General features: G+C 66.2%; 55 protein-coding genes, 2 tRNA genes and 2 pseudogenes (1 of these 59 only partly in view). 16 read left to right on the forward strand and 43 right to left on the reverse strand.

Translation table 11 applies throughout. The features are described from left to right. From smc to sepIVA, 8 genes are all read right to left on the reverse strand, one after another. On the reverse strand, nt 1–1,947 hold a 1,947-nt coding region (gene smc, locus A5658_RS23715), incomplete at its 3' end, for a chromosome segregation protein SMC (RefSeq protein ID WP_156751626.1). A 66-nt stretch (nt 1,948–2,013) separates the two neighbouring features. Then, nucleotides 2,014–2,298 carry an acylphosphatase gene (locus A5658_RS23720; RefSeq protein ID WP_067341035.1) on the reverse strand — a complete coding sequence of 95 codons (285 nt, stop codon included), beginning with the start codon at nt 2,296–2,298 and terminating at the stop codon, nt 2,014–2,016. Beyond that, nucleotides 2,285–2,698 carry an OsmC family protein gene (locus tag A5658_RS23725; protein ID WP_067341039.1) on the reverse strand — a complete coding sequence of 138 codons (414 nt, stop codon included), beginning with the start codon at nt 2,696–2,698 and terminating at the stop codon, nt 2,285–2,287. The genes A5658_RS23720 and A5658_RS23725 overlap by 14 nt, the downstream gene beginning before the upstream one ends. A 30-nt stretch (nt 2,699–2,728) precedes the next feature. Continuing rightward, on the reverse strand, nt 2,729–3,121 hold the full coding sequence (locus A5658_RS23730) for a TM2 domain-containing protein (protein WP_067341426.1): 393 nt from the start codon (nt 3,119–3,121) through the stop codon (nt 2,729–2,731). 71 nt (nt 3,122–3,192) lie between these two features. Then, a complete protein-coding gene (gene mutM / locus A5658_RS23735; protein WP_067341041.1) occupies nt 3,193–4,053 on the reverse strand; it encodes a DNA-formamidopyrimidine glycosylase in 861 nt (286 codons plus the stop codon). Then, nucleotides 4,054–4,752 carry a ribonuclease III gene (rnc, locus tag A5658_RS23740; RefSeq protein ID WP_067341044.1) on the reverse strand — a complete coding sequence of 233 codons (699 nt, stop codon included), beginning with the start codon at nt 4,750–4,752 and terminating at the stop codon, nt 4,054–4,056. Next, nucleotides 4,745–5,329, reverse strand: a complete 585-nt coding sequence (locus A5658_RS23745) for a DUF177 domain-containing protein (RefSeq protein ID WP_067341047.1) — start codon at nt 5,327–5,329, stop codon at nt 4,745–4,747. The genes rnc and A5658_RS23745 overlap by 8 nt, the downstream gene beginning before the upstream one ends. Before the next feature lie 30 nt (nt 5,330–5,359). Then, the gene (gene sepIVA, locus A5658_RS23750; RefSeq protein ID WP_067341050.1) at nt 5,360–6,097 is read right to left on the reverse strand and encodes a cell division protein SepIVA; all 738 of its coding nucleotides are present in this window, start codon (nt 6,095–6,097) and stop codon (nt 5,360–5,362) included. Between the two features lie 242 nt (nt 6,098–6,339). On the opposite strand from sepIVA, the gene A5658_RS23755 reads away from it, so the two are divergent. After that, nucleotides 6,340–7,500 (forward strand): permease, encoded by a 1,161-nt coding sequence (locus A5658_RS23755; RefSeq protein ID WP_067341052.1) that lies wholly within the window; start codon nt 6,340–6,342, stop codon nt 7,498–7,500. A gap of 24 nt (nt 7,501–7,524) precedes the next feature. Here the strand turns inward: A5658_RS23755 and A5658_RS23760 are convergent, their stop codons facing one another. Continuing rightward, entirely contained in the window at nt 7,525–8,004 is a 480-nt protein-coding gene (locus A5658_RS23760; protein WP_197503205.1) for a MarR family winged helix-turn-helix transcriptional regulator, read from the reverse strand. Between the two features lie 172 nt (nt 8,005–8,176). On the opposite strand from A5658_RS23760, the gene A5658_RS23765 reads away from it, so the two are divergent. Continuing rightward, on the forward strand, nt 8,177–8,791 hold the full coding sequence (locus A5658_RS23765) for a hypothetical protein (protein WP_067341056.1): 615 nt from the start codon (nt 8,177–8,179) through the stop codon (nt 8,789–8,791). A gap of 49 nt (nt 8,792–8,840) precedes the next feature. Here the strand turns inward: A5658_RS23765 and coaD are convergent, their stop codons facing one another. The 6 genes from coaD to A5658_RS23795 all read right to left on the reverse strand — a co-directional run bounded on the left by coaD (nt 8,841) and on the right by A5658_RS23795 (nt 15,917). Continuing rightward, nucleotides 8,841–9,332 (reverse strand): pantetheine-phosphate adenylyltransferase, encoded by a 492-nt coding sequence (coaD, locus tag A5658_RS23770; RefSeq protein WP_067341058.1) that lies wholly within the window; start codon nt 9,330–9,332, stop codon nt 8,841–8,843. A 23-nt stretch (nt 9,333–9,355) separates the two neighbouring features. Then, nucleotides 9,356–9,910, reverse strand: coding sequence for a 16S rRNA (guanine(966)-N(2))-methyltransferase RsmD (rsmD, locus tag A5658_RS23775; RefSeq protein WP_067341063.1), 555 nt, complete (start codon nt 9,908–9,910; stop codon nt 9,356–9,358). After that, the gene (locus tag A5658_RS23780; RefSeq protein WP_067341065.1) at nt 9,907–13,290 is read right to left on the reverse strand and encodes a pyruvate carboxylase; all 3,384 of its coding nucleotides are present in this window, start codon (nt 13,288–13,290) and stop codon (nt 9,907–9,909) included. The genes rsmD and A5658_RS23780 overlap by 4 nt, the downstream gene beginning before the upstream one ends. 23 nt (nt 13,291–13,313) lie before the next feature. Further along, entirely contained in the window at nt 13,314–13,952 is a 639-nt protein-coding gene (locus tag A5658_RS23785) for a vitamin K epoxide reductase family protein (RefSeq protein WP_082993390.1), read from the reverse strand. Beyond that, the gene (locus tag A5658_RS23790) at nt 13,949–14,716 is read right to left on the reverse strand and encodes a DsbA family protein (protein ID WP_067341431.1); all 768 of its coding nucleotides are present in this window, start codon (nt 14,714–14,716) and stop codon (nt 13,949–13,951) included. The genes A5658_RS23785 and A5658_RS23790 overlap by 4 nt, the downstream gene beginning before the upstream one ends. 94 nt (nt 14,717–14,810) lie before the next feature. Further along, nucleotides 14,811–15,917, reverse strand: a complete 1,107-nt coding sequence (locus A5658_RS23795) for an alpha/beta hydrolase (RefSeq protein WP_067341067.1) — start codon at nt 15,915–15,917, stop codon at nt 14,811–14,813. A gap of 10 nt (nt 15,918–15,927) precedes the next feature. Between A5658_RS23795 and A5658_RS23800 the strand changes: the two genes are divergently transcribed. Together A5658_RS23800 and A5658_RS23805 are read left to right on the forward strand one after the other, a co-directional pair. Beyond that, nucleotides 15,928–16,758 (forward strand): aldo/keto reductase, encoded by an 831-nt coding sequence (locus A5658_RS23800; RefSeq protein ID WP_156751630.1) that lies wholly within the window; start codon nt 15,928–15,930, stop codon nt 16,756–16,758. 2 nt (nt 16,759–16,760) lie between these two features. Beyond that, nucleotides 16,761–17,606 carry an aldo/keto reductase gene (locus A5658_RS23805; protein WP_067341074.1) on the forward strand — a complete coding sequence of 282 codons (846 nt, stop codon included), beginning with the start codon at nt 16,761–16,763 and terminating at the stop codon, nt 17,604–17,606. 38 nt (nt 17,607–17,644) lie between these two features. Here the strand turns inward: A5658_RS23805 and A5658_RS23810 are convergent, their stop codons facing one another. The 3 genes from A5658_RS23810 to A5658_RS23820 are packed head-to-tail and all read right to left on the reverse strand — an operon-like array spanning nt 17,645 to nt 22,244. Beyond that, nucleotides 17,645–18,358, reverse strand: coding sequence for an HNH endonuclease family protein (locus tag A5658_RS23810; RefSeq protein ID WP_067341077.1), 714 nt, complete (start codon nt 18,356–18,358; stop codon nt 17,645–17,647). After that, entirely contained in the window at nt 18,355–20,574 is a 2,220-nt protein-coding gene (recG, locus tag A5658_RS23815) for an ATP-dependent DNA helicase RecG (protein ID WP_067341080.1), read from the reverse strand. Before recG ends, A5658_RS23810 begins: the two co-directional genes overlap by 4 nt. A gap of 2 nt (nt 20,575–20,576) precedes the next feature. Beyond that, entirely contained in the window at nt 20,577–22,244 is a 1,668-nt protein-coding gene (locus A5658_RS23820) for a DAK2 domain-containing protein (RefSeq protein WP_067341083.1), read from the reverse strand. Nucleotides 22,245–22,430: 186 nt separating this feature from the next. On the opposite strand from A5658_RS23820, the gene rpmB reads away from it, so the two are divergent. Further along, nucleotides 22,431–22,625, forward strand: coding sequence for a 50S ribosomal protein L28 (gene rpmB, locus A5658_RS23825; RefSeq protein WP_067341086.1), 195 nt, complete (start codon nt 22,431–22,433; stop codon nt 22,623–22,625). Between the two features lie 13 nt (nt 22,626–22,638). On the opposite strand, the gene A5658_RS23830 is transcribed toward rpmB, so the two are convergent. The 4 genes from A5658_RS23830 to A5658_RS23845 all read right to left on the reverse strand — a co-directional run bounded on the left by A5658_RS23830 (nt 22,639) and on the right by A5658_RS23845 (nt 25,104). Continuing rightward, on the reverse strand, nt 22,639–23,322 hold the full coding sequence (locus A5658_RS23830) for a uracil-DNA glycosylase (RefSeq protein WP_067341088.1): 684 nt from the start codon (nt 23,320–23,322) through the stop codon (nt 22,639–22,641). Then, nucleotides 23,319–23,609, reverse strand: coding sequence for a DUF1330 domain-containing protein (locus A5658_RS23835; RefSeq protein WP_067341091.1), 291 nt, complete (start codon nt 23,607–23,609; stop codon nt 23,319–23,321). Before A5658_RS23835 ends, A5658_RS23830 begins: the two co-directional genes overlap by 4 nt. 9 nt (nt 23,610–23,618) lie before the next feature. After that, entirely contained in the window at nt 23,619–24,581 is a 963-nt protein-coding gene (locus A5658_RS23840) for a thiamine-phosphate kinase (protein WP_067341094.1), read from the reverse strand. Nucleotides 24,582–24,762: 181 nt separating this feature from the next. After that, the gene (locus tag A5658_RS23845; protein ID WP_067341097.1) at nt 24,763–25,104 is read right to left on the reverse strand and encodes a DUF2173 family protein; all 342 of its coding nucleotides are present in this window, start codon (nt 25,102–25,104) and stop codon (nt 24,763–24,765) included. A gap of 250 nt (nt 25,105–25,354) precedes the next feature. Here A5658_RS23845 and A5658_RS23850 point away from each other — a divergent pair, with 250 nt between their 5' ends. Further along, nucleotides 25,355–25,879 carry a DUF3515 domain-containing protein gene (locus A5658_RS23850; protein WP_067341100.1) on the forward strand — a complete coding sequence of 175 codons (525 nt, stop codon included), beginning with the start codon at nt 25,355–25,357 and terminating at the stop codon, nt 25,877–25,879. On the opposite strand, the gene A5658_RS23855 is transcribed toward A5658_RS23850, so the two are convergent. Then, nucleotides 25,876–27,009: a D-alanine--D-alanine ligase family protein gene (locus tag A5658_RS23855; protein ID WP_067341103.1), complete on the reverse strand. Its 1,134-nt coding sequence runs from the start codon at nt 27,007–27,009 to the stop codon at nt 25,876–25,878. The two genes, A5658_RS23850 and A5658_RS23855, sit on opposite strands and share 4 nt — an antisense overlap. Before the next feature lie 45 nt (nt 27,010–27,054). Further along, complete coding sequence (locus tag A5658_RS23860; RefSeq protein WP_067341106.1) at nt 27,055–28,065, reverse strand: NAD(P)H-dependent glycerol-3-phosphate dehydrogenase; 1,011 nt, start codon at nt 28,063–28,065, stop codon at nt 27,055–27,057. Nucleotides 28,066–28,170: 105 nt separating this feature from the next. Between A5658_RS23860 and cofC the strand changes: the two genes are divergently transcribed. The 3 genes and pseudogenes from cofC to A5658_RS23875 all read left to right on the forward strand — a co-directional run bounded on the left by cofC (nt 28,171) and on the right by A5658_RS23875 (nt 32,104). Further along, nucleotides 28,171–28,836, forward strand: a complete 666-nt coding sequence (gene cofC, locus A5658_RS23865) for a 2-phospho-L-lactate guanylyltransferase (protein ID WP_067341109.1) — start codon at nt 28,171–28,173, stop codon at nt 28,834–28,836. Nucleotides 28,837–28,901: 65 nt separating this feature from the next. Continuing rightward, nucleotides 28,902–31,104, forward strand: a pseudogene (locus tag A5658_RS23870) (RNA degradosome polyphosphate kinase). A gap of 67 nt (nt 31,105–31,171) precedes the next feature. Beyond that, on the forward strand, nt 31,172–32,104 hold the full coding sequence (locus A5658_RS23875) for an NUDIX hydrolase (protein WP_067341116.1): 933 nt from the start codon (nt 31,172–31,174) through the stop codon (nt 32,102–32,104). 71 nt (nt 32,105–32,175) lie between these two features. On the opposite strand, the gene A5658_RS23880 is transcribed toward A5658_RS23875, so the two are convergent. The 3 genes from A5658_RS23880 to leuC form a co-directional block, all read right to left on the reverse strand. Then, the gene (locus A5658_RS23880; protein WP_067341119.1) at nt 32,176–32,787 is read right to left on the reverse strand and encodes an HU family DNA-binding protein; all 612 of its coding nucleotides are present in this window, start codon (nt 32,785–32,787) and stop codon (nt 32,176–32,178) included. A 200-nt stretch (nt 32,788–32,987) separates the two neighbouring features. After that, nucleotides 32,988–33,584: a 3-isopropylmalate dehydratase small subunit gene (gene leuD / locus A5658_RS23885; RefSeq protein WP_067341122.1), complete on the reverse strand. Its 597-nt coding sequence runs from the start codon at nt 33,582–33,584 to the stop codon at nt 32,988–32,990. A 16-nt stretch (nt 33,585–33,600) separates the two neighbouring features. Further along, nucleotides 33,601–35,037: a 3-isopropylmalate dehydratase large subunit gene (leuC, locus tag A5658_RS23890; RefSeq protein WP_067341125.1), complete on the reverse strand. Its 1,437-nt coding sequence runs from the start codon at nt 35,035–35,037 to the stop codon at nt 33,601–33,603. 51 nt (nt 35,038–35,088) lie between these two features. Between leuC and A5658_RS23895 the strand changes: the two genes are divergently transcribed. Next, nucleotides 35,089–35,790 carry an IclR family transcriptional regulator gene (locus A5658_RS23895; protein WP_067341128.1) on the forward strand — a complete coding sequence of 234 codons (702 nt, stop codon included), beginning with the start codon at nt 35,089–35,091 and terminating at the stop codon, nt 35,788–35,790. A 32-nt stretch (nt 35,791–35,822) separates the two neighbouring features. Continuing rightward, nucleotides 35,823–36,323: a PPOX class F420-dependent oxidoreductase gene (locus A5658_RS23900; protein ID WP_067341131.1), complete on the forward strand. Its 501-nt coding sequence runs from the start codon at nt 35,823–35,825 to the stop codon at nt 36,321–36,323. 21 nt (nt 36,324–36,344) lie between these two features. Here the strand turns inward: A5658_RS23900 and A5658_RS23905 are convergent. The 3 genes from A5658_RS23905 to A5658_RS23915 form a co-directional block, all read right to left on the reverse strand. Continuing rightward, nucleotides 36,345–36,417 (reverse strand) — tRNA-Glu (locus A5658_RS23905). Nucleotides 36,418–36,833: 416 nt separating this feature from the next. Continuing rightward, nucleotides 36,834–36,905 (reverse strand) — tRNA-Gln (locus A5658_RS23910). Nucleotides 36,906–37,062: 157 nt separating this feature from the next. Continuing rightward, nucleotides 37,063–37,842 (reverse strand): fumarylacetoacetate hydrolase family protein, encoded by a 780-nt coding sequence (locus tag A5658_RS23915; protein ID WP_067341134.1) that lies wholly within the window; start codon nt 37,840–37,842, stop codon nt 37,063–37,065. A 178-nt stretch (nt 37,843–38,020) separates the two neighbouring features. Between A5658_RS23915 and A5658_RS27765 the strand changes: the two are divergent. Further along, nucleotides 38,021–39,097 (forward strand): annotated as a pseudogene (locus A5658_RS27765) (MFS transporter); the annotation flags it as partial. Nucleotides 39,098–39,230: 133 nt separating this feature from the next. On the opposite strand, the gene A5658_RS23920 reads toward A5658_RS27765, so the two are convergent. The 5 genes from A5658_RS23920 to A5658_RS23940 all read right to left on the reverse strand — a co-directional run bounded on the left by A5658_RS23920 (nt 39,231) and on the right by A5658_RS23940 (nt 45,404). Beyond that, entirely contained in the window at nt 39,231–40,247 is a 1,017-nt protein-coding gene (locus A5658_RS23920; protein ID WP_067341137.1) for a 3-isopropylmalate dehydrogenase, read from the reverse strand. Then, nucleotides 40,244–41,830, reverse strand: a complete 1,587-nt coding sequence (serA, locus tag A5658_RS23925) for a phosphoglycerate dehydrogenase (protein ID WP_067341438.1) — start codon at nt 41,828–41,830, stop codon at nt 40,244–40,246. Before serA ends, A5658_RS23920 begins: the two co-directional genes overlap by 4 nt. A 148-nt stretch (nt 41,831–41,978) precedes the next feature. Then, on the reverse strand, nt 41,979–42,980 hold the full coding sequence (gene ilvC / locus A5658_RS23930; protein ID WP_197503210.1) for a ketol-acid reductoisomerase: 1,002 nt from the start codon (nt 42,978–42,980) through the stop codon (nt 41,979–41,981). Nucleotides 42,981–43,032: 52 nt separating this feature from the next. Next, nucleotides 43,033–43,548 carry an acetolactate synthase small subunit gene (ilvN, locus tag A5658_RS23935; RefSeq protein ID WP_067341143.1) on the reverse strand — a complete coding sequence of 172 codons (516 nt, stop codon included), beginning with the start codon at nt 43,546–43,548 and terminating at the stop codon, nt 43,033–43,035. Then, nucleotides 43,545–45,404: an acetolactate synthase large subunit gene (locus tag A5658_RS23940; RefSeq protein ID WP_067341146.1), complete on the reverse strand. Its 1,860-nt coding sequence runs from the start codon at nt 45,402–45,404 to the stop codon at nt 43,545–43,547. Before A5658_RS23940 ends, ilvN begins: the two co-directional genes overlap by 4 nt. Nucleotides 45,405–45,644: 240 nt before the next feature. Between A5658_RS23940 and A5658_RS23945 the strand changes: the two genes are divergently transcribed. Continuing rightward, a complete protein-coding gene (locus A5658_RS23945; protein ID WP_197503206.1) occupies nt 45,645–46,049 on the forward strand; it encodes a PH domain-containing protein in 405 nt (134 codons plus the stop codon). Here the strand turns inward: A5658_RS23945 and A5658_RS23950 are convergent. After that, the gene (locus A5658_RS23950) at nt 46,046–46,900 is read right to left on the reverse strand and encodes a DoxX family protein (RefSeq protein ID WP_067341149.1); all 855 of its coding nucleotides are present in this window, start codon (nt 46,898–46,900) and stop codon (nt 46,046–46,048) included. The genes A5658_RS23945 and A5658_RS23950 overlap by 4 nt on opposite strands. A 172-nt stretch (nt 46,901–47,072) precedes the next feature. Between A5658_RS23950 and A5658_RS23955 the strand changes: the two genes are divergently transcribed. Then, complete coding sequence (locus A5658_RS23955) at nt 47,073–48,188, forward strand: PQQ-dependent sugar dehydrogenase (RefSeq protein ID WP_156751631.1); 1,116 nt, start codon at nt 47,073–47,075, stop codon at nt 48,186–48,188. A gap of 7 nt (nt 48,189–48,195) precedes the next feature. Here the strand turns inward: A5658_RS23955 and A5658_RS23960 are convergent, their stop codons facing one another. Together A5658_RS23960 and A5658_RS23965 are read right to left on the reverse strand one after the other, a co-directional pair. Next, nucleotides 48,196–48,684, reverse strand: coding sequence for a flavin reductase family protein (locus tag A5658_RS23960; protein WP_067341155.1), 489 nt, complete (start codon nt 48,682–48,684; stop codon nt 48,196–48,198). Beyond that, nucleotides 48,685–49,524, reverse strand: coding sequence for an alpha/beta fold hydrolase (locus tag A5658_RS23965; RefSeq protein ID WP_067341159.1), 840 nt, complete (start codon nt 49,522–49,524; stop codon nt 48,685–48,687). 205 nt (nt 49,525–49,729) lie between these two features. On the opposite strand from A5658_RS23965, the gene A5658_RS23970 reads away from it, so the two are divergent. Next, a complete protein-coding gene (locus A5658_RS23970) occupies nt 49,730–50,812 on the forward strand; it encodes a hypothetical protein (RefSeq protein WP_067341162.1) in 1,083 nt (360 codons plus the stop codon). On the opposite strand, the gene gatB is transcribed toward A5658_RS23970, so the two are convergent. From gatB to gatC, 5 genes are all read right to left on the reverse strand, one after another. After that, on the reverse strand, nt 50,809–52,320 hold the full coding sequence (gene gatB / locus A5658_RS23975) for an Asp-tRNA(Asn)/Glu-tRNA(Gln) amidotransferase subunit GatB (RefSeq protein ID WP_067341165.1): 1,512 nt from the start codon (nt 52,318–52,320) through the stop codon (nt 50,809–50,811). The genes A5658_RS23970 and gatB overlap by 4 nt on opposite strands. 10 nt (nt 52,321–52,330) lie before the next feature. Continuing rightward, nucleotides 52,331–53,026 carry a PAS and ANTAR domain-containing protein gene (locus tag A5658_RS23980; protein ID WP_067341168.1) on the reverse strand — a complete coding sequence of 232 codons (696 nt, stop codon included), beginning with the start codon at nt 53,024–53,026 and terminating at the stop codon, nt 52,331–52,333. Nucleotides 53,027–53,421: 395 nt separating this feature from the next. Next, nucleotides 53,422–54,453, reverse strand: a complete 1,032-nt coding sequence (locus A5658_RS23985) for an ATP-dependent 6-phosphofructokinase (protein ID WP_067341171.1) — start codon at nt 54,451–54,453, stop codon at nt 53,422–53,424. Nucleotides 54,454–54,599: 146 nt separating this feature from the next. Continuing rightward, nucleotides 54,600–56,081, reverse strand: a complete 1,482-nt coding sequence (gene gatA, locus A5658_RS23990; RefSeq protein ID WP_067341175.1) for an Asp-tRNA(Asn)/Glu-tRNA(Gln) amidotransferase subunit GatA — start codon at nt 56,079–56,081, stop codon at nt 54,600–54,602. Next, nucleotides 56,078–56,377 carry an Asp-tRNA(Asn)/Glu-tRNA(Gln) amidotransferase subunit GatC gene (gene gatC, locus A5658_RS23995; protein WP_067341447.1) on the reverse strand — a complete coding sequence of 100 codons (300 nt, stop codon included), beginning with the start codon at nt 56,375–56,377 and terminating at the stop codon, nt 56,078–56,080. The genes gatA and gatC overlap by 4 nt, the downstream gene beginning before the upstream one ends. Before the next feature lie 88 nt (nt 56,378–56,465). On the opposite strand from gatC, the gene A5658_RS24000 reads away from it, so the two are divergent. After that, a protein-coding gene (locus A5658_RS24000) for an amino acid-binding protein (RefSeq protein ID WP_067341177.1) crosses the window boundary here: on the forward strand, nt 56,466–56,868 show its 5' portion. Its footprint extends 257 nt past the window's final position; the window shows 403 of its 660 coding nt (coding positions 1–403); it begins with the start codon at nt 56,466–56,468; its stop codon lies beyond the right edge, outside the window.

Here is a 56,868-nt window from a genome sequence, read left to right on the forward strand (position 1 = left end):
CCGGTACCGGTGGGAGCATTGCCCGACGGCGCACGCTGGGCTTTGGACCTCGTCGAGGTGCCCGCGCGGCTGCGCGGTGCGATGGTCGCCATGCTGTCGCGCGTCGCGGTGGTCGGCGGGTTGACGGAGGCGATGAATCTTGTTGCCGCGCAGCCGCGCGGGCACCTCGACGAGGTCCAAAGCCCAGCGTGCGCCGTCGGGCAATGCTCCCACCGGTACCGGCTCGTCAGCGGGCCAATCACCGAGCACGATGGCCGCGCGCCCACCGTCGGCCTGCTTCAGCGCGGCCACGGCATCCGTTGCCGCGGTGAAGCTTTCGGCCGCCACGGCGTCGGCGGCTGAGCCGAGGACAGCCGCCAGCGCCGCTTCGTAACCGGGCTGAACCTTGACCAGTTTCGCAATCGAGCCGAAAAGACCTGCGCTGCCCCGGTTTTGGGTCAACCAGGCAGCACCGTCCTTGCGCTCGAGGCCGACCGACAGCGCGTCGATGCGCGCGCGCAACGAGGCGACCTGCCGTTCGGCTGCGCGCTCGGCGGACTGCAATTCGGCGACCCGCTCGTCGGCCAGGCGCAGCGCCGCGACCGTGCGGTCGTGGTGCTCGTCGAGACCGACCTCACCCTGGTCGAGTTCGCCGACCCGGCCTTGCACCGTTTCGAATTCAACCTTGGTCTGTTGGGCGCGGGCGGCGGCCTCCTCGATGCGCTCCGAGAGTTTGGCGACACCATCGTCAATCGACTCCACCCGCGCCCGCATCGTCTCCACCTGGCCGGCCAACCGGGCCAAGCCCTCGCGGCGATCGGCCTCGGCCTGTACCGCCGCGAGATGAGCCTGTTCGGCCTCGGCGGCGGCGCGCTCCCGGTCGGCCAACTCCGCACGGGCGGCTTCGAGCCGAGTCCGGGCGCCGGCAAGCTCGCCGAGGAGCTGCTGCTCGGCCGCGGCCACCTGCACGGCCTCCGCCTCCAACTCGTCGGGGTCCGGGCCGCCGGTCGTCGCGGTCTCGACGTCCAGATGCTGCGCGCGCTCGGTGGCGATCCGGACGGTCGCACTGACCCGTTCGGCCAAGGCGGACAACCGAAACCAGGTCTGTTGCGCCAATTCCGCTCGCTCAGAAAGCGCCGACAACGCGGTCTCGTGGGCGGCCAGTTCTTCCGATGCCACCGCCATCCGGGCCGAGGCCTCGTCGTGCTCGCGGCGCAGCGTCGCCTCGGCATGGTTGGTGTTGTTGAGCTCGGATTGCCGGGTCACCACGTCGTCGGCGGCCAGCCGCAACCGGGCATCACGCAGGTCGGCCTGGATGCTCTGGGCGCGCCGGGCCACCTCGGCCTGCCGGCCCAGTGGCTTGAGCTGGCGACGCAGTTCGGTGGTCAGGTCGGTCAGCCGAGCAAGGTTCGCCGACATCGACTCGAGTTTGCGGACCGCCTTTTCCTTGCGCTTGCGGTGCTTGAGCACCCCGGCGGCTTCCTCGATGAACGCCCGGCGATCTTCGGGTCGCGATTCGAGGATTTCGTTGAGCTTGCCTTGCCCGACAATGACATGCATCTCCCGGCCGATCCCGGAGTCGCTCAGCAATTCCTGCACATCCATCAAACGGCAAGTGCTGCCGTTGATTTCGTATTCGCTGGCCCCGTCGCGGAACATCCGGCGGGTGATCGACACCTCGGAGTACTCGATCGGCAACGCGTTGTCGGAGTTGTCGATCGTCACGGTGACCTCGGCGCGGCCCAGCGGCGCACGCGACGAGGTGCCGGCGAAGATGACGTCCTCCATCTTGCCGCCACGCAATGTCTTGGCGCCCTGCTCCCCCATCACCCACGCCAGCGCGTCGACCACATTGGACTTGCCCGATCCGTTGGGGCCGACGACCGCGGTGATGCCCGGCTCGAACCGCAGAGTCGTCGGCGAGGCGAAGGACTTGAAGCCCTTCAGCGTCAGGCTCTTGAGGTACACGGCGAGCCAGACTACCGCCGTCTGGCGACGATGCGGAGCGCAACGCGGTCCGAGGAGGAGCCAGACTTATCTCTCAGAGAAGCCGCTGATGGGTTCGCCGCACGGCGACCAGTCGACAACGACTGTGTCGACATGGCCCGGGGTTTTTCCGCCTCGCAACAGCTGTAACAGCTGTTCACACGCGTCACGCGGACCCTGTGCAACGACCTGCACCCGGCCGTCCGGGCGGTTGGCGGCATAGCCGGCCAGACCCAGCTCCAGCGCCCGGGATCGGGTCCACCAGCGAAACCCGACGCCCTGCACCCGGCCGTGCACCCACGCGGTGAGCCGGACGGCCTCAGTGTCCGACATCGACGACCCGGAAGTCGACCTTCGTGCCGGCTTTCAGCGTTCGCCCCACCGTGCACACCTGGTCAACGGCGCGTCGAACCACGGTGAAGACTCGTGCCTTCTCGTCCGCGTCCAAGCCCGACAGGTCGATTTCGAGCTTCTCCTCCAGCAACGGGTAGACCTCTTGCTCACGGTCGGCGTCACCGGACACCCGGACCGTTGCCTGATAGTCGTCGCCGAGCCGACGGGCCAGCGGCAAGTCGCTGGACATCCCGCTGCAGGCGGCGAGCGCGATCTTCATCAGCTCTCCGGGCGTGAAAACCCCGTCGACGTCTTCAGAGCCGACGAGCACCTCCGCGCCGCGCGAGCTATGGCCGGTATAGCGACGCACTCCGGTGCGTTCGACCCACAGATCCGTCATCGTTCATTTGTACCGGGTGCCACGCGGGCGTCAGTCACGCAACGTGCGGCCCTGCGCGTCGCGGACGTTGCCCGTCAGCATCATGATCGCGTCGATGAACGGCCATATCCCGCCGATACCAAGGGTAAGGAAGGTCACCGCGATCTGGGCGATACCGATCCCGGTGTAGCCCAGATAGAACCGGCCCACGCCGAATCCTCCGAGGAACAGCTGGAGCAGGCCAGCAGTCAGCTTGCTCTTGTTGGACAACGGCTGACCGTAAGCGTCCACGTACGGCGTGCCGGGTGGATACGGCATCCCTGGCTGGCCCCCGGGCGGAGGATATGGCGGTTGCCAACCGGGATACCCGCCTTGCGGGGGCGGGTACTGTCCCTGCGGCATCGGCGGATACTCGAAAGGGTGCGGCTGTTCTGGCTCTGTCATGCGCCTGATGATGACGCAAAAGTGCGACCAAATCTCGCAGTCCGCCGCATACGCGAAAACCGACCGCTGTGTCAGGTCCGCGGCCGGGGCTGGCAATGGGGGCAGTAGAACGAGGACCGGTTCATGAATTTGTCCCGGCGGATCACCGCGCCGCAACGCGGACACGGCTTGCCTTCGCGGCCATAGACATTCAGCGAGCGGTCGAAGTAGCCGGACTGTCCGTTGACGTTGACGTACAGCGAGTCGAAGGACGTGCCGCCCTGGGCCAGCGCGTCGCGCATCACATCGGCGGCCGCCTGCAACAGGGTCGTCAGCTGAGGGCGGGTCAGCTTCTCGGCGAGTCGGGCGCCGTTGATCTTGGCCCGCCACAGCGATTCGTCGGCGTAGATGTTGCCGATTCCCGACACCACGGTCTGGTCGAGCAGTTGGCGCTTGATCTCGGAATGCTTGCGCCGCAACACTTTTACCACGGCATCGATGTCGAAGCGCGGGTCCAGCGGGTCACGCGCCACGTGCGCGACGGGGGTGGGAACCACGCTGCCGTCCACGGTGATCAGATCGGCCAGCATCCAGCCGCCGAACGTCCGCTGGTCGACGAAGCTCAGCGTGGTGCCGTCATCGAGGAGCGCCGCGATGCGCAGGTGGCCGGCGTTGGGGACCTCCCCGAGCAGCATCTGCCCGCTCATGCCGAGGTGCACGACGAGCGCCTGCTCTTCGCCGCTCGGCGCGTCCAGCGTGAGCCACAGATACTTTCCCCGTCTGTCGCTTCCGCTGATCCGCGCGTTCAGCAGTCGGGCCGTCAGGTCGGCGGGACCGGCTTCGTGGCGGCGAACGGCGCGCGGGTGGTGCACGCGGACGGCGGTGATCGTCTTGCCCAGCACGTGGGCCGCCAGTCCGCGCCGCACCACCTCGACTTCGGGTAGCTCGGGCATCTAGCCGGCGGTTTCCCCGGGTAGGGCCCCGTCGAGCTGGTTCAACGCCTGGCAGGCCTGCTCGGCGGCCTTCTGCTCGGCTTCTTTTTTGGTCCGGCCGATTCCCGAGCCGTACTGAGTGTCCATCACGACCACCACCGCGGTGAACTCCCGCTTGTGATCGGGCCCGGTGGCGGTGACGCGATACGACACCGCTCCGAGGCCGCGGGCCGCCGTCAACTCCTGCAGGCTGGTCTTCCAATCCAAAAGGCCGCCGGCATCCAGCAATTCGCTGAACAACCGGAGGATGACGCGTCGCGCAGCTTCGATGCCGTGGTGCAAATAGATTGCGCCAAGCAGAGATTCGAGACTGTCAGCGAGAATGCTGGATTTGTCCGTTCCCCCGGATTTGAGCTCGCCGCGGCCCAGCAGCAGGTGCGCCCCGAGTCCCTGATCGGTCAGCGTGCGCGCAACCTCGGCCAGTGCCTGGGTATTCACTACGCCGGCACGCATCTTGGCCAGATCGCTTTCCGGGCGCAGCGGATGCCGGTGATATAGCTCGTCGGTCACGGTCAGGCCTAGCACGGCATCACCGAGGAATTCCAGCCGCTCGTTGGTGGGCAGACCCCCGTGCTCGTAGGCGTAGCTGCGATGGGTCAGCGCCAACGTCAACAAGTCATCGGGCAGGTCGACCTCGAGCGCGGCGAGCAGATCACTCACTGACGGCCCCGTCGCTGTCGCCGAGCATCGTCGTCAGCTTCGCCCAGCGCGGGTCGATCTGGTCATGGTGATGCCCAGGCTCGGCGGTCGCCAGCGCAACGCCGCAGGTGGCGCACAGCCCCGGGCAGTCGTCCCGGCATACCGGCGAAAACGGCAGTTCCAGGCCTACCGCGTCGATGATCGGTTGTTCCAGGTCCACGGTGTCTGCGACGACGTGACCGACCTCGTCTTCCTCGGTGGTCGCCTGCGTAAGGCTGTCCGGGTAGGCGAACAGCTCGGTGAGGTGTACGTCGATCTGCCGTTCGAACGGCGTTAGGCAGCGCGAACAGTCGCCGGTAATCGGCGCCGACATCGTCCCGGTCACCAGCACGCCTTCCGACACCGACTCCACCCGCAGATCGAGGTCCAGTGGGGCGCCGGCCTCGATCCCGATCATGTCGAGGCCGATGCGCGCCGGGTTGGCCACCGTCTCGTGCACGGCGAACATCGCTCCGGGACGTCGGCCCAGCCGCGCGATGTTGACGACGAGCGGCGAGTCCGAACGTGGTTGTGCCGCGTGGCTGTGTTGGCGCGCCATGTCCGCAATTCTACGGACGCCTACCAGCGGCTACCGCTGCGCGTAGTCGTGCACGCCCGCCGCCGTCCGCAACTGGTGACGGCCGCGGTTGACCGAGCGCAAGGTGGTGTTGAGGTGCTCTTCGAACTCGGCGAGCTTGCTGTCGACGTAAATGTCGCATTCGCCGCGCAGCCGATCGGCCTCCACATGTGCCGCGTCGATCAACCGGGCGGACTCGGCGTTGGCCGCCTGCACGACCTCGGTCTGCGACACCAGCCGTTGCTGCTCTTTGATGCCCTCTTGGACGGCCTTCTCGTAGGAGATGTTGCCGTTCTCGATCAGCCGGTCGGCCTCGGACTTCGCCCGGGTGGTGGCGGCCTCGTACTCGCGCTTGGCCGACGCGGCGAGGCGCGCCGCTTCTTCGCGGGCCTCGCCGAGCATCCGTTCGCTGTGCTGACGTGCTTCGGCGACCATCCGGTCGGCCTGCGCCTTGGCGTCGGCCAGAATCCGGTCGGCTTCGGCGCGGGCGTGGTTGACCATCGACTCCGACTCGGCACTCGCCGAGGACACCGTGGCATCGGCGTGCGCTTTGGCTTCGTGCAAGAGCGAGTCGCGGGCGTCCAGTACGTCCTGGGCGTCATCCAGTTCGCCGGGGATCGCATCTTTGATGTCGTCGATCAATTCCAGGACGTCACCGCGTGGCACCACGCAGCCGGCGGTCATCGGAAGGCCACGAGCTTCCTCGACAATGGCGCCCAGCTCATCGAGCGCCTCAAAAACTCGGTACACGGCAACACCCTCCCGGCTTCGTTGTTGTTACCAGTGTGCCTGGTGTTGCTTCTGTGACTGTGCTTCCACGCCCGGTGTGTCGGGCTTTTAAGTCTCAAAACTGTCGCGATTACCTGCACACTTGACGTAATTATGTCGACTCGCCCGTTTCCGCGGCAATCCTGGGCTGCCGTCAACATGCGATTCGGAATACCGACATACGGGTAAGGAATACCCCCTGGGGGTATTTGGTTGGAGGCGCTATGGCACACGCGGTAATTCACGCCCTGTCACTGGCCGGGTCGATGACGTGGGAGATCCTATGGGCCTTGATCCTGGGCTTCGCGTTGTCTGCGGTGGTACAGGCAATCGTGCGCAGGTCGACCGTCGTGGCACTGCTCGGCGACGACCGCCCCCGCACCCTGGCCTTGGCCGCCGGCCTGGGCGCGGCGTCCTCGTCGTGCTCCTACGCCGCGGTTGCGCTGGCCAGGTCGCTGTTTCGCAAGGGCGCCGACTTCACCGCCGCGATGGCCTTCGAAATCGGCTCGACGAATCTGGTCGTCGAGTTGGGGATCATCTTGGCCTTGCTGATGGGTTGGCAGTTCACCGCGGCGGAATTCGTCGGCGGCCCGGTGATGATCGTGGCCCTGGCCGTGCTGTTCCGGTTTTTCCTGCGGTCGCGACTGGTCGACGCCGCCCGCAGGCAGGCCGACTTAGGACTGGCAGGTTCGATGGAAGGCCATGCGGCGATGGACATGTCGGTGCAGGGCGACGGTTCGTTCTTGCGACGGTTGTTGTCGCGAGAGGGATTTACCTCGGTGTCCCACCTCTTCGTGATGGAGTGGGCCGCGATCCTGCGCGACCTCGTCGTCGGACTGCTGATCGCTGGCGCCGTTGCGGCCTGGGTGCCCGAATCCTTCTGGCAGCATTTCTTTTTCAGCGATCACCCGGTGTGGTCGGCGCTGTGGGGGCCGATCGTGGGCCCAGTCGTCGCGATCGTCTCGTTCGTCTGCTCGATCGGCAACGTGCCACTGGCCGCCGTGTTGTGGAACGGCGGCATCAGCTTCGGCGGCGTCGTCGCATTCATCTTCGCCGACCTGCTGATCCTGCCGATCTTGAACATCTACCGGAAGTACTACGGCACCGCCATGATGCTGACGTTGCTGGGCACCTTTTATGCTGCGATGGTCGCAGCCGGTTATGTGGTCGAATTCCTCTTCGGGACTGCGGGTCTCGTTCCGTCGCACCGCAACGCGATATCGATGGAGGCTGGAATCTCCTGGAACTACACCACATGGCTGAACATCGTGTTCCTCGGGCTTGCGGCGGTGCTGGTCGCCCGCTTCGTGATCACCGGCGGCATCCCGATGCTGCGCGCGATGGGCGGCTCCCCCGATGCGGAGCACGGACACCACTGCCACTGATGGCAAATAGCGTTGTCCGCGAACCTAACTGAGCCCAGCGCTACCACCCGTGGCGCAAGCCGAGGTTTCGTCCGCCGAGGGGTGCCCAGCGCGATAGAGCAACGATTTGAGTTGGCGCCGATCGGCAACGCTGAGGTGGGCCAGCAGCTGCTCGTCTGCGGAGCCGACGGCCTCCTCGGCGCGCTTGAGCAATGCCTTGCCTTTGCGCGTCAGCTGAGCGGGTAGCGCACGGCCCGAGGCTGCCGTCGCGGGACGGGTGACCAGGCCAGCCTCCTGCAGCCCTTGCAAGACCTGGTTCATTGCTTGCGCGGTCACGTGCGTATGCCGGGCAAGTTCGGCGCTGGTGCGGCCGGGATCGTCGTCGAGAATGCGCATGCAGACGAATTCGGGCAACCCGAGACCGAGCGGTCGCAATGCCTGGACCGCGTGGGGCCGCAACCGCGCCATCAAGCCGCGGACCAGGAAGCCCAGGGGTTGATCCTCGAATTCGCTCATCCCCACCATGCTGACATGAAAGTGCAGGTCTAGTGCCGCATTGGTCGACGCAAGGGCGCGTCATCCGCATTGATATCAAGTTCCTTGACACGCACCCGGGGCGCGGGTATCAAGGAGCTAGATATCCAAATCGGCGGTCGGGTCGCAGGGAGTCGTCGCCGTTAACTGAAGGAGAACAAGGATGTTCGGTGGTGGATTTGCGGGCGGCCCCGGGTGGGGTGGCCCAGGGTTGGGCGGACCGGGCTTTGGTGGCCCGGGCTTTGGTGGCCCAGGCTGGGGCGCACCCGGTTTCGGTGGTCACGGCTGGGGAGGACACGGCGGACCCGGCGGCCCCGGATTCGGTGGACGCCACAAGCGCGTCGTGGTCGGCACGGCGGCGCTGCTGCTCGACGGACCCGCGAACGCGGAGCAGATCGTGCAGCGGGTTTCCGAGGCGACCGACGGCGCCTTCGCGCCTCCGCAGGGCATAGTCGAGCTTGCGATCGGGAAGTTGGCCGGCCGCGGGTTCGTAACCGTCGACGACGGAGTGGCTACCCTGACCGAGCTGGGCCGGAATGTCCTGCAGTGGAAGGGAATCAGCAGCGAGACCATTCACGCAAGGCTGGCGCAGGCCGGTAAGTTCGGCGACGTCGCGAAGATCCGTTGGGGACTGTTCGAACTCGCCGGGTTGGCGCGGACCATCCATTGGTCGGGCACTGACGCGCAGAAGGAGAAACTGGCCGAAGCGCGGACCAAGGTCCTGACAGCGATCACCGAGGCCAAGCAGTCACTGCACGGGGCACTCGCGGAGAGCTGACCTCAACCAAATCGTCAGCGCGGCCGTGGCTTTCGCCCGGCCGCGTTGGCTATTTACCACCCTTGGCCGATCGCAGTTTTTCGGCCAGCCGGCGATTAACGCCGTCGGGCAACAGCTTTGACACGTCGCCGCCCAGCGTCGCGACCTCTTTGGCCAATGACGACGACACGAACGAGTACTGCGGCGACGTCGCCACGAAAAATGTGTCCACGCCGGCGATGTGCTTGTTCATCTGCGCCATCTGGAGCTCGTACTCGAAATCCGTGCCGGTGCGCAGGCCCTTGACGATCGCGGTCATGCCGTGCGAGGTCACGAAATCGACCACCAGGCCCTGTCCGGGCTCGACGCGCAAGTTCGGTAGATGCGACGTCGCGTCGTCGATCATCGCGATCCGCTCGTCGACGTCGAACATTCCCTTTTTGGCCGGGTTGACCAGGATCGCCACCACCACCTCGTCGAACTGGGCCGCGGCTCGTTCGAAGACGTCGATGTGGCCCAACGTCACCGGATCGAAAGATCCCGGGCATACGGCGCCGCTCATGTGGCATGACGGTACACGCCGAGTCACAGCCGTTCGGCCAGCTCCAGGCGGGTGTCGCCGTAAATCCGATGCGGCCAGGGGTCCCACCCGTCGGGCCAGCTCACCTCTCGACTCCCAGTCGCGCGCTCGACGACGGCGACGGTTCCCTCATGCACCCAGCCGTTCGCCGTCAATGCGGTGAGCAGGCGCTCGACCTCGCCCGCGTCGACGTCATACGGCGGATCCGCCAGCACAAGACCGACCGGCGCAGTGGCCTTGGCGGCCAACACGTCGGCGACGCGGCCGCGTCGCAGGATTGCCCCGGGCAAGCCGAGGGTGGCGATGTTGCGTTCGATCACCGCCGCCGCGCGCCGGTCCGACTCGACGAACAGTGCCGATGCTGCGCCTCGCGACAACGCCTCGAGGCCCAGCGCACCCGAGCCCGCGTACAGGTCGAGCACCGCAAGACCCGACACGTCCAGCCGAGCGGTCACGATGTTGAACAGCGACTCCCGCACCCGATCGGTGGTCGGCCGGGTTCCCTGCGGCGGGACCGCGATCCGACGGCCTCCGGCGACACCGCCGACGATGCGCGTCAGCCGAGCACCACCAGCAGGTCCCCACCTTCGACCTGCGCGGTGTCCGACACGGCCACTCGCTCGACGGTGCCGTCGGCGGGCGCGGTGATCGGCGCTTCCATCTTCATCGCCTCGATCGTGGCGATCGTCTGGCCGGCATGCACCTGGTCCCCGGCGGAAATCCCGACGGTCACCACACCGGCGAACGGCGCGGCGACATGATTCGGATTGCCCTTCTCTGCCTTTTCCGCGGCCGGTATTTCGCTGGCAATACTGCGATCCCGGACCTCCACCGGTCTCAGCTGGCCGTTGAGAATGAACATCACCGTGCGCATGCCGCGTTCGTCGGGCTCGGAGATCGCCTCCAATCCGATCAGCAGCTCGACGCCGGGCTCCAACTGCACCCGGTGCTCCTCGCCTTGCCGCAGGCCGTAGAAGAACTGATTGGCCGACAATCGGGAAATGTCACCGTAGGTCTCCCGGTGAGTCTCGAATTCCTTTGTCGGGCCCGGGAATAGCAGCCGGTTCAGGGTCGCCTGACGCTTGTGCCCCTGCAGGCCCAATGCGGTTTCGTCTTCCGGTGTCAACTCCTCGATCGGCTTGGGCTCGCCACGGCCGGCCAGGGCTTTGGTCCGCAGCGGTTCGGGCCAACCGCCCGCCGGATCGCCGAGGTCGCCGCGCAGAAACCCGAGGACGGATTCGGGAATGTCGAATTGCTCAGGGTTCGAGGCGAATTCGTCGGCGCTCAGGCCCGCGCCAACGAGCGCCAGCGCAAGGTCGCCGACCACCTTCGACGACGGCGTGACCTTGATCAGCCGACCCAGTACCCGGTCGGCGCCGGCGTAGGCCTCCTCGACTTCTTCGAACCGGTCCCCTAGCCCCAGCGCGATCGCCTGCTGGCGGAGATTCGACAGTTGCCCGCCGGGGATCTCGTGGTGATACACCCGCCCGGTGGGCCCCGGTAGACCGGATTCGAACGGCGCGTAGACCTTTCGCAATGCCTCCCAGTACGGCTCCAGCTCGCACACCGCCGACAGTGACAACCCGGTGTCGTAGTCGGTGTGCGCGGCGGCCGCCACGATCGAGCTCAACGCGGGCTGGCTGGTGGTTCCCGCCATCGGGGCCGATGCGCCGTCGACTGCGTCGGCTCCGGCCTGCCACGCAGCGATGTAGCTGGCTAGTTGGCCGCCCGGAGTGTCGTGGGTGTGCACGTGCACCGGCAGATCGAAGCGACTCCGCAGTGCACCGACGAGATCGCGTGCCGCCTGAGGGCGCAGCAGGCCGGCCATGTCCTTGATCGCCAGCACATGAGCGCCGGCTTCGACGATCTGGTCGGCCAGCTTCAGGTAGTAGTCCAGCGTGTAGAGATTCTCAGCCGGATCGGACAGGTCACCGGTGTAGCACATCGCGACTTCGGCTATCGCAGAGCCGGTTTCGCGTACCGCATCGATCGCGGGTCGCATCGAGTCGAGGTTGTTCAACGCGTCGAAGATCCGGAAGATGTCGATCCCCGTCGCCGTGGCTTCTTCCACGAACGCCGACGTGACCAGCTCCGGATACGGCGTATACCCAACAGTGTTGCGGCCCCGCAGCAGCATCTGCAGGCAGATGTTGGGCATCAGTTCGCGTAGTTCGGCCAGCCGCTCCCAGGGATCTTCCTTCAGGAACCGAAGCGCCACATCATATGTCGCGCCGCCCCAGCACTCCACGGACAGCAACTGCGGCATCGTCCGGGCGATATAGGGCGCGACGAGGCCGAGGCCGCTGGTGCGCACCCGGGTCGCCAGCAGCGACTGGTGGGCGTCCCGGAAGGTCGTGTCGGTGACACGAACTCCCGACGAGTCCCGCAGCCACCGCGCAAACCCTTCGGGGCCCAATTCAACCAGCAGCTGCTTGGAGCCGGCCGGCGGCGCCTTGCTCAGATCTATGTCGGGTAGCTTGTCCTGCGGGTACACCGCCGACGGCCGGGACCCGTGCGGCTTGTTGACCGTCACGTCGGCCAGGTAGTTGAGGATCTTGGTGCCCCGGTCGGCGGATGATCGCGCAGTGAGCAACGCCGGGTGCTCTTCGATGAACGAGGTGGTGATGCGGCCGGCCTGGAAATCCGGGTCGTCCAGGATTGCTTGCAGGAATGGGATATTCGTCGATACCCCGCGAATGCGGAATTCCGCGATCGCGCGCCGTGCCCGATTGATCGCGGTGGTGAAGTCGCGGCCCCGGCAGGTCAGTTTGACCAGCATGGAATCGAAGTGGGCGCTGATCTCGGCGCCTAGGTTCGTTCCGCCGTCGAGACGGATGCCCGCCCCGCCCGGGCTGCGGTAGGTGGTGATCCGGCCGGTGTCGGGACGGAATCCGTTGGCCGGGTCTTCGGTCGTGATCCGGCATTGCAGCGCGGCGCCGCGGGGGCGGATGGATTCTTGCCGTAATCCCAAATCCTCCAGGGTTTCTCCACCTGCGATGCGCAGTTGGCTGGAGACCAGGTCGACGTCGGTGATTTCCTCGGTCACGGTGTGCTCGACCTGGATGCGCGGATTCATCTCGATGAAGACATGATGACCACGCTCGTCGAGCAGGAACTCCACGGTGCCCGCGCAGCTGTAGCCGATGTGGCGCGCGAAGGCCACCGCGTCGGCGCAGATCTTCATCCGCAACTCCGCCGACAGGTTCGGGGCCGGCGCCAGCTCGACGACCTTCTGGTGGCGCCGCTGCACACTGCAATCTCGCTCGTAGAGATGAATCACGTTGCCGTGGGTGTCCGCCAGGATCTGAACCTCGATGTGGCGGGGATTGAGCACCGCCTGTTCGAGGTAGACCGTCGGATCTCCGAACGCCGATTCGGCCTCGCGGCTGGCGGCTTCGATGGCTTCGGGCAATGCTTCGGCGTCGGCGACCCGCCGCATCCCGCGTCCACCGCCCCCGGCAACGGCCTTGACGAACAACGGGAATTCCATCTCGGCCGACGCGGACACCAGCTCGTCGACCGACGACGACGGTGTCGACGACTTCAGCACTGGCAGACCCGCTTCGCGAGCCGCGGCGACGGCGCGGGACTTGTTGCCGGTCAGCGAAAGCACTTCGGCCTTAGGGCCGACAAATGTGATGCCTTTCTTCGCGCATTCGGCGGCCAGCTGAGGGTTTTCCGACAGAAAACCGTAGCCCGGATACACCGCGTCGGCCCCCGCGCGACGAGCGGTGTCGACGATGTCGCTGACCGACAGATACGCACGAACCGGGTGGCCGATCTCGCCGATCTGGTAGGACTCGTCGGCTTTCAAGCGGTGCAACGAATTTCGGTCTTCGTACGGATAGACGGCGACGGTGCCGACGCCGAGTTCGTAGGCGGCGCGAAACGCCCGAACGGCGATCTCGCCGCGATTGGCAACCAGCACTTTGGAGATCAACGTACGTCCCTAACTTCGTTTGTTCAGATCAGCGTGGACCAGTAATCCCAGAACCGGACCACAATGAGCAGAAAGACCGCGGTGAACCAGATCGTGGCAATCGACCATCGCCAACGGTGGAGCTCGCGTACGACAACACTGCCGCCACCGTCGCCGGCCGGCCCGAACGGGATCGAAGCGACCACCACGAGCAACGAGATGGTCATTACCCACACCACCATGCAGTAGGGGCACAGGGCACCGATGCGGTACAGGCTCTGAACGATCAGCCAGTGCACGAACGCGGCCCCGAACAGCGTGCCGATCGTCATGCCAATCCAATACCACCGCGGCAGTGGAACTTTGGCCACCGCCAGCACACCGGTCACGATGACGACGGTGAACGCCGCGATACCGATCAGCGAATTGGGGAAGCCGAAGGCGGACGCTTGCGGCGTTGTCATCACCGAACCGCACGCCACCACCGGGTTGAGATTGCACGACGGCACATACGCCGGGTTGATCAGGATTTCGATCTTCTCGACGGTCAGCGTGGCCGAGGCAATCAGGCCGAGCACGCCCGCGATCAAAATCCACCACGCGCCGGCCGAAGAGACCGCGGACGACACCGGGCTCGGATTGTCCACCGGCTCATCGGGTTTGGCGGCGGCCGTGGTTGTCACGGCGCCGGCGGGGTCGCAGCCGAGTCGATTCCCGGGACGTCCCCGACGATCCCTTTGATCTTGTCGACAAAGGCTTCCGGCGTGGAGAACTCGTAATCCTGGCCGTTGATGCGGACGGTGGGCGTGGCGTGAATCCCGGCGGACGCCACCAACCCGTCGACCATCGGCAGATACTTGCCGTCCTTGATGCACTGTGGGACCTTGCCCACCACGCCGGCCTCACGGGCCAACTCGGTCAGTTTTGCGTTGTCCGGGAATGACGTCCCGGTCTCAGAAGGCTGAATATCCTTGGTGTACAACGCCGTGTGGAATCGGCGGAAGGCATCGATCGACTCGTCGGCGATGCAGTAGGCGGCGTTGGCGGCGCGCGACGAGTAATCCTGGTTCTGCGGCCGGCTCAGGAAACCCGTCATGTAGTAGTCGGCGGCGATGGCGCCGTTGTCGATCAGCTTGGACACCGTCGGGCCAAAGCTGCGCTCGAAGTTGCCGCAGGCCGGGCAGAGAAAGTCTTCGTAGAAGGCCACCACGGCCTTCGGGTCTTTGCTTCCGTCCTTGGTGACCAGCTTGCTCGACGTCACCCGGATCGCCCGCGCGCCGCTGGCGGCGACCTTCTTGTCGTGGGACATCACGATGTAGCCGACCAAGACGACGGCGAATAGCACCACGACCGAGGTGAGTCCGATCCGGACGAGCAGGTCGCGTCGGCGACTAGCGGCGTTCAGGTCGTACTTGGGACGGTTTGACTTGGCGGCTTTATCGGCCATGGGTTTGCTCACCATTCCGGATTGTCGGCTTTACTCCCCGACCGCGGTGCGGTCGGCGATAGCGCTTAAGCCTACCTACGTCACTAGTGCCAGGTCAGACACGGCTGAGATGTGCCCGCAGCGCCGAAATCAGCTCGGTGGTGCCCAGCGCACTGCCACCGCCGAGGGGGAACAAGCTGGCGAATCCGTGCGTCAGCGATCCCATCGAGCGCAGGTCGACGTGGACGCCGGCCGCGGTGAGCGCCGCGGCGTAGCTGTCGCCCTCGTCGCGCAGCGGATCGAAACCGGCGGTCGCGATCAGTGCGGGCGGCAACCCGGCCAGCGACTCGGCCAACAGCGGGGAGATCCGCGGATCGGTCGCCTCGGCATCCGAGGCGCCCAGGTACTGCTCGGTGAACCAGTCGATGTCGGCCTTGGTGAGCAGAAAACCATCGGCGAACAGCGTCAGCGACCGGGTCTGCGCGGTGAAGTCGGTGCGCGGGTAGATCAGCCACTGCAGGACCGGCAGCTGACCCCCTTCGTCGCGCGCGATCTGCGACACGATGGCAGCCAGGTTGCCGCCGGCACTGTCGCCGCCCACGGCGACCTTGCCCGGTATCGCGCCGAGTTCCTCGGCGTGCTCGCGCGCCCACCGGAACGCGGCATAGGCGTCGTCTACCGCGGCCGGCGCCGGGTGTTCCGGTGCCAGCCGGTAGTCGACCGACAGGACGTGGACGCCGGCGTCCCGGCATGTCAGTCGGCACAGCGGGTCGTGGGTGTCGAGGTCACCGATCGTCCAGCCGCCACCGTGGTAGAAGACCACCAACGGCGCCGGGTCCGACGTCGTTGGGTGATAGTGCCGCGCCGGAATCGTGCCGGCCGGTCCGGGAACCGACACATCGCTGACACCGACATGGATCTGTGGTCCGCCAAAGCCCTGGGTCATCTCCCGCATCTGAGCCCGGGAAATGGCGACGTCTTGACCGCTCACCAGCCCGTTCATCCCGAACGCCCGCATTCCCGCCAGCGCCAACTGCAGTGTGGGGTCCAGCGTGTTGCCGTCGATGGTGACCTCGCGGCCACCCGAGAGCAGCCGCTTCGCGCGTGTCGGCACCCACGGAATCATCTTGAGGCCTGCGGTGGTGGCGGCGCTCTGCAACCTCCCGGCCCAGCCACCGGCGTTGAGCTTGGTATCCCGCACGCCTGGCAGACTTCGTGTCATGTCTAGTTCCTTGAGTCCCTCGGTCCCACTGAACGACGGTAATTCCATCCCCGCGCTCGGATTCGGCGTTTTCAAAGTCCCGCCCGCGGACACCGAGCAGGCCGTGAGCACCGCCCTGCAAGCCGACTACCGCCACATCGACACCGCGGCGATGTACGGCAACGAACGTGAAACCGGCCGCGCGGTCGCCGCCTCCGGCGTGCCCAGGGACGAACTTTACTTGGTCACCAAGTTGTGGAACTCCGAGCAGGGCTACGACAGCACGCTGGCCGCGTTCGACGCCAGCATGGAGCGGCTGGGCATCGACTACCTGGACCTTTATCTCGTGCACTGGCCGATGCCCAAGCGGAACAAGTTCATCGACACCTTCAAGGCGTTCGCCCACCTCCGTGACCAGGGCCGCATCCGGTCCATCGGCGTCAGCAACTTCGAGCCCGAGCACCTCACGGCACTCGTGGACGCCACCGGAATCGTGCCCGCCGTCAACCAGGTCGAACTGCATCCGCGACTGCCGCAAACCGAGCTTCGCGAAGTGCACGCTCGCCTCGGTATCGCCACCGAGGCGTGGGGTCCGCTCGGGCAGGGATCGTTGCTGACCGACCCCGCCGTCGTCGCGGTTGCCGAGGGCGCCGGACGGACGCCAGCCCAGGTTCTGATTCGCTGGCATATCCAACTCGGTAATATCGTCATCCCGAAGTCGGTGAATCCTGAGCGTATTGCGAGCAACTTCGACGTGTTCAATTTCGAATTGAGCGAAAAGGACATGGCGACAATCTCTTCGCTCGACGACGGAAACCGGCTCGGCCCAGATCCACGAACCTTCGACTTCACAGGCAGGTGAACATGTCGGGTGGCCCTGACCTTTCAGTCCCCTCGGTTGCACTCAACGACGAAAACACGATGCCGGTCCTCGGTCTCGGTGTGGCGGAATTGTCGGACGAAGAAACCGAGCGGGCGGTTTCGACGGCGCTGGAGATCGGCTACCGGCTGATCGACACCGCGGCGGTGTACGGCAACGAGGAGGCGGTCGGTCGCGCCATCGCGGCGTCCGGCATTCCTCGCGCGGAGTTGTTCGTCACGACCAAGGTCGCCAACGCCGACCAGGGATTCAACACCGCGCAGGACGCGATCAAGGTCAGCCTCGACAAGCTCGGGCTCGATTACGTGGACCTTTATCTCGTGCACTGGCCGATGCCACAGCTCGGTAAATACGTGGACACGTTCGGCGGCCTGATCCAGGCCCGCGGCGACGGCTATGCAAAATCGATCGGGGTGTGCAACTTCACCGAGGAGCATGTGGAGACGGTCATCGACCTGACCTACGTCACCCCCGCGGTCAACCAGATCGAGCTCCACCCGTTGCTCAACCAGGCCGAGTTGCGCGCGGCCAACGCGAAGCACAACGTGGTCACCGAGGCCTACAGTCCGCTGGCGATCGGCAGGCTGATCGACAACCCCGCCATCACGTCGATCGCCAACGAATACGGCCGCAGCGCAGCGCAAGTGCTGATCCGGTGGAGCATCCAGCTGGGCAACGTGGTGATCCCACGTTCCGGCAACCCCGAGCGGATCGCCGACAACTTCAACGTCTTCGATTTCGAGCTGACCGACACGCACATGGAAGCGCTCAACGGGCTCAACGACGGGACTCGAGTCCGCGAAGATCCGCTGACCTACACCGGCGTGTAGCTGCCCGGTCTCGTGAGATTCACGCTCGGCAAGTTCTCTCAGCCTGTCGGACAGGTGGCGGCGGCCTGGTGCAGCACGTTGCTCGATACCAGATCGATCGGCAAGCCGTAGCCGCGCGACACCGCGATGAACTGCATGGCGTACTGGCAGTGGAACGCCGCGTTCGGCGGCATCCACAGTGCGGGCTGGGAGTCGCCCTTATCCTGATTCGCCTGCCCCTGTACGGCAAGCAGATTCGCCGGGTCGTTGGCGAAGCGAATGCGTTGCGCGACGGGCCAGTCGTTGGCCCCCATGTCCCAGGCCAGCGCCAGCGGCACGATGTGGTCGATCTGTACCGCCTCGCCGACCTTCGCGCCGCGGTGAAAGCTGATGGTGGCGTTGGTATACGGGTCGTGCAGGGTGCCGGTCTCGACGGCGTCGGGGCAGCGCTTGGTCCAGACATAGGTCTTGTCGACGAGGTCGCGGTTGAGGATGTCGTCGCGGGTATCACAGCCGTTGTGACCACCGGGTGCGTCGTTGTCGTCGGTCCAGGCGTCTCCGAAGGCGTCGCGGTGGTAGTCGTAGTGGCGAGTCCGCCACGGCACCACGGTGATTCCCCCCAGCACGTCGACACCCGGTTGCACGGTCGGAACGTCGGCGCGGGCCGCGAACTCCCGGTCCCGATCCCCCGCCGACGCGGCCACCACCTGGTAGGCGACCAGCACCGCGAGAACCGTGATCGCCGAAAGCCACAGCCACACCTTGCGGGTCATGACTTGTCCAGAAATTCGATGCGCTCGTTTCCGGTGAACGGGGCGGCAAGCAGCGCCAGCCCCTGATGGGCCGCCGGGTCGTCGAAGGCCCGCTCGCAGAAATCTCTCGCCGCTTCAATGATCTCGCGATGATCGATCAGCGAGAGCAGCTTCAACGTGATCGCGCGACCGGATTGACTGCGGCCCAACACATCTCCTTCGCGACGCTCCTGCAGGTCCAGATCGGCGAGCTCGAAGCCGTCAAGCGTGCCGGCAACCGCGGTCAGCCGGCGGCCGGCGCGGGAATGTGGCGGCATCCAGCTGGCCAACAGGCAGATACTGGCGTGTTCACCCCGGCCGATGCGGCCGCGCAGCTGATGCAGCTGGCTGATGCCGAAGCGGTCGGCGTCCATCACCAGCATCACGGTCGCGTTCGGCACATCGACACCGACCTCGATCACGGTGGTGCACACCAGCACGTCGATCTCACCGGCCCGGAACGCCGCCATCACGGCGTCCTTCTCGTCGCCGCTCAGCCGTCCGTGCATGAGCCCCAGCCGCAAACCGGCCAGCTGGTCGCTGCCCAGTCGGGCATACAGCTCTTCGACTGTCGCCGAAGGCCTTTGATCCTTCTCGCTCTGACCACCGCTGTCGGACTCGTCGATCCGCGGCGCCACCACGTAGGCCTGCCGCCCCTCGCGCACTTCTTCGATGATGCGATGCCATGCTCGGTCCAGCCACGCCGGCTTGTCGTTCACGAAGATCGCGGTCGTGGTTATCGGCTGACGGCCCCGGGGAAGCTCACGCAGAGTTGACGTTTCGAGGTCGCCGAAGACGGTCAGTGCCACGGTCCGCGGAATCGGCGTCGCGGTCATCACCAGCAGATGCGGCGTGATGCCAGCGGGCGCCTTGGCTCGCAATTGATCTCGCTGCTCCACACCGAAGCGGTGCTGCTCGTCGACCACCACCATGCCGAGCTTGTGAAACTCGACCGCGTCCTGCAGCAACGCATGTGTACCGACGACGATGCCAACCTCGCCGCCGGCGATCTCGGCGCGCACCTGCTTCTTCTGGGCCGGCGACATCGATCCCGTCAGCAGCGCCAGCCGGGTCGCACCCTCTTCGCCACCCAACTGGCCACCCATCGCCAGTGACCCGAGCACGTCGCTGATCGACCGAAGATGCTGTGCGGCAAGAACTTCAGTGGGGGCCAGCAACGCGCACTGATATCCGGCGTCGACCATCTGCAGCATCGCCAACACAGACACGATGGTCTTGCCCGAACCCACTTCACCCTGCAGCAGCCGGTTCATCGGCCGGCTCGCCGCAAGCTCGCCGGACAGCACCTCCAGGACGTCGCGCTGGCCCGCGGTCAGATCAAACGGCAAGCGATGCAGCAGTTGGTGTTTGAGACCGTTTGGCGTCGACGGCGCCGCCGGCCCGGACTGGGCGAGTTCGCCGTGGCGCCGGCTCACCAGCGCCCACTGCAGGCCGACCGCCTCGTCGAAGGCCAGGCGCTCCTTCGCGCGTCGCCGGTCGGCGTCGTTCTCCGCCAAGTGGATGGCGCGCAAAGCCTCGTCTTCCGACACCAGATGATGTGCGGCACGGAGCTTTTCGGGGAGCGGGTCGGGTATCGGGTCGAGCACCTCGAGGACCTGCGTGACGCAGCGAAAGATGTCCCAGCTCTGCAACTTCGCACTGGCCGGGTAGATCGGGTAGAAGCTGCGCTCGAATGCCTCCTGGAGCACTTCCCCGCTCACCGCCTTGGAGGCCTCGGCGATCTTCGCCAGTGACCTGCTGCCCCGGCTGCGTCCGTCGGCGTCCAGCACCAGGAAATCGGGGTGGGTGAGTTGCATGGCGCCACGGAAGTAGCCGACATCCCCGGACAACATGACGCGGGTGCCCTTGGTCAGCTGGTCGGTGATCCATTTCTTGGGATGAAAGAACGTGGCGGTGACCTTGCCGCGCCCCGTGCCGAGGGTGACGCGAAACAGCTTGTCCTTGGGGCGGCTTCGGATCGGGAGCAAGGCGGTGTCGGTGATCTCGTCGACCAGCGTGACGTGTTCGCCCTCGGGCGGTTGCTCGGCGTCGGCGCTGCGGACCGTGGTGCCCTCGACGTAGCTGCGTGGGTAATGACGCAGCAGATCGTCGATCGTCTGGATGCCGAACACCTCGTGCAGCGGGCCGGCGGCTTTGGCGCCGACGACGAAATCCAGGCGGTCGCCGAGCGACACCACGACTACTCCACCCCGATCAACAGCGCATCACCCCGATGTCCGGTGCGGTAGGTCGCGACTTCGATGCCCGGATGGCGGTCGTGCACGTGGGCCTGCAACGCCGACTCGACGGCGTCCTCGTCGATGCCCTGACCGACGAGGACGGTGATCAGCTCGCCGCCGGCGCCCAGCAGCAGATCGATCAGGCCCGTCGCGGCCGAGGTGACATCGGATGCCACGATCAGCACCTCGTCGCCGGCGATGCCCAGCCCGTTGCCCGGCTCGCAGGTGCCGGCCCAGGTCAACGCCGTCTCGGTCGCGACCCGCACCGACCCGTGCCGGGCGCTGCCCGCCGCACGCGCCATCGTGTAACCGTCGTCGACGGCTTGGCGGCCGGGTTCGTGGACCGCGAGCGCGGCCAGCCCCTGCACCATCGATCCGGTGGGCAGCGGCACCACGTCGATGCCCCACCCGATGGCCGCGGTGCAGCCTGCCACCAATTCCTCGGCGAGGACGTAGCCGTTGGGCAGCAGCATTACCTGCGCGGCCCCGGTGTCGACGATCGCACGCAACAGCTGCTGGGCGGTGATGACCGTGGCCGGGTCCTCGGCGAGCGGGTCACGCCGCAGCACGCACGCTCCCTCGTCGCCGAACAGTTCGGCCGCGCCGTCGCCGTCGACGACGGCCAGCACCGCTCGCTCGCGGGTCCAGCTGCCCGGCGGCAGCCCGCTCGTGCCGCTGGTCAGCATCGAGATCTGGATACGCCGCGGATCACCGAACGCCAGACCTGCCTCGATGGCCGCCCCGGCGTCGTCGGTATGGACATGTACCGAGTAGCCGCCGACCACCCCGGCCGTCGCGATCGCCACCGACTCGCCGAGCTCGTCCAGTCGCTCGCGCAGCTGGTCGGCGCCCTCGCCGTCGCACCCGCCCAGCAAGTACATCACCTCGAATTGTGGCGCCGGGGGCTTTGCGGCGAGCTCGGTCGCGTGCTGGCGCGGCGCCGGCTCGTAGACAGCGCGGCTCGGCGCCTGGCCGTTGACCGTGGAGCGCAACGCGTCGAGCAGCACCAGCAGGCCGCGTCCGCCCGCGTCGACCACACCAGCCTCGCCGAGCACGTCGAGCTGTTCGGGGGTCTTTTCCAGCGCGACCACCGCCGCCTCCCCGGCGGCGACCACCGCTCCCGCCAACCCCGCGCTCGCCGCTTTTTCGACGGCTTCACCGGCGGCCTTGAGCACCGAGACGATCGTTCCCTTGACCTCCCGGCCCCCCATCGAGGCGACGACCAGGTCGACCCCGCGGTGCAACGCCTCGCCGAGCAGCTCGGCGTCAATGTCGTGCAGGTCGTGGCCCGATTCGGCGGAAGCGTGGGCGGTGGCATCGGCGATGCCGCGCAGGATCTGCGAGAGGATCACCCCGGAGTTGCCGCGCGCGCCGTTCAGCGCGCCGGCGGACAGCGCCGCCGCAGTCTTGACGACGTCGTCGGATTTCGCCTCGGTGTTGGCCTCGGCGAGCGCAGAGCGCATGGTGAACAGCATGTTGACGCCGGTGTCGGCGTCGGCAACCGGGAAGACGTTGAGCCGGTTGATCTCGTCGATGTGAGTGATCAGGTCGCCGACGGCGGTGTGTGCCCAGTCACGCAGAGCGGACGCATCCAGCGCACGACCCGGCTCAGCCAGCCCCGACCCCATGCTTTGGGCACCTCCTCACGCCGCCATCGGTGGGCGCCAGCCTATCCATTGCCGACGACAGCACAGGTCACATGCCACAGGCGGTTTGTTGATCGTTTTGGCGGTTCGGGGGCGTGGCAGCTATCCTGGCAAGGTTGTCAGGCCACCCGTCAGGTCGTTGGCCCCAGAGTCTGAGGAGTTTCACGTATGGCTGCCGTCTGCGATATCTGCGGGAAGGCCCCCGGCTTCGGTAAGTCGGTGTCGCACTCTCATCGCCGGACCAGCCGTCGGTGGGACCCGAACATCCAGAGCGTGCGCGTCGCCGACCGCCCCGGCGGTAACAAGCACCGCGTCAACGTCTGCACGTCGTGCATCAAGGCCGGCAAGGTCGTCCGCGGCTAGCAGCCACGTCGTCCTAGGGCAGCTGCCAGTCGATCGGTTCGGCGCCCATCTGGGCGAGCAATTGGTTGGCGCGGCTGAACGGCCGTGACCCGAAGAATCCCCGCGACGCCGACAGCGGTGAGGGATGCGGCGATTCGATCGCCACGCAATCGCCACCGACCAACATCGGCTTGAGGGTGGCGGCGTCGCGGCCCCACAGGACGGCCACCAGCGGCTGCCGACGATCCACCAGGGCGCGAATTGCGCATTCCGTCACCGCTTCCCAGCCCTTGCCGCGGTGGGATGCCGCGTTGCGCGGCTGGACGGTGAGCACTCGGTTGAGCATCATCACGCCGCGTTGTGCCCACGGGGTCAGATCGCCACACGACGGTGCAGGAAAGCCCAGATCGCTGCGGTATTCGTTGAAGATGTTCTCCAGGCTTCGGGGCAACGGGCGCACATCTGCCGCTACCGAAAAGCTCAGTCCCACGGCATGTCCGGGCGTCGGGTAGGGATCCTGCCCGACGATCAGCACGCGTACCTTGTCGAAGGGAAAGGTGAAGGCGCGCAACACGTTTTCCCCTGCCGGCAGGTAGCCGCGCCCGGCCGCGATTTCCTCGCGGAGGAACTGGCCCATCTTGGCGACCTGTTGCTCGACGGGCTGTAGCGCCGACGCCCAGCCGTCATCGACGAGTTCACGCAGCGGCCGTGGGGTCACCCCAACCCCTTCACCAACAGCACCACCGAGTCGGCTCCGGCCTCGCGGTCCTTCGAAATGGCCTGGTACTGTGGCGATTCCGACCACGAACGGAACTCGGCTTCGTCGGGAAACGACATCAAGACCACCTTCTCGCGATCCCAGCTACCCTCGACGACCTGTGGCCGCTCGTCGGCAGCCAGCAACGTCCCGCGGTATTGACGAAACACGTCCATGAACCGCTTCTGGTACCGGTCGTAGGCCGCCCGGTCGGTGAACTGCAACTGGGCGATCGCGTAGACGGTCACGGAGCCACCCTACTGTTCAAACGATTGCCACCCGGAGTATCCCCGCCACGGCTGACCGTCCACGAGCACACCCGAAGGCCCGTCGATCACCCGACCGATCACCCGCCACCCGGCAGGAATCGGCCCGGCGAACGCCCCGACCAGAGCGTGGTCTTCGCCCCCGCCGAACACCCAGTCCCAGGGGTCGGCACCGACCGCCTCGGCCGCAGCAGCCAACGCCGCGCAATCGGCACTCAGCGCCTCGGTGCTCACGTCGATCGACACGCCCGACGCCTCGGCCACATGACACAGGTCACCGATCAAGCCGTCGGAGATGTCGATCATCGCCAGCGCCCCGGCCTCGGCGGCCGCGCGGCCTTGTCCATACGGCGGACGGGGCGTCACATGGCGTCGGCGAAGTTCGTCGTAGCCGCCAATGCCGTTGTGCCACAGCGCATATCCCGCGGCGGAATGGCCCAGCGGGCCGACCGCCGCGAGCTGCGAGCCCGGCCGCGCGCCCGACCGCAGCACCGGCTGCCGCCCACCCAGATCGCCGAGCACGGTGACCGACACCACCCACTGCGGGCTGGCGACCAGGTCGCCGCCGGCGATGCTCGCGCCGACCAGCGCGGCTTCCTCCCACATCCCGTCGGCCAGCGCATTGACCTGCGCGGCAGCCGTTTCCGCCGGCGCGCCGAAACCGACGACGAACGCGGTGACCCGTGCGCCCATCGCCTCGATGTCGGCGGCATTCTGCGCCACGGCTTTACGGCCGACATCGTGCGGTGTCGACCAGTCCAGTCGAAAGTGCCTGCCCTCGATCAGCATGTCGGTGGACACCACGACGCGACCGTCTGCAGCCGTCACCACCGCGCCGTCATCGCCCGGTCCGATCACGACATCGTCCGAGGCGGGCCGGCCCCGGGTAAGCCGCTCGATCACCCCGAACTCCCCCAGGTCGCCGAGCGTTCGATGCTCATCGCCGCTGTGCACACCGACAACGGTAGACGGTAGAGGGGTCAACCGAGGCCGAAGGCCTCGTGCTACAAAGCGATTCGGCGGTTACCGGTGTGCGAGGTCAGGGCCTGTGCCTGGGGCGCCCACCGGGGACGCGAGACGTCGCCGCCGGCGAAGCCGCTATCCGCAACCCCACCGGCGACGAGCTCTAGGCCTGTCAGCGCGGACCGACGAGCGCGGAGAACAGTTCGTTGTAGTCCGCGTCGGCAGTCTTGACGAATACACCGCGGCTTCCGCCGACCGCGACCGAGTAGTCGCCGCCCGAGTAGGCCCAACCCTGCTGCGGGGCAAAGGCAAATTGGTCGTTGAGCTTGGTGTAGGACCCGGCCAGCACATCGAACAGCTGGGTCACCACCGCCGTGAACTGCGCAGTTGTCTTTGCCAACTCGTCTGGGAAGTCAACACTGGCTTCGAAATCCTTCAATGAGCCGTCCCGCGAAAACTCGCCTGCCGCGACGACGCCTTTTAAGTCCAGCAAATCTTTGAGTGTTGATGCCATGATGATCCTCTCTCTTGGGGCGCAGTGTGTGGTTGCGCCGCAGCGGTTTTCACTATCAGGAAAGCTATGCGCGAGCGGGGGGCCTGGACACAGTTACGATCCCACCGAGTTCATCGTTTGGAACACAACGGCTGCGGGTAGCGACCTTGGTCGCAGGTTTCTACGGGCACCAGCCGACAACCGAAGCCACCTACCCTGCTGACAAAATGGCCCCCACAGCAGGTTCCGAGATCGAGCAGAGGGTGAGGGAATGGCTGACTCCGAGGGCCCGCCCCGGGCAGCGCTCATCGCCGCGTTGGTGGTCGCGATCGGCACGATCGGCGTGATTCTGGCCATCGCGGCGACCCGCGACCACACGTCGCCGGTCGTCGTCGCCGCCGTGCCCGCTCCGCAGGCGCAAGATCCCGCCTGCCAGAAGCTGACCGAGGCGCTGCCGCAGCGACTCGGCGGCTACACCCGGGCTCAGCTGGCCCAGCCGGCCCCGGTCGGCGCCGCCGCGTGGCAGCCCGCAGGCACCGGGGATCCGGTCATATTGCGGTGCGGCCTCGATCGTCCGGCCGACTTCGTCGTCGGATCCCCGATCCAGGTCGTCGACCGGGTGCAGTGGTTCGAGGTCAGCCAGGATCAGCGAGCCACCTGGTACACCGTGGATCGCGCGGTGTATGTGGCGCTGACGCTGCCGCAGGGCTCCGGACCCACGCCGATCCAACAACTCTCCGAGCTGATCGACCGCATCATGCCGGCCCACCCGATCGACCCTTCGAGGCCGAACTAGCGCAACCCCATCCCCCGCGACAGCGCGGAGTCCACCATGGTCGCCAGCAGGGTTGGGTAGTCCACACCACTGGCCGCCCACATCCGTGGATACATCGAGATGGTGGTGAATCCGGGCATCGTGTTGACCTCGTTGATCAACGGTCCCTCGTCGGTGAGGAAGAAGTCCACCCGCGCCAGACCCCGGCCGTCGATCGCCTTGAACGCCCGAATCGCCAACTCGCGCACCGCATCACTGACGTCGTCGTCGATCTTGGCGGGTACGTCGAGTTCGGCGGCGTCGTCGAGGTATTTGGTCGCGAAATCGTAGAACGAGTCCTCACGTCCGCGCACGCCGGCCACCCGGATCTCGCCGACGGTGCTGGCTTGCACTGTGCCATCGGGGAATTCGAGGACACCGCACTCCAGTTCGCGGCCGACGATCGCCGCCTCGACGATGACCTTCGGATCGTGCTGGCGCGCGTAAGCGACGGCGTCGGGCAGTTCCTGGCGACTGGTCACCCGGCTGACACCGATCGACGAGCCGCCGCGGGCGGGCTTGACGAATACCGGAAACCCAAGCCGGTCAAGCTGTTCGGCGTCCAGTGTGGACTCCGATGGCCGCAGCACCGCGTAGTCGCCGATTGGAAGTCGCTCGGCTACCAGCAGTTTCTTGGTGAACTCCTTGTCCATCCCGGCCGCGCTGGCCAGCACGCCCGCGCCGACGTACGGCACACCGGCGAGCTCGAGCAGACCCTGGATGGTTCCGTCTTCGCCGTAGGGCCCGTGCAGGACCGGGAACACCACGTCGACCGACGCCAGCACCTCGGCCCCGCCCGGCGACAGCGACACCAACTGCCCGGCCCGTCGGGGGTCGGCGGTCAGCGCCAATTCGGTGCCGGACTCCGAACTCACGCCCGGCAACTGCCGGTTGGTGATCGCCAGCGCCTCCGGGTCGCCGTCGGTGAGCACCCACGAGCCTTCCGGCGTGATACCGATCGCGACGACCTCGAATCTCTCCGGGTCCAGGTTGCGCAGAATACTGCCCGCCGAGACGCAGGAGATCGCGTGCTCGTTGCTGCGTCCGCCGAAGACGACGGCGACTCGGACACGACCCTGATCGGGCGCGTTGAAGGGCGGGCGGGCATTCACAACCTAGAGAGGCTACCGTCTGACGCCGCGGCGCTGGTTACAAGCTCATTCCGGCTTGGTGCTGCGTCCCAGCAGCGCGGCCATCGCCTGATCCACCGACAGCCCCTTGTGACAGACCCGGTAGACGGCGTCGGTCAGCGGCATTTCGACGTCATAACTGGAGGCCAGCGCCAGCACCGACTCACAGGAGGTGACACCTTCGACAACATGGCCGTCGCGCGCCCGCATGGCCGCTTCCATCGTCTCGCCGCGGCCAAGGCTTTCGCCGAAGCTGCGGTTACGCGAGCGGGGCGAGGTGCAGGTGGCGACCAGGTCACCGACTCCGGCCAGGCCGGCCATCGTCGCGCCCTTGGCGCCAACCGCGATGCCGAGCCGCATGATCTCGGCCAGCCCGCGGGTGATGATCGCCGCCGCGGTATTTTCACCGAGGCCGACCCCGGCCGCCACGCCGCAGGCCAGCGCGATCACGTTCTTGCAGGCGCCGCCGATCTCGGTGCCGATCACGTCGGCGTTGGTGTAGGGCCGGAAGTATCCGGCGTTCAGCATGCGCTGCAGGGCAACCGCGCGACCGGAGTCGCTGCAGGCGATGACCGTGGCGGCGGGCTGCCCGGCGGAGATCTCGCTGGCGAGGTTGGGCCCGGAGATCACCGCGACCTGCGAGGTGTCGACGCCGGTCACGTCGACGATGACCTGGCTCATCCGCATCAGCGTGCCCAACTCGATGCCCTTGGCCGTGCTGACCAACGTGGCGCCGGAGGTGACCTGGCCCGCCCATCGCTCGAGATTGGCTCGCATCGTTTGCGCCGGCACCGCCAGCAGCACGGTCGTGACCCCGCTCAGCGCTTCATTCGCGTCCGCGGTCGCGGTGATGCCGGTCGGTAACTCCACACCTGGCAGGTAGGCGGCGTTGTGCCGGCTCGAGTTGATCTCGGCGGCGACCTCGGAACGCCGCGCCCACAACCTGACCTCGCTGCCGGCATCGGCGAGCAGCTTGGCCAGCGCCGTGCCCCACGCACCGGAACCCATTACCGCTACCGCTGTGGTGGTGGTGGGCATGGCGCGTCGGTCTCCGTCTGGTCAGTGTGCTCTAACTCCCGGCGCTCCACCGTAGCTCAGCGGCGGGGAAGGCGATCCGATGATCGGCACTGGCAGGATGGTGCGATGAGCCGCAGCCGACCCAACGCCGACAGCGATGTCGGCGTGATCGTCGCCGTCAAGCGATTGGCTGCCGCCAAGACCCGGCTCGCGCCGATGTTCTCCGCGTCGGTCCGGGAGGACATCGTGTTGGGGATGCTGGTCGACACGCTCACCGCGGCGACGAGGGTGCCCGCCGTGCGCCTGATCACGGTCGTGACGCCGGACGACGTCGCGGCCGCTACGGCCGTCGACCTCGGCGCTACGGTAGTCGCCGATCCAACGCCGGCCGGCCACCCGGACCCGTTGAACAACGCGATCGTCACCGCCGAGCGGGTGGTATCGGAGTCGGTCTCGAATATTGTTGTCCTGCAAGGTGATCTGCCCGCGGTACGGACGCAGGAGCTGGCCGACGCCATCTCCGCGGCACGCCGGCACCGGCGCAGTTTTGTCGCCGACCGACTCGGCACGGGTACCGCGGCGCTCTGCGCGTTCGGCTTCCCGGTCGATCCCCGGTTCGGATCGAATTCCGCTGAGCGGCATCGGCATTCGGGGGCGGTCGAGCTCATTGGCGGCTGGCCGGGATTGCGCTGCGACATCGACACTCCCGAGGACCTGGCCATCGCGCGCGGCCTCGGCATGGGACAAGCGACCATGCGGGCGATCGAAGGGTTGTCGCACCAAGCCGGGTAACGACGGGTGAACGGCGCCTCAACGGCAAATGTCCCCGCACCAGTCGCTGGCAGCACCCCCCACCGATGGGGAATGATCGCAAGGGTGACTGACATCGAAGCCCCGGATAGCACCGTCGCCGCCGAATCGCCCGCCTGGCCGGCAGCCGACGCCTCGCCGGGTGCGCCGCCCGCCACCACCGCTACCGCGGTCGAGAACCCACTTCCCGAAGACCGCTACCTCAACCGCGAATTGAGCTGGCTGGACTTCAACGCGCGCGTCCTCGCGCTCTCCGAAGACACGTCGCTGCCGCTGCTGGAGCGCGCGAAATTCCTGGCGATCTTCGCCTCCAACCTTGACGAGTTCTACATGGTTCGGGTCGCCGGCCTGAAGCGCCGCGACGAGATGGGGCTCTCGGTGCGCTCCGCGGACGGACTGACCCCACGCGAGCAACTGCGCCGCATCGGCGAGCAGACCCAGAAAATCGCCACCCGGCACGCGGAGGTCTTCCTCAATTCGGTGGAGCCCGCCCTGGCGGCCGAAGGCATTCGCATCGTCACGTGGGCCGATCTCGACCAAGCCGAGCGCGACCGGTTGTCGACCTACTTCACCGAGCAGGTCTTCCCGGTCCTGACGCCGTTGGCCGTCGACCCCGCTCACCCGTTCCCGTTCGTCAGTGGCCTGAGCTTGAACCTCGCCGTCACGGTGAAGCAGCCCGACGACGGCGGCCAGCACTTCGCGCGGGTCAAGGTGCCAGACAACGTCGATCGCTTCGTCGAACTCGACGCCCGCCCCGGCGCCGACGATTCAGCCCGACCTCGAGAAGTCCGCTTCTTGCCGATGGAGGAGCTGATCGCGGCTTTCCTCACCGCACTGTTTCCGGGCATGGAAATCGTTGAGCACCATGCCTTCCGGGTGACCCGCAACGCCGACTACGAAGTCGACGAAGATCGCGACGAAGACCTGCTGCAGGCGCTGGAGCGCGAGCTGGCCCGTCGGAGATTCGGATCGCCGGTGCGCCTCGAGGTCGCCGACGACATGACCGACCACATGCTCGAGTTGCTGCTGCGCGAGCTCGACGTGCATCCCGGCGATGTGATCCAGGTGCCAGGGCTGCTTGATCTTTCGTCGCTGTGGCAGGTCTACGGCGTCGACCGTCCGGCCTTGAAGGATCCGGCATTCGTCCCGGCGACCAGCCCCGCGTTCGCCGACCGGGAAACGCCGAAGAGCATTTTCGCGACCTTGCGCGAGGGTGACGTGCTGGTGCACCACCCGTACGACTCGTTCTCCACGAGCACGCAACGTTTCATCGAGGTCGCCGCGGCCGACCCCAACGTGCTGGCGATCAAGCAGACGCTGTACCGCACCTCCGGTGACTCACCGATCGTGCGGGCTCTCATCGAAGCCGCCGCAGCCGGAAAGCAAGTCGTGGCCCTGGTGGAGATCAAGGCCCGGTTCGACGAACAAGCCAACATCAAGTGGGCCCGCGCGCTGGAGCAGGCGGGGGTCCACGTGGCCTACGGGCTCGTCGGTTTGAAAACGCATTGCAAGACCTGCCTGGTGGTTCGTCGCGAAGGCTCGATGATTCGCCGTTACTGCCATATCGGAACCGGCAATTACAACAGCAAGACGGCCCGGTTATATGAGGACCTCGGCCTGCTGACCGCCGATTCCGACATCGGTGCCGACTTGACCGATCTGTTCAACACGTTGACCGGTTATTCACGCAAGGTCTCGTATCGCAATCTTCTGGTCGCGCCGCACGGTATCCGCAACGGCATCATCGAGCGCGTCAACCGGGAGATCGCTGCGCACGAAAAAACCGGGAACGGTCACATCCGGCTGAAGATGAACTCCCTCGTCGATGAGCAGGTCATCGATGCGCTCTACCGCGCGTCGCAGGCCGGCGTTCGCGTCGAGGTGGTGGTGCGCGGCATTTGCGCGCTGCGCCCCGGCGTGCCGGGCTTCTCCGAAAACATCACGGTGCGCTCGATTCTCGGACGGTATCTGGAGCATTCGCGGATCTTCAATTTCCGCGCCATCAATGAATTCTGGATCGGTAGCGCCGACATGATGCATCGCAACCTGGATCGCCGTGTCGAGGTCCTGGTTCAGGTCAAGGATCCCCGCTTGACCGCCCAACTCAACGACATTCTCGACTCGGCACTGGACCCGGCGACCCGATGCTGGGAATTGGGCCCCGAAGGCCAGTGGAAGGCGCTGCCGCAACCCGGCCACTCGGTTCGCGATCATCAGGTGGCGCAGATGGACAAACACCGTAGTAGCTAACGGACACGCAGCCTTGAGCCGTCTCGCCGCGGGTCCCCCGGGCTCGAATTGACCTGCAGGAGTTCAGGTGTCGACACAATCCTCATCGAATCGCTCGGCGGGCAAGATCGTTCTCGCCGCGGGTGCCGTGCTCTGGCGGCCCCGGCATCGCGAGTCTGCTGAAGAGGTCGCGGTGATTCACCGTCCGCGGTACGACGACTGGTCGCTACCCAAGGGCAAAATCGATCCCGGCGAGACGGAGCCGGTGACCGCCGTTCGTGAGGTTTTCGAAGAGACCGGACATCACGTTCGGCTGGGCCGCCGGATTGCGACGGTGAGCTATCCGATCGAGCCGCGCACGAAGAAGGTGCAGTACTGGTCGGCGCGCAGTATCGGCGGCGAGTTCGCCCCCAACAACGAGGTGGACGATCTGATCTGGCTGCCGTCAGCCGCCGCAATCAAGAAAGTGACGTATCCGTACGACCGAAAGATATTGCGGCGCTGGGCCAAGCAATCGCCTGATACGAAATCGGTCCTGATCGTGCGTCACGGCACCGCGGGCAGCAAGTCCCGCTTCTCCGGCGACGACAAGCTGCGGCCGTTGGACAAGAAGGGCCGGGCGCAGGCTGAGGCGCTCGTCGCACAGTTGTCGACCTTCGGTCCCACCGATGTCTATTCAGCGGACCGGGTGCGCTGCCATCAGACGGTGGAGCCGTTGGCCGAGGAGCTGGGCGTCGCCATCAACAACGAACCTTCCCTGACCGAAGAGGCCTACGCCGACAACCCCAAGCGTGGTCGGCGACGTGTTCTGCAGATTGCCGAATCCGACGGCACGCCCGTGATCTGCACACAGGGCAAGGTGATTCCGGACCTGATCGCATGGTGGTGCGAGCGCGACGGCGTCCGACCGGACAAGTCACGCAACCGCAAGGGCAGCACCTGGGTGCTGTCGTTGGTGGACGGGCGACTGATCGCGGCCGATCACATCGGCAGCGCGCTGGCCTCCAACGTCGTGCCCTGACACGCAAATTCGCCGCGGGCGGCTCGTGGGAGCCGGATCCGCGGCGAATCTGCGTTTGATGCGGTGAGTGCTTAGCGACGACCGCGACGTGCTGCTGCCTTCTTGGCCGGAGCCTTCTTGGCAGGAGCCCGCTTGGTTGCGGCCTTCTTGGCCGGAGCCTTCTTCACGACCTTCTTGGCTGCGGTCTTGCGGGCCGGAGCCTTCTTGGCAGGAGCCCGCTTGGTTGCGGCCTTCTTGGCCGGAGCCTTCTTGACGACCTTCTTCGCGGCCGCCTTCTTGGCCGGAGCCTTCTTCACAGCCTTCTTGGCGGCCGCCTTCTTGGCGGGCGCTTTCTTGGCCGCCTTCTTGGCACCACCACTTGCGACAACACCACGCTTCACTGCTGGTCCTTCCGCCGGAAGTCGTTGCGAGCCAGAAACAACCGCTTTGAATTGTGCGCCAGGCCGGAAGGCCGGCACGGAGGTTGGCTTTACCTTTACCGTCTCGCCAGTGCGGGGGTTGCGAGCGACGCGGGCCGCACGGCGCCGCTGCTCGAAAACACCGAACCCAGTAATGGTGACACTGTCGCCCTTGTGCACGGCGCGCACAATCGTGTCGACGACATTCTCGACGGCAGCGGTTGCGTGCCGACGGTCTGAGCCCAATTTGTCTGTGAGTACATCGATGAGCTCTGCTTTGTTCATGCAAATCCTCCGAAGCTAGTGGCCCTCGTTTGGACCGACTAGCAGACACGGTAAACCCTCAGGTGCCTGATTTCCAAGAGCCACGCGCAATTTCAATGGTTCCTGGCGAACTTTTTAGGAATCCGCTTGCCGCCCTTGGGAGGTGGCGCGGCGGTCAAATACGGCGGTGGGGCACCGCGAATTCGGGCTCAATCGAGCCGCTACGAAGCGGGCAAAGTCCTCGGCTTCCAGTCCGGGCGAGCCGCCTCGAAAGCTTCGATCTGGTCCTGTTTCCGCAGCGTAAGCGCTATGTCGTCGAGTCCTTCGAGTAGACGCCAGGCGGTGTAATCGTCAATCTTGAACGGCACCACCACCGTTCCGGCCGACACATTCCGATCTTGAAGATTTACAGTGATTTCCAACCCCGGGCTGGCCTCGATGAGCTTCCAAAGAAGTTCCACATCATCCTGAGCAACTTCGGCCGCTAACAGACCCGCCTTCCCCGCATTGCCGCGAAAAATGTCACCGAACCGCGACGAGATCACCACCCGGAAGCCGTAGTCCATAAGCGCCCACACCGCGTGCTCGCGGGAGGAGCCGGTGCCGAAATCGGGTCCGGCCACCAGTACTGAACCTCTGTCAAATGGGCTGAGATTGAGCACGAACGACGGATCGTTGCGCCACGCCGCGAACAATCCATCGTCGAAACCTGTTCGGGTTACCCGCTTCAAATACACCGCGGGAATGATCTGGTCGGTGTCGACATTGGACCGCCGCAGCGGCACCGCGATCCCGGTATGGGTGTGAAATGCGTCCATGTTGGTTACCCCTTAGTCAATTCAAGTCGTCCGGCGCCGACAGCTTTCCGCGCACCGCGGTGGCGGCGGCCACCGCCGGCGACACCAGATGCGTGCGGCCCCCCTTGCCCTGGCGGCCTTCGAAATTTCGGTTCGACGTTGCCGCGCAGCGCTCGCCCGGGGCGAGCTGGTCGGGGTTCATGCCCAGACACATCGAGCAGCCGGCCTGACGCCACTCGGCCCCCGCGGCGGTGAAGATCTGGTCCAGGCCTTCACTTTCGGCTTCCGCGCGCACTCGCATCGACCCGGGCACAATCAGCATCCGCACCCCGTCGGCAACCTTTCGGCCGCGCAGAATATCGGCCACCGCGCGCAGATCCTCGAGGCGGCCATTGGTGCACGACCCGACGAACACCGCGTCCACAGCGATCTCGCGCATCGGCAGCCCGGCCCGAAGGTCCATGTACGCCAGCGCTTTCTCGGCCGCCTGTCGCTCATGGTCGTCGGTCATCAGCTCGGGGTCGGGGACGGTGGCGCCCAGCGGCACACCCTGCCCCGGGTTGGTCCCCCACGTGACGAACGGTGTCAACGATGCGGCGTCCAGATACACCTCGGTGTCGAACTCGGCACCGTCGTCGGTGCGCAACTGATCCCAATAGGCCTGCGCCGCATCCCACTGCGCCCCGGTGGGTGCATGCGGACGGCCGCGCAGGAATTCATAGGTAGTGGTATCCGGTGCCACCATTCCCGCCCTGGCACCGGCTTCGATACTCATGTTGCAGATCGTCATCCGGGCTTCCATCGATAGGGATTCGATGGCGCTGCCCCGGTATTCGATGACGTGGCCCTGTCCGCCGCCGGTGCCGATCTTGGCGATGACGGCCAGGATGATGTCTTTGGCGGTCACGCCGGCAGGCAGTTGGCCCTCGACGTTGACGGCCATCGTCTTGAACGGCCGCAGCGGAAGCGTCTGGGTCGCCAGCACGTGCTCGACCTCGGAAGTGCCGATGCCCATGGCGATTGCGCCGAATGCGCCGTGCGTCGAAGTGTGACTGTCGCCGCAGACGACGGTCATGCCCGGCTGCGTCAGGCCCAGTTGTGGACCGACGACATGGACGATGCCTTGTTCGATGTTGCCCATCGGGTAGAGCCGAATCCCGAATTCCTCGCAGTTGCGGCGCAACGTCTCCACTTGGTTGCGCGAGACGGGATCGGCGATCGGCTTGTCGATGTCGATCGTGGGGACGTTGTGGTCTTCGGTGGCCAATGTCAGATCCGGGCGGTGCACCGGTCGGCCTTCCAAGCGCAGTCCGTCGAAGGCCTGCGGACTGGTCACCTCGTGCACCAGATGTAGATCGATGTAGATCAGGTCGGGTTCGGTGCCGCCGCCCGACGCCACCACGTGGTCGTCCCACACCTTCTCTGCCAGCGTGCGTGGACGCCCGGCAGCCGCCTGGGCAGAAGTTTTCGTCACGAGCTCATCCCAATTCGTTGATCTCACTATGCGAGACGTTAGTATCTCTCTGTGAGACAGGATAGCGGCATCGGCGTCCTAGACAAAGCCGTGGGGGTACTGCAGACAATCGCGGAATCGCCCTGCGGGCTGGCCGAATTGTGCGATCGCACAGGACTGCCGAGGGCCACCGCGCACCGCCTGGCCGCGGGCTTGGAAGTCCACCGCCTGCTGGCCCGCGACGGACAGGGGCGGTGGCGATTGGGTCCTGCGATCAGCGAACTCGCGGCTCAGGTCAACGATCCGCTCTTGGCGGCAAGTGCGACGGTGCTCCCGCGGTTGCGTGAGATCACCGGCGAGAGCGTGCAGCTGTACCGTCGCGAAGGAACCTCGCGGATCTGCATCGCCGCGATGGAACCGCCTGCGGGCCTTCGGGATACCGTTCTAGTCGGCGCGCGATTGCCGATGACGGCCGGCTCTGGCGCCAAGGTGCTGCTGGCCTTCAGCGACGACGCGACCCGCGCGGCCGTACTGCCTGACGCGAAGTTCAGCGACCGGACACTGGCCGAAGTACGGCGGCGGGGTTGGGCGCAAAGCGCCGCCGAACGCGAACCCGGGGTGGCGAGTGTGTCTGCGCCCGTGCGCGATGCTCGCGGTTCGGTGATCGCCGCGATCTCGGTGTCGGGCCCCATCGATCGCATGGGCCGCCGGCCGGGCGCACGCTGGGCCGCCGACCTGCTGGCGGCCGCCGATGCACTGACGAGGCGGTTGTGAGAGTCACATTCGTGACCTGAGACACTGTCGCGATGGGAACCAACCAGCGTGCGCAGATCGTCATGTCCTCCTCGGAGATCACCGACTTCGTCACCAGCAGCCGTACCGGCACGCTGGCCACCATCGGTGTGGACGGACAGCCGCATCTGACCGCTATGTGGTACGGCGTGGTCGACGGAGAAATTTGGCTGGAGACGAAAGAGAAGTCGCAGAAGGCCGTCAACCTCAAGCGTGATCCGCGAGTCAGCTTCATGATCGAGGCCGGCGACACCTACGACACACTGCGCGGGGTGTCCTTCGAAGGTGTCGCTGAGATCGTCGACGACCCGGACACCATCTTCCGCGTCGGCGTCAGCGTGTGGGAGCGCTACACAGGGCCCTACACCGAGGAGATGAAGCCCGCGGTCGACATGATGATGAACAAGCGGGTCGCGGTGCGCATCGTCGCCCAGCGCACACGCTCGTGGGATCACCGCAAGCTTGGAATTCCGGCGATGCCGGTGGGCGGTTCAACCGCGCCCGCAGCCAGCTAAATGCGCTGGCTTGTGGATGAGTAGCCCCGATGGGATTCGAACCCACGCTACCGCCGTGAGAGGGCGGCGTCCTAGGCCGCTAGACGACGGGGCCGGAACCGATCCGAGCAGCCAGCATAGCTCACCGCCGAACGCCCACCTAATCGCTTGTAGTGGACGTATTTTGCATGGCTTTGGTCGGTCAGTCCTTGCGGATGACTGTGTCGCCAGCTTCGAATTCTAGTTTTTCGCCGTCTTCCAGAGTCACCCATACGTTCTGGCGGTCGCGGCTTTCTCCTGGCCGTTGGCTAATCACACCTGTCCGTCCGTGGAGAACTCGTGTGGCCGTTACCCATCTGCCGGTTTGGGGATGCCTGATGGTGTTTCCCCTGCCGACACGGATTGCGTCAATCTCGGTCTCATTCGCCACCAGTCCGATAGTAGGCATACCGCCCACCGTGCTCGTCAACGTCGGTTAGTCCCACCGGCTGGCACGTCTCGGACGACCGTTGCAGTTCAGCGCATTCGTTGCTGGGGTACCAGGACTCGAACCTAGAATGGCTGAACCAGAATCAGCTGTGTTGCCAATTACACCATACCCCATTGGCTGCCTAAAACCGCTGGTCAGAGGCCTGCCGTTAGACCCTTAGCGGTCATACGGACACTGCTGCCAGCCGAGATGGGCCGACGAGCAGACTACCAAACAAACGGGCCACCTCTCACCAACGCCCGACTCCCCCGCGGTTCCCGACCGTGGACGTTACGAATTCGGCTTCTGGACAACGGGATTCGACAGGGTTCCGATTCCCGAGATGGTGATGTTGACGGTGTCACCGTCGACGATCGGGCCCACGCCCGCGGGTGTGCCGGTCAGGATCAGATCGCCCGGCAGCAGCGTCATCACCGCTGAGATCCATTCCACGATCGCGCCGACGTCGTGGATCATCAGCGAGGTGCGACTGTCCTGTTTGACCTCGCCGTTGACCTCGGTGCGCAGCGTCAGGTCGGCCGGGTCGATGTCCGTCTCGATCCACGGTCCCACCGGGCAGAACGTGTCGTGTCCCTTGGCTCGAGTCCACTGCCCGTCGGACTTTTGCTGATCGCGCGCGGACACGTCATTGGCGATCGTGTAACCGAGGATGCTCTCGGCGGCATGGTCGGCCGTGACGTCTTTGCAGGGCCGGCTGATGACGGCCGCCAGCTCACCCTCGAAGTGCACCGGCGACGCATTGGGGGGCAACCGAATCGGCACGTTGGGTCCGATGATCGCGGTGTTGGGCTTGAGGAAGATGACCGGGTCGGCCGGTGCCTCACCACCCATCTCCGCGATGTGGTCGGCGTAGTTCTTGCCGATGCAAACCACCTTGCTGGCCAGGATCGGGGCCAGCAGCCGGACATCGGCGAGGGGCCACGAACGACCCGTGAAAGTTGGAGTGCCGAACGGATGCTCGGCGATCTCGCGGACGGTCAGGTCGTCGGACTCGCCTTCGATGGAGACGAACGCGACGCCGTCGGGACTGGCAATTCGGCCAAGGCGCATTCGCTTTAGCCTAGTCGGCCGACAATGCGCGCCGGCACGGCGGGCTGTGGGGGTACCTCCCGGCCGCGAAGCGGCGAGGGGGCGAGGCCGACCATCGCGCTACGGAGCGTCGACCGGCGCCCGCGCAGCCGGGCCCGTTGGCGCATAAATCCTGTTCGTTGCGTGGCAGCATGAATCGATGACGACGGAATCGGCGAATGCGGTCGGATTCAGCGCGGGCCGGCGCTGGTTGATCGTCCTCGTCTCGCTGCTGGTGACCGCGAGCGCATTCATCTTCATCAACGGCGTCGCTTTCCTGATCCCGGCCTTGGAACGAGATCGCGGGACGCCGCTGGGCGAGGCCGGGTTGCTGTCGTCGATGCCGAGTTTCGGCATGGTGGCCACCCTGATCCTGTGGGGCTACCTGCTCGACCGAGTGGGCGAACGCGTTGTGCTGACCGTTGGGTCGGCGCTGACGGCGGGCGCCGCCTACGCAGCGGCCCATGTGCATTCGATGATCGGGTTCGCGGCGTGGCTGGTCGTCGGTGGCATGGCGGCCGCCAGTTGCAACTCGGCCGGGGGCCGGCTGGTTTCGGGATGGTTCCCGCCCGAGCAACGAGGACTCGCAATGGGCGTCCGGCAGACCGCGCAACCGCTCGGAATCGCGTTGGGCGCGTTGGTGATTCCCGAGTTCGCCGAGGCCAGTAAATCCGCGATGCACGCTCTGATGTTCCCCGCTATCTTGTGTGCGGTATCGGCTGTGCTCAGCGTCGTCGCGATCACCGACCCGCCGCGCAAAGAATGGGACGAAGCCACCGAGCAGGAATTGGCCAATCCGTACCGCCGATCGTGGGTGCTGCGCCGCATTCATGCGGTCTCGGCCCTGCTGATGGTGCCCCAGACGGTGACCGTGACGTTCATGCTGATCTGGCTGATCGTCAACTACAAGTGCTCGATCGCGTTGGCGGGCGGCCTCGTCACGCTGTCGCAGGTACTCGGCGCGATCGGCCGCGTACTGGTGGGCCGATGGTCCGACCGGGTCGGGTCGCGGCTGCGCCCGGTCCGGATCATGTCGGTCGCAGGTGTTTTGGTGCTGGTGGGCTTGGCGTTCGCCGACCACCTGCGCTCGTCGATCGCGGTGCCGTTGATGATCACGGCGTCGGTGGTGGCCGTGCTCGACAACGGTCTGGAGTCGACGGCGATCACCGAATACGCGGGCCCGTTCTGGAGCGGACGCTCGCTGGGCCTGCAGAACACCTATCAACGATTGATGGCGGCCGGCGCGCCACCGGTGTTCGGTGGCCTGATCGCCTCACATGGCTATCCGCCGGCATTCGTTGTCTGCGCGCTGTTTCCGCTTCTGGCGGTGCCGATCGTACCGGCCAGGACATTGCCGCCCGGGCTGGAGACTAGAGCGCGGACGAAATCCTTTCGCCGACTTCGGCGGTGGATAACTTTTCGCTCGGGCGACTGGCCAGATGGGACGCCACGGCCCGGTCCACTCGCGCGGCGGCAGCGTCTTCGCCGACGTGGGAAAGCAGTAGCGCCACCGACATAACCGCGGCGGTCGGGTCGGCGATGCCCTGGCCGGCGATGTCGGGGGCGCTGCCGTGCACCGGCTCGAACATCGACGGGTTGGTCCGGGTGGCGTCGATGTTTCCGCTGGCCGCCAAGCCGATTCCGCCGCAGACCGCGGCGGCCAGGTCGGTGATGATGTCGCCGAACAGGTTGTCGGTGACGATCACGTCGAAACGACCGGGGTCGGTCACCAAGTGGATGGTGGCTGCGTCGACGTGCTGATACGCCACCTCGACGTCGGGATACTTCTCGCCCACCTCGGCGACGGTCCGTGACCACAACGACCCGGCGAACGTCAGCACATTGGTCTTGTGCACCAGCGTCAGGTGCTTGCGACGCTGCTGGGCCCGCGCGAACGCGTCTTCGACCACCCTGCGGATCCCGAACGCGGTGTTGGTGCTCACCTCGGTCGCGACTTCGTGGGGGGTGCCGACGCGGATCGCGCCACCGGTTCCGGTGTAGGGGCCTTCGGTGCCTTCGCGGATCACCACGAAGTCGATCTTTGTGCCGGGCTCGACCCTCAGCGGACTGGTCACACCCGGGTACAGCCGGCCCGGCCGCAGGTTCACGTGGTGGTCGAGCTCAAACCGCAGGCGTAGCAACAACCCTCGCTCGAGCACCCCGCTCGGCACCGACGGGTCACCGATCGCACCCAACAGAATCGCGTCGTGCTCGCGGAGTTCGGCGATCGTCGAATCGGGCAGCAGTTCGCCGGTGGCGCGAAATCGCTTGGCGCCCAAGTCGTAATGCGTCTTCTCAACTCCGGGTACCACGGCGTCGAGGACCTTGACCGCTTCGCTGATCACCTCGGGCCCGATCCCGTCACCCGGGATGATGGCGAGTTTCACGACAGGTCAACCACTTCGAGCTTGTTGGCCGCCACAGCGGTCCTGATCTCGGTGCGAACATCGGCGGGGACGTCACGGTCGACACGCAGCAGGATCGTCGCGGCCGGGCCCTCGGCGTCCTCGGACAACTGAGCGGCCTGGATGTTGACCCCCGCGGTGCCCAGCAGCGTGCCGATCTTGCCCAGTGCTCCAGGCTGATCGGCGTAGTTGATGACGAGGTAGATGCCCTGCGCCCGCAGGTCGAAGTTGCGGCCGTTGATCTGCACGATCTTCTCGACGAGCTGCGGGCCGGACAGCGTGCCGGCGACGTTGACCACCGAACCGTCGGCGGCCACTGCCCGCACGTCGACGACGCTGCGGTGGTTGGGGCTTTCGGTGGCGGTGCTGATGTCGGCGGCCACCCCGCGCTCTTCGGCGATCGCCGGCGCGTTGACGAACGTCACCTGGTCCTCGATGACCTCGGAGAACAGGCCGCGCAACGCCGAAAGCCGAAGCACCTCAACCTCTTCGCCGGCCAGCTCGCCGCGAACCTGCACCGACAGCGACGACGGCAGTTCGTCGGTGAGCGCACCGGCCAGCAAGCCGAGCTTGCGCACCAGGTCGAGCCAGGGCGCCACTTCTTCGTTGACCGTTCCGCCGCCGACGTTGACGGCGTCGGGAACGAACTCCCCCGCCAGCGCCAGCTTTACGCTCGCGGCCACGTCGGTGCCGGCGCGGTCCTGCGCCTCTTCGGTCGAGGCACCGAGGTGCGGTGTCACCACGACCTCGGGCAGCTCGAACAGCGGGCTGTCGGTGCACGGCTCCTTGGAGTACACGTCGAGACCGGCGGCGCGCACGTGTCCGCTGGAGATGGCGTCGGCCAGCGCCGCCTCGTCGACCAGGCCGCCGCGCGCGGCGTTGACGATGATGACGCCGGGCTTGGTCTTGGCCAGCGCATCCTTGTCGATCAGTCCTGCTGTCTCAGGGGTTTTCGGCAGGTGCACCGAGATGAAGTCGGCGCGCGCGAGCAGGTCGTCGAGCGAGAGCAACTCGATGCCGAGTTGGGCCGCACGTGCCGCCGACACGTAAGGGTCGTAGGCCACGATTTTGGCTTCGAACGCGGCCAGACGCTGTGCGACCAGCTGTCCGATGCGGCCCAGCCCGACAACACCGACGGTCTTGCCGAAGATCTCGGTGCCCGAGAACGACGAGCGCTTCCACGCGTGCTCGCGCAGCGAGGCGTCGGCCGCAGGGATCTGGCGCGCGGCCGACAGCAGCAACGCCAACGCGTGCTCGGCGGCGCTGTGGATGTTCGAGGTCGGGGCGTTGACGACCAACACGCCGCGTTCGGTGGCGGTCTTGACGTCGACGTTGTCGAGCCCGACGCCGGCGCGCGCGACGATCTTGAGTTTCGGCGCGGCGTCGAGGACCTCGGCGTCGACGGTGGTCGCCGAGCGGACCAGCAGCGCGTCGGCTTCGGGCACAGCCGCGAGCAGCTTCGGCCGGTCGGGACCGTCTACCCAGCGCACCTCGACCTGGTCGCCCAATGCGGCGACGGTTGATTCGGCAAGTTTGTCAGCGATAAGAACAACAGGCAGGCTCACGCGGGCCAGCCTAGTGGTCGCGGTCGGGCCGGATCGCGTCACGGTCGCCCATCGACGCTAGCGGGCCGGCTCCGCGACACTTAAACCACGTACACGACACGCCGCAGACGAGCGCGGTGGTTTAAGTCTCGCGGAAGCCCACCCGAGACTAAGCGGTCTCGGTGATCGGCCGGTCGACCCAGCTCATCAGGTCGCGCAGCTTCTTGCCGGTGACCTCGATCGGGTGCTCGGCGTTCTCCTTGCGCAGTTGCTCGAGCTGCTTATTGCCACCCTCGACATTGGCGACCAGCTTCTTGGTGAAACTGCCGTCTTGAATGTCCCGCAGGATGGCCCGCATCCGCTCCTTGGTGTCGGCATCGATCACGCGCGGCCCGGACAGGTAGCCGCCGAACTCCGCGGTGTCGGACACCGAGTAGTTCATCCGGGCGATGCCGCCCTCGTACATCAGGTCAACGATCAGCTTGAGCTCGTGCAGCACCTCGAAGTAGGCCATCTCCGGCGGGTAGCCCGCCTCGACCATCACGTCGAAACCGGTCTTCACCAATTCCTCTGTGCCACCGCACAACACGGCCTGCTCACCGAACAGGTCGGTCTCGGTCTCGTCCTTGAAGGTGGTCTTGATGACGCCGGCACGCGTGCCGCCGATCGCCTTGGCGTAGGACAGCGCCAACGCTTCGCCGTTGCCGGTGGGGTCCTGGTCGACCGCGATCAGCGCGGGCACACCCTTGCCGTCGACGAACTGGCGACGCACCAAGTGGCCGGGGCCTTTCGGCGCCACCATCGCGATGGTCACGTTGCCGGGCGGCTTGATCAGATCGAAGTGAATGTTGAGCCCGTGGCCGAAGAACAGCGCGTCGCCGTCCTTCAGGTTGGGCTCGATGTCGTTCTTGAAAATGTCGGCCTGCGCGGTGTCGGGCGCCAGCAGCATGATCACGTCGGCCCACTTGGCCACCTCGGCCGGCGTGTCGACGGTCAGGCCCTGCTCTTCGACCTTCACACGCGACTTCGAGCCTTCCTTCAGGCCCACGCGCACCTCGACGCCGGAGTCCCGCAGGCTCAATGAGTGTGCGTGCCCCTGGCTGCCGTAGCCGATGACACCGACCTTGCGGCCCTGAATGATCGACAGGTCCGCATCGTCGTCGTAGAACATCTCCAAAGCCACGTGAATGTCTCCTTCTTGGTTGGCTTTTCGAACTAGTGGGTTATTTGGCGGTACCGATGGCGCGTGGCCCCCGGGAGAGTGAAACCACTCCGGACTGGACAATTTCGCGAATGCCGAACGGCTCGAGCACCTTCAGCAGCGCTTCCAGCTTGCCCCGGTCGCCGGTGGCCTCGATGGTCAGCGATTCCGGTGACACGTCGATCACCTTGCCGCGGAACAGGTTCACGGCCTCGATCACCTGACTGCGGGTGCCGGCGTCGGCGCGGACCTTGATCAGCGCCAGCTCGCGCGACACCGAGCTGTTGTCGTCCTGCTCGATGATCTTGATCACGTTGATCAGCTTGTTGAGCTGCTTGGTGATCTGCTCGAGCGGGGTGCTCTCGGCGGAGACCACGATGGTCATCCGCGACATGTCCTTCTGCTCGGTGGCACCGACGGCCAGCGACTCGATGTTGAACCCGCGCCGGGAGAACAGCGCCGCCACGCGGGCCAGCACACCCGGTTTGTCTTCGACCAACACCGAAAGCGTGTGGGTCCTGGTCGATCCGGCGCTCATGCGTGCCCCTCGACGCCGTCGTCGAACAGCGGGCGGATTCCACGGGCGGCCTGGATCTCGTCGTTGGAGGTGCCGGCTGCCACCATCGGCCACACCTGCGCGTCGGCGCCGACGATGAAGTCGATCACCACCGGGCGGTCGTTGATCGCCCGGGCCTGGTTGATCACGTCGACCACGTCTTCCTCACGCTCGCAACGTAACCCGACACAGCCCAACGCCTCGGCCAGCTTGACGAAGTCGGGGATTCGGTGCGAATGGGTGGCCAGGTCGGTCTGCGAATACCGCTCCTCGTAGAACAAGGTCTGCCACTGACGCACCATGCCGAGGTTGCCGTTGTTGATCAACGCCACCTTGATCGGTGCACCTTCGATGGCACAGGTGGCCAGCTCCTGGTTGGTCATCTGGAAGCAGCCGTCGCCGTCGATCGCCCACACCTCGGCGTCGGGCCGGGCCATCTTTGCGCCCATGGCCGCCGGGATGGCGAAACCCATGGTGCCCAAACCGCCTGAGTTGAGCCAGGTTCGGGGCTTCTCGTAGGAGACGAATTGCGCCGCCCACATCTGGTGCTGGCCGACGCCGGCGACATACACCGCGTCGGGGCCGGCGATCTCGCCCAGCTTTTCGATGACGTACTCCGGGCTCAGACTGCCGTCGCTCTGCGGTCCGTAGCTCAGCGGGTAGGTGGCCTTCACCTCTTCGAGATAGGTCCACCAGTCGGCGATGTCGATCTTCGACGGTGCGTCATGGTGCTTCAGCGCCGAGATCAGCTCGGTGATGACGGCCTTGACGTCACCGACGATCGGCACGTCGGCATGCCGGTTCTTGCCGATCTCGGCGGGGTCGATGTCGGCGTGAATGACCTTGGCCTCAGGGGCGAACGAGTCGAGTTGCCCGGTGACCCGGTCGTCGAAGCGCGTGCCCAATGCAATCAGCAGGTCGCTGCGCTGCAGCCCGGCCACCGCGGAGACGGTGCCATGCATGCCCGGCATGCCCAGGTGCTGGCGATGGCTGTCCGGGAACGCGCCCCGCGCCATCAGCGTGGTCACCACCGGAATGCCGGTCAGCTCGGCCAGTTCCCGCAACTGCTCGGTGGCCTCGCCGCGGATCACGCCACCGCCGACGTAGAGCACCGGCTTGTGCGACGCGGCGATCAGCTTGGCGGCCTCGTTGATCTGACGGTTGTGCGGCTTGGTGTTCGGCTTGTAGCCGGGCAGATCCATCCGCGGCGGCCAGCTGAACGTGCACTGCGCCTGCAGGACGTCCTTCGGGATGTCGACGAGCACCGCACCCGGCCGCCCGCTGGCGGCGATGTGGAAGGCCTCGGCCATCACCCGCGGGATGTCGTCGCCGTCGCGAACCAGGAAGTTGTGCTTGGTGATCGGCATCGTGATGCCGGAGATGTCGGCTTCCTGGAACGCGTCCGTGCCGATCAGCGAGCGTCCGACCTGCCCGGTCACCGCGACCACCGGAATGGAGTCCATCTGCGCGTCGGCCAGCGGCGTCACCAGGTTGGTCGCCCCGGGACCGGAGGTGGCCATCATCACGCCGACCTTGCCGGTGGCGTGCGCATAGCCGCTGGCCGCATGGCCCGCGCCCTGCTCGTGGCGAACCAGCACGTGGCGCAGTTTCTTCGAGTCGAACAGCGGGTCGTACACCGGAAGCACCGCACCGCCGGGGATGCCGAAGATGACCTCGACGTCAAGCTCCTCCAGCGACCGGATTACCGACTGTGCGCCGGTAAGTTGCTCGGGCGCAACGTGTTTGGGTCGAACCGTCGGCGGCTTGGCGGCAGGCTTGGCCGCGTCAGACGCGATACGGGCCACATCCTGCGACGCAGATCGGGTGGGTGCGCTCACGGTGTCCTCTTTGTCGTTGGCTCTGGAAAGTTGTGGGCAACAAAAAACCCCCGTCAGCTCAGCAGCTGCACGAGGGTTGCGCGTCGGTACGACTGATCAGTCAGGCACCAACGCGCATGTGGATTACTACGAGCTCTCCAGAAGTGTTCATCGCCCCACGACGGTAGCTGCCGTACTGGTCAAACGTCAAATTCCGGCGGCCGACGGGATCGCCGACCGGCTCGATGCCATGATGCATGGATGGCCACCGATTCAGCGGAGGACGCCGAACGCACACCGCCGGTGGTGCTCGCCATCTCGCCGATGGCCCACTTCGCGGTGGGATTTTTTGCCCTCGGGCTGCTGGTGCCCGTACTGAACTGGCCCGTGACAGCCCCACTGATGATCATCCCGGTGCTGTTGTCGGCGTTGATCGTTCGGCTCCGCACGCGGGCCGATGACCGCGGCGTCACCGTACGCACGCTGGTGGGTAGCCGATCGGTGCGCTGGGAGGACATCGAGGGCCTGCGTTTCAGCAGAGGCTCCTGGGGTCGTGCTCAGCTGAAAGACGGCCACCGGTTGCGGTTACCCGCGGTCACCTTCGCGACCCTGCCGCAGCTGACCCGGGCCAGCGCCGGACGAGTGCCCAATCCGTACGCGGACTAGCCGATCGGGTTGGCGCCGTTGAGCAACACCCACAACCCGACACCGGCACCGATTCCCACCACCAAAGCGGCAAATGAGCCAATGAACGGCCTGCGCGCCCAGCCCCGGCCCGCGTCGAAGCCGTAGCTACCCGGACCGGCGAGAATGACGGCGGCGGCCATCACGATCAGCGAGATCTCGTATTCGTGACCGTTCGGCAGGAAATACGGGAACGACCGGTGGCCGTGCTGGGTCGACATGCCCGCGAGCATGCTGTTGGTCAGGTAGGCCAGCGCGCCCGCGGCAGCAATCGGCGTGAAGAGGCCGAGCACCAACAACACGCCGGCAGCGATCTCGCCGCCCGCGGCGCAGTAGGTCAGGATGTCGGCGTGCTGGTAGCCGACGCCGGACAGCGCGTTCTTGAAGCCGGTGAGGCCCTCTCCGCCCCACCAACCGAACAGCTTCTGCAGCCCGTGCGCGAGAAACACGGCACCGAGCCCGACGCGGAGGACCAGCAGGCCGAGGGGTTGAGTACCGCGACGGCCGGCGGCGCGGACCTGTTCGTCGTCGATGTATTCGTGCTGGTCCATCCCGTCCGGCGCGAACACCGAGTGCCGGCCGGTGGGTTGCGGCTGATACGGCAAAGGCTCGTGGACGCCCATCACCCCGGCTCCACTGCTCGACGAGCGGACGCTGCCAGAGTCGGCGGAGTCGTAATGCGGGATCAGGGTCGTCTCGAAATCACCCGCATAGGAGTCGGATGCCAGGTCGTCTTCGGGGTCGACCAATTGCGCGGCGGTCGGCCGCTCAGCAGTTGGCAGGGCCGCTGAGTCCGGTCGTTGCCAATGCGCGTTTTTCGATTGACTGCTCACCCGTGCCAGGGTAAGGGCAAATTCCTGCGAATCGGGGATTTGAGCGGGGCTTTCGCGGTTCCGATTTGCTCACCGCCCGGCGGTGGTCGGTGTTTGCGAGCGAATGCGGGTGGCGCGCGGCACCCGTCACGGGCACCCGGGCGGACATATCCGTAATCTGGCAGCTATGCGGTTGTGGTGGTCGAGGCTGCGCAGGTTGTCTGTGCTCTGCTCGGCGATGCTCATTCTTGCTGGGTGTGCCCAGTTCAACAACGACGCGTCGCAGCCGTTCACCACCGAGCCCGAGCGGCACGGCGCACCGACCTCGTCACCGCCCCCGCCGCCGCCGCTTCCCGACAAGCCGTTCCCGAAGGAATGCCCCGCGCCCGGCGTGATGCAGGGCTGCCTAGAAAGCACCAGCGGCCTGCTGATGCAGCCCGACAGCAAGTCGGCTCTGGTCGCCGAGCGAACGACCGGCGCCGTCAAAGAGGTCGCCGTCAACGCCGAGCCGAAGGTGAAGGTCGTCATCCCTGTCGACCCGGCCGGCGACGGCGGACTGATGGACATCGTGCTCTCGCCGACGTACTCGCAGGACCGGCTGATGTACGCCTACATCAGCACGCCCACCGACAACCGGGTCATCCGCATCGCCGACGGCGACGTCCCGAAAGACATCCTGACCGGGATTCCCAAGGGCGCCATGGGTAATACCGGCGCACTGCTGTTCACCAGCCCCACCACGCTGGTCGTGATGACGGGTGACGCGGGTAATCCGGCAATGGCCAACGACCCGGCGTCGTTGGCAGGCAAGCTGATTCGCATCGAACAGCCCACCACGATCAACCAAGCTCCGCCGACAACGGCGCTCAGCGGCCTTGGCGTCGGCGGTGGCATCTGCACCGACCCCGTCGACGGCTCGCTGTTCGTCGCCGACCGCACACCGACGTCCGACCGGCTGCAGCGAATCACCAAGGACTCCAAGGTTTCCACGGTATGGACGTGGCCGGACCGGCCCGGTGTTGCGGGCTGCTCGGCGCTGGACGGCACCGTGCTGCTCAACCTGGTCAACACCAAGCAGACGGTCGCGGTCCACCTCGCACAGGGCACGGGCGCGGTTACCGGTCAGCCGGACGTGGTCCGACAGGACACTCACGGACACGCGTGGGCGTTGCGGGTGTCGCCGGACGGCAACATCTGGGGCGACACGATCAACAAAACCAGCGGCGACGCCCAGAAGCTGGATGACGTGGTGTTCCCGCTGTTCCCGCAGGGTGGCGGCTTCCCGCGGGCCAACGACGACAAGACGTAGCGGCTCGTCAGGCGTCGTGGCCCGGCTTTATGTCGGTGACGTCTTTGAGGCTGACCAGATCGTCGGACGGGTCAGGGACGGCGCCGGCGACGGGGTCCAGCAGGTAGCCGATGTGGTCGCCGAGGTCGATCCGTTCCAGGGTTCGCCCGACGAACCAGCCGGCAGCGTCGTCCAGAATCGGCATGTCCTCTGGCCCGGTATGCCATGAGCAGCGATCGAATTTGTTGACCTCGTCCCCGGTTTCGCCGCCGAACAGGCGGGCCAGGTCGATGTGACGGCGCTGCACCACATGCACCGCCAGAAAGTCGGATCGCGCCGCTACCCGGCAGGTGTGGTTGGACTTGGAGATCCCGGCGATGAAGCGAGCCGGATCGATGCTCGCCTGGGTCGCGAAGCCGACCAGGCACCCCGACGGTTCACCATCGGCCTGGGTCGTCACCACATACATCGTGTAGTCCAGCAGGTCAACCAGATGGTCGAACGGATCGTCGCCCATCTACGTTGTAGCAGTGCCGGTTTCGATGAACTGCTGCACAATTTTGCTGACGAGCGGCGGGTTCTCCAGACCGGCCAGATGCGCCACCCCATCGAGCACCTGAACGGATGCATTGGGGATGGCCCTGGCCATGTCGATCGCGTCGCGCGGCGGGAACGTCGCGTCCTCAGCGCCCGCGACGACGAGCACGGGGGTCCGTATGCGGCCCAGCAGCTCTCGCTGGTCGGGTCGGCGCGGCACCACACTCTTCACCGCCCACGAGGCCGAGGCGACGTTGACCGACCTGACCGTCGTGCTCACGTGCTCCACCACCTCGGGACGATGCCGCATAGTGGTCGGCCCCAGAAAGGCTTTCAACACAGGACGATTCAGCAGCGGCCCGATCTCGCCAGTCCATTTCGCGGCCTGGAGCAGGATCGCGAATTCGACTTTTTGGCGGAGGCCGGCTCGCCCGGCAGTGCAATTCATCAGCACGGCTGCGCCGACCCGGTCGGAATACGTCGCGGCGAATGTCCCGCCGATCATGCCGCCCCACGAGTTGCCGACGAAGTGCGCGGTGTCGAGACCCAGGCCGTCGAGGATGTCGGTCACGCACCGCGCACAGTCGGCGAAGCTGAAGTAGTCCGTCAGCGGCTGGCTACCGCCCTGGCCGGGCGGGTCGACGAGCACCACCTGATGACGGTCGACGAGTTCGTTCGCCACGCCGTGCCACATGTCGCCGGTCATCAGCAGGCTCGGCCAGAACACGATTGGCGCGCCAGATCCCCCGACCTGCAGGCGAATTCGGCCGAGCACGGTGTCTACCGTCTGTTCGTGAAGGTGCTCACCGATGCCGGTCATCGTTTGTAGGCTCTCATCCTCGGCGACATATGACAATGCCTGGGGCCGCGTTTCACGATCGGGGTCAGGATGCGTGCGATGCCCGTCGCCTCGGGCGTAGCTCTAGGTGCTCCCGCCTCGACGCCTATTGGCGTTGAGTCAATAATCAGCTAGGTCTCAGCTAATATCTAGCTGCCCGCGGGGGGCCGACGCGCTTAGGAGACAGATGGACATCACCGTCAACCCTTGGACCACTGCGCGATTCGCCGCGACGCTGGCCGCCGCGAGCGCGATCGTCGCGCCGGTGGTCGCTCCGTTCGCCGACCACCCCGACGTGCAGACTCGCGCGGTGCGGCTGGTTTCCGGCGACGTCTCCTGGGATCAGGTGCTGCAGACCGCGATGGCCAATTCGACCGACATCTCCGACCACTTCTCCCCCGCCCCGTTCGCGGACGTCCAGCAGTTCACCGCCAACCTGCCCGCGTACTTGGACGGCAGCCGCAACTTCGAGACCGATCTGATGAGCGCGTACAACGCGGCCATCACACCGTTCGATCCCGCCAACCCCGAGCCGTACATCTACACCTCGGTCGATCCGACCCAGAGCGACATCGGCATCAGCGCCCTGGGCATTCACCTCTTCGACATCCCACTACCGGGCAAAGACGGCCTCATCGACGACCTGACCAACGGTCTGAGCTTCACCATCGGCCTGTGCCCGCTGTGCACCCACATCGACATCCCGATCCTGCCGCTGCTGGTCGGCGACAATGAGGCCGCCCAAATCACGCCCTACCTCGAATTCTCGGGATCGCCGCTGAGCGGCATTCTGTGGGGCAGCTTCGGTACTGCGCTGAGTCCGCTGCTGCAACTGCACGACGACTTCACCACGATCACAACTGATCTCAGCGGCGCCACCCCCGACTACACGGCCGCGTTCAACGAGCTGGCCGATATGCCGGCCAACGTCAGCAATGCCTTCCTCAACGGCTACGGCGACATCAACCTCGACACCCTGCTGACCGACCTCGGCAGCAGCGCGCCGTCGGGCGTCGATGCCGGCGCGATCCAGCTGGACCTCGGTGGGTTGCTCAGCCCGGCGGGATCGCTGATCAACGGTATCGGCATCAGCGACACGTTCGGCGACTGCAGCATCGGTTGCGCGACATTGGACGTTCCCTCCAGCGCCGTCGGACCTATCGCGTCATTGTTCTTGCAGGATCAGGCAATCGCGGAGGCGATCGGCTGGGACGGTGTGGGCCAGCCGCTGGCCCACTTGTTCAGCGACCTGACGGCGCTGTTCAACTAGCTGCAGGCGGCGAGCACCAGTTCGCGCACCCGCGCGGCGTCGGCCTGCCCCTTGGTCGCCTTCATGACGGCGCCCACGATCGCGCCGGCCGCCTGCACCTTGCCGCCCCGAATCTTCTCGGCCACATCGGGATTGGCGGCCAGCGCCTCGTCAACGGCGGCTTGGATCAGCGAATCGTCGCGCACCACAGCCAAACCGCGCGCCGTCATGACCTGTTCAGGTTCGCCCTCACCGGCGAGCACGCCCTCGACCACCTGGCGGGCCAACTTGTTGCTCAGCTTGCCCGAGTCGACCAACGCCACCACCGCGGCGACTTGGGCTGGGCTGATGGGCAATTCGTCGAGTGCGACGCCGGCCTCGTTGGCCTTCTGCACCAAGAAGTTGCCCCACCACGCACGCGCAGACTCGCTCGAAGCGCCCTGGTCGACGGTCGCGATGACCAGCTCCACAGCGCCGGCGTTGACGAGGTCGCGCATCACCTCGTCGGAAATGCCCCAGTCCTGCTGAATCCGCTTGCGGCGCAACCACGGTAGCTCGGGAATGGTGTGGCGCAGCCGCTCGACGAGCTCGCTGCTGGGGGCGACAGGCTCCAGGTCGGGCTCGGGAAAGTAGCGGTAGTCCTCCGCGGTCTCCTTGGTGCGGCCCGAGCTGGTGAAGCCGTCCTCGTGAAAGTGCCTGGTCTCCTGAATGACTCGGCCACCTGACTCCAGAACGGCTCCCTGTCGCCTCATCTCGTAGCGGACGGCGACCTCGACGCTCTTGAGCGAGTTGACGTTCTTGGTCTCGCTGCGGATGCCGAACTCGGTGGCACCGATCGGTTTGAGCGAGACGTTGGAGTCGCAGCGCATCGATCCCTGGTCCATCCGGACGTCGGAAACATCTAACGCGCGCAACAGGTCTCGCAACGCGGTGACATAGGCGCGGGCGATCTCCGGTGCCCGCTCTCCGGTGCCCTCGATCGGCTTGGTGACGATTTCGATCAGCGGCACCCCGGCACGGTTGTAGTCGGCCAGCGAGGTGGTCGCACCGGCGATGCGGCCGGTGTCGCTGCCTAGGTGGGTCAGCTTGCCGGTGTCCTCTTCCATGTGGGCGCGCTCGATCTCGATCCGCCACGTGCTGCCGTCGTCGAGCGGAACGTCGAGGTAGCCGTTGATGGCGATCGGCTCGTCGTACTGCGAGATCTGATAGTTCTTCGGCTGATCGGGGTAGAAGTAGTTCTTCCGGGCAAACCGACCCCACGGCGCGATGTCGCAGTTGAGCGCCAGACCGATTCGAATCGCCGATTCCACGGCGGCCTCGTTGAGCACCGGCAACGACCCGGGCAGGCCCAGGCACACCGGACACACGTGCGTGTTGGGCTCAGCCCCGAACTCGTTGGCGCAGCCGCAGAACATCTTGGTGGCGGTGGACAGCTCGACGTGCACTTCCATGCCGAGCACCGGGTCGTAACGCGCGATCACGTCCTCGTAGTCGAGCAGCTCCGCACTCGCCATCGCCGCAGAAGTCATGCGGACGATCCTAATTGGCCGCCGAGGTGGCCGTCCCTTCACCGTCCACACCTGCGGCGCCGGCCAGCAAGGCATGGTCGAACACCGAGCGGGAGTGGATCGCGTCGTCGCGGACGTCACGGAAGTTCCGCACGATCTGTTCCGCGAGGAGTCGCAGCTTGACGTTGCTCGATTGAGACCGCCACCTGAGCAGGTCGAACGCGGCGTCCTCGTCGAGCCCGTAGACCAGCATCAGCATCCCCTTGGCCTGCTCGATCACCGCGCGATGCTCGGTGATCTCCGCTACCCGCGCGGTGATCATCTCCTCGCGCGCCCGATCGGACGTCGGCGTGATGTCGACGTAATAACCGTGCGTGCCGATCACCACGTCACGGTCATCGGTGAGCTGGTCGCCGACCACCACGACTTGATGGACGACGTCACGGGTGTCGACAATCCGGTGGCGGGTGCTGAAGGCGCAATGGCTGTGCAGCATCGCATCGATGGTCTTCGCGACTTCGTGCCGATCGTCGGGATGCTTATGCGCCAGCACCAATTCGGTCGTGGGCGTCACGGTGCCGGGCTCGTAGCCGTGCATGCGCTGCACCTCGTCGGACCACTCCCAGCGTTCGTCGTCGAAGTAGAAGCGAAACCACCCGACTCGTTGCGGTGAACCGGCGAAGGCCTTCCCGACGTCGACGGCGTGACCGTCCAGTTCGGCAGACATCAGTTACCTCCCGCCTTCTCGCGACTCCCGACCCTCATTGGAGGCCCGCTGTGACGTGTGGGCCCGGCGCATTGTCTCGTCGGCCGCCCGGCACAGTTCGCGAGCGCGGTGTTGTTCATCGCGGGCGCGCTGGATAGTGCCAGCGACATCCGGTTTGACGAATGCTCGCCGTCGAGCCCGTCGGGGTTCGACCGCCGCGGCGCCGCGGCGCGCTGTGCGGCCGCGATGGGCCTTCTGCCGACACGCCGACGAGCAATAGAGCGCGTCGGACCGGCCACGAAAGCCGATACCGCACGCGCCGCAGGTCAGAAGCCCGGTCACAGCCCACACGTTACAGCTAGCCGTAACGTAACGGATCCCTTTCCCCACTGAATCCGCTGAAAAATCGCTGCAAGTCAGCCGAAGAACGCCGCGGCGTCGTCGTAGCGGCTTTGCGGGACCAACTTGAGCTGGCGCACCGCATCGGCCAGCGCCACCCGCCCGATGTCCTGGCCGCGCAGCGACACCATTTGTCCGTACTCGCCGGCGTGTGCCGCGTCGGCGGCGTTGACGCCGAACCGCGTCGCCAGCACGCGGTCGTACGCCGTCGGGGTGCCGCCGCGCTGGACGTGGCCGAGCACCGTGACCCGGACCTCTTTGTTGATGCGTTTTTCCACCTCGACGGCCAACTGCGCTGCCACACCGGTGAACCGCTCATGACCGAACTCGTCGGTGCCGCCTTCGGCCAGCTTCATCGACCCTGCGGCCGGCTTGGCGCCCTCGGCAACCACGCAGATGAAATGGGAATCGCCGCGTTGGAAGCGCCGCTTGACCAGTCGGCAGACCTCGTCGATGTCGAAGGGCTGCTCGGGGATCAGTGTCATGTGCGCGCCGGATGCCAGTCCGGAGTTGAGCGCGATCCAGCCGGCGTGGCGACCCATCACCTCGACCAGCATCACGCGCTGATGCGACTCGGCCGTACTGTGCAGCCGGTCGATCGCATCGGTGGCCACCGTCAATGCGGTGTCGTGGCCGAAAGTCACGTCCGTGCAATCGATGTCGTTGTCGATGGTCTTGGGCACACCGACGACGGGGACGTTCTCTTCGGAGAGCCAATGCGCGGCGGTCAGCGTGCCCTCGCCCCCGATCGGGATGAGCACGTCGATGCCGTTGTCGTCCAGCGTCTGCTTGACCTGATCCAACCCGGCCCGCAGCTTGTCGGGGTTGACTCGCGCCGTGCCGAGCATCGTCCCGCCCTTGGCCAACAGCCGGTCGTTGCGGTCGTCGTTGGCCAGTTGGATGCGCCGATTTTCCAGAAGTCCACGCCAGCCGTCCTGAAATCCGACCACCGACGACCCGTAACGGGAATCGCAGGTGCGCACCACCGCCCGAATGACGGCGTTCAGTCCAGGACAGTCACCGCCCCCGGTGAGAATTCCGATCCGCATTCCCTCATCTTGCCCCGCAGACGCCGTTCAGGTGGCGCGAGCAGACGCAAACTCGCATGCGGGTCGGCCCCCATAGTGCGATTTGGTGTTCCCCCCGCAAGCGGGTGGGCCCACACCTTAGGTAAGGGAGTGCCCCGAGCCCGCGGTCAGATGGCGGTTGGTAGCGCTCCCCGAGCGGCCTCGTAGGCGGCGCCCACCCGATAGAGCCTGTCGTCGGCCAGTGCCGGCGCCATGATCTGCAGCCCCACCGGCAGGTTGTCGTCGTCGGACAACCCCGACGGCACCGACATTCCGCAGTGTCCGGCCAGGTTCAGTGGCAGCGTGCACAGGTCGAAGAGGTACATCGCCAGCGGGTCGTCGACCTTCTCCCCCAACGGGAATGCGGTCGTCGGGGTCGTCGGCGACACCAGCACATCCACCGACTGATACGCGGTGTCGAGGTCCCGCGCGATCAAGGTCCGCACCTTCTGCGCCTGGTTGTAATACGCGTCGTAATAGCCCGCCGACAGCGCGTAGGTGCCAATCATGATGCGCCGCTTGACTTCTGGCCCAAATCCGGCCGCCCGGGTCAGCGCCATCACCTCCTCGGCGCTGTGCGTGCCGTCGTCGCCAACCCGCAGGCCGTAACGCATCGCGTCGAAACGGGCCAGGTTACTGGACACCTCAGACGGCAGAATCAGGTAGTAGGCCGGCAGCGCGTGATCGAAATGGGGACAGTCGACTTCGGACACGTCGGCACCGAGGGCGGTCAACTGCTCGACGGCCTTGTTGAACGACGCCAGCACGCCGGGCTGGTATCCCTCGCCGCGCAGCTGCTTGACAACTCCGACGCGCACACCGCTGAGATCGCCTGCGGCGCCGGCTCTTGCGGCGCCGACGACATCGGGCACCTCGGCATCGATCGAGGTGGAGTCGCGCGGGTCGTGTCCGGCGATCACCTGATGCAGCAGGGCGGTGTCCAGCACCGTGCGGGCGCACGGCCCGCCCTGGTCGAGCGACGATGCGCAGGCCACCAGGCCGTAGCGCGACACCGTGCCGTAGGTGGGTTTGACGCCGACGGTCGCGGTCAGCGCGGCGGGCTGGCGGATCGATCCGCCGGTGTCGGTCCCGATCGCCAGCGGCGCCTGAAACGCCGCCAGCGCGGCGGCGCTGCCGCCGCCCGATCCGCCGGGCACCCGGTCGGTGTTCCACGGGTTGCGGGTGGGGCCGTAGGCGGAGTTCTCCGTCGACGAGCCCATGGCGAACTCGTCCATGTTGGTCTTGCCGAGGATCGGGATGCCCGCCGCGCGGAGCCGCGCGGTCACCGTCGCGTCGTACGGCGAACGCCAGCCTTCGAGGATCTTCGACCCACAGGTGGTGGGCATGTCGATGCTGGTGAACACGTCCTTGAGGGCGAGCGGGACCCCGGCCAGGGCCGAGGCCGGCTTGTCACCGGCGGCCATCGACTCGTCAGTCGCCTCCGCGGCCGCCAACGCCGCATCGGCGGCAACGTGCAGGAATGCCCCGTACTGCTGATCGGTCGCCGCGATCTGGTCCAGGAATGCTTGGGTGACCTCGGTCGACGACAGCTCCTTGGCCGCGATCTTCTCGGCCAGCGTCGCGGCGTCCAACCGGATGATGTCCGTCATTCCGGCTCTCCGAGGATTTGCGGGACCGCGAAGCGCCCGTCAATGGCCTCGGGAGCCTCAGCCAGTGCCTCCTGCTGGGTCAGGCAAGGCGTGGTCTGGTCCGGACGCGTGACGTTGACCGACTTCAGCGGGTTGTCGGTTGGCTCGACGCCCGCGACGTCAACGGCCTGAATCTGGCCGACGTGGGTCAGGATGGCGTCGAGTTGGCCGGCGTAGCTGTCCAACTCATCGTCAGTCAGCGCCAGCCGGGCCAACCGGGCCAGATGGGCCACCTCGTCGCGGGAGATCTGGGACACGACAGGAAAGCCTAGCGAGCGCACCACCGGCGCGGCGCCGGGCATCCGCCGAAATGCCGACCGCGCAGCACTGTGGGACAGTGGCCGCGTGTCGTCCTATCTGCTCCGCGTCCAGCTGGCCGACCGACCAGGCAGCCTCGGCTCGCTGGCGGTGGCGCTGGGATCGGTGGGCGCCGACATCCTTTCCCTCGACGTCGTGGAGCGCGGACCCGATTACGCCATCGATGACCTGGTGGTCGAGCTACCTCCCGGTGGCATGCCCGACACGCTGATCACCGCTGCCGAAGCGCTGCAGGGGGTGCGGGTGGACAGCCTGCGACCGCACACCGGATTGCTGGACGCGCACCGCGAGTTGGCGTTGATCGACCATGTCGCCGCCGCAGGCAGCACCGGCACCAAGCTCAAGGTGCTTGTCAGTGAGACGCCACAGGTGCTGCGGGTCAGCTGGTGCTCGGTGCTGCGGAAGTCCGACGACGGATTTGAGCGCATCG

The sequence above is a fragment of the Mycobacterium sp. 1245111.1 genome (assembly GCF_001673405.1).
In the GTDB taxonomy this organism is placed as follows: domain Bacteria; phylum Actinomycetota; class Actinomycetes; order Mycobacteriales; family Mycobacteriaceae; genus Mycobacterium.

Bases quoted from the DNA above. Each gene is read 5' to 3' on its own strand.
- A5658_RS23720 (WP_067341035.1), bottom strand. From the start codon at position 2,298: ATGTCGGACACTGAGGCCGTCCGGCTCACCGCGTGGGTGCACGGCCGG.
- A5658_RS23725 (WP_067341039.1), bottom strand. From the start codon at position 2,698: ATGACGGATCTGTGGGTCGAACGCACCGGAGTGCGTCGCTATACCGGC.
- A5658_RS23730 (WP_067341426.1), bottom strand. From the start codon at position 3,121: ATGACAGAGCCAGAACAGCCGCACCCTTTCGAGTATCCGCCGATGCCG.
- mutM (WP_067341041.1), bottom strand. From the start codon at position 4,053: ATGCCCGAGCTACCCGAAGTCGAGGTGGTGCGGCGCGGACTGGCGGCC.
- A5658_RS23745 (WP_067341047.1), bottom strand. From the start codon at position 5,329: ATGGCGCGCCAACACAGCCACGCGGCACAACCACGTTCGGACTCGCCG.
- A5658_RS23755 (WP_067341052.1), top strand. From the start codon at position 6,340: ATGGCACACGCGGTAATTCACGCCCTGTCACTGGCCGGGTCGATGACG.
- A5658_RS23760 (WP_197503205.1), bottom strand. From the start codon at position 8,004: ATGGTGGGGATGAGCGAATTCGAGGATCAACCCCTGGGCTTCCTGGTC.
- A5658_RS23765 (WP_067341056.1), top strand. From the start codon at position 8,177: ATGTTCGGTGGTGGATTTGCGGGCGGCCCCGGGTGGGGTGGCCCAGGG.
- coaD (WP_067341058.1), bottom strand. From the start codon at position 9,332: ATGAGCGGCGCCGTATGCCCGGGATCTTTCGATCCGGTGACGTTGGGC.
- A5658_RS23790 (WP_067341431.1), bottom strand. From the start codon at position 14,716: ATGGCCGATAAAGCCGCCAAGTCAAACCGTCCCAAGTACGACCTGAAC.
- A5658_RS23795 (WP_067341067.1), bottom strand. From the start codon at position 15,917: ATGACACGAAGTCTGCCAGGCGTGCGGGATACCAAGCTCAACGCCGGT.
- A5658_RS23805 (WP_067341074.1), top strand. From the start codon at position 16,761: ATGTCGGGTGGCCCTGACCTTTCAGTCCCCTCGGTTGCACTCAACGAC.
- A5658_RS23810 (WP_067341077.1), bottom strand. From the start codon at position 18,358: ATGACCCGCAAGGTGTGGCTGTGGCTTTCGGCGATCACGGTTCTCGCG.
- A5658_RS23820 (WP_067341083.1), bottom strand. From the start codon at position 22,244: ATGGGGTCGGGGCTGGCTGAGCCGGGTCGTGCGCTGGATGCGTCCGCT.
- rpmB (WP_067341086.1), top strand. From the start codon at position 22,431: ATGGCTGCCGTCTGCGATATCTGCGGGAAGGCCCCCGGCTTCGGTAAG.
- A5658_RS23845 (WP_067341097.1), bottom strand. From the start codon at position 25,104: ATGGCATCAACACTCAAAGATTTGCTGGACTTAAAAGGCGTCGTCGCG.
- A5658_RS23850 (WP_067341100.1), top strand. From the start codon at position 25,355: ATGGCTGACTCCGAGGGCCCGCCCCGGGCAGCGCTCATCGCCGCGTTG.
- A5658_RS23860 (WP_067341106.1), bottom strand. From the start codon at position 28,065: ATGCCCACCACCACCACAGCGGTAGCGGTAATGGGTTCCGGTGCGTGG.
- cofC (WP_067341109.1), top strand. From the start codon at position 28,171: ATGAGCCGCAGCCGACCCAACGCCGACAGCGATGTCGGCGTGATCGTC.
- A5658_RS23880 (WP_067341119.1), bottom strand. From the start codon at position 32,787: ATGAACAAAGCAGAGCTCATCGATGTACTCACAGACAAATTGGGCTCA.
- leuD (WP_067341122.1), bottom strand. From the start codon at position 33,584: ATGGACGCATTTCACACCCATACCGGGATCGCGGTGCCGCTGCGGCGG.
- A5658_RS23900 (WP_067341131.1), top strand. From the start codon at position 35,823: ATGGGAACCAACCAGCGTGCGCAGATCGTCATGTCCTCCTCGGAGATC.
- A5658_RS23915 (WP_067341134.1), bottom strand. From the start codon at position 37,842: ATGCGCCTTGGCCGAATTGCCAGTCCCGACGGCGTCGCGTTCGTCTCC.
- ilvC (WP_197503210.1), bottom strand. From the start codon at position 42,980: ATGTTCTACGACGACGATGCGGACCTGTCGATCATTCAGGGCCGCAAG.
- ilvN (WP_067341143.1), bottom strand. From the start codon at position 43,548: ATGAGCGCCGGATCGACCAGGACCCACACGCTTTCGGTGTTGGTCGAA.
- A5658_RS23945 (WP_197503206.1), top strand. From the start codon at position 45,645: ATGGCCACCGATTCAGCGGAGGACGCCGAACGCACACCGCCGGTGGTG.
- A5658_RS23960 (WP_067341155.1), bottom strand. From the start codon at position 48,684: ATGGGCGACGATCCGTTCGACCATCTGGTTGACCTGCTGGACTACACG.
- A5658_RS23965 (WP_067341159.1), bottom strand. From the start codon at position 49,524: ATGACCGGCATCGGTGAGCACCTTCACGAACAGACGGTAGACACCGTG.
- A5658_RS23970 (WP_067341162.1), top strand. From the start codon at position 49,730: ATGGACATCACCGTCAACCCTTGGACCACTGCGCGATTCGCCGCGACG.
- gatB (WP_067341165.1), bottom strand. From the start codon at position 52,320: ATGACTTCTGCGGCGATGGCGAGTGCGGAGCTGCTCGACTACGAGGAC.
- A5658_RS23980 (WP_067341168.1), bottom strand. From the start codon at position 53,026: ATGTCTGCCGAACTGGACGGTCACGCCGTCGACGTCGGGAAGGCCTTC.
- A5658_RS23985 (WP_067341171.1), bottom strand. From the start codon at position 54,453: ATGCGGATCGGAATTCTCACCGGGGGCGGTGACTGTCCTGGACTGAAC.
- gatA (WP_067341175.1), bottom strand. From the start codon at position 56,081: ATGACGGACATCATCCGGTTGGACGCCGCGACGCTGGCCGAGAAGATC.